This is a genomic window from Photobacterium sp. WH24 (genome assembly GCF_019204055.1).
GTDB lineage: Bacteria > Pseudomonadota > Gammaproteobacteria > Enterobacterales > Vibrionaceae > Photobacterium > Photobacterium arenosum.
This window is the reverse complement of sequence record NZ_JAGSOZ010000001.1, coordinates 57,672-115,342: the sequence shown is the minus strand read 5'-3', so window position 1 is coordinate 115,342 and position 57,671 is coordinate 57,672. Positions and strand designations below refer to the sequence as shown.

Genomic DNA, 57,671 nt, shown 5'->3' with positions numbered 1-57,671 from the left:
GACCTGACCAGCCATCTGGTCTTCACCGCTTTTCGACAGTTCCATCATATCTTGCGTTCTTGCCAGCAGTTCACGGCTGCGTACCACGACTTCTTCACCTGTGGTGGTAAAGACCAGGGCTTTGTTGTCCCGCTCAATCAGCTGGCAGCCAACCAGATCCTCAAGATTCTGAATCCCAGAGCTTAATGTGGATTGACTGACAAAACACTGCTTGGCCGCTTCACCAAAATGGCGGGTTTCATAAAGTGTCACCAGATAATGGAGTTGTTTCAGAGAAGGAAATTTGCTCATCGTATTTTTCGATTGTAATAATCTATTTATTCCACTTTTTTCAATGTAGCACTTTCGCTATAGTGTGTCCTGATTTATGAAGGAACTGCCCTTACGGGGTGGTACACATTCCAATATTAGGAGCACCAATATGGTACTAGTAGGTCGTCAAGCACCTGATTTCACAGCTGCTGCAGTTCTGGGTAACGGTGAAATCGTTGATAACTTCAACTTCAAGCAATTCACTGAAGGCAAAAAAGCGGTTGTTTTCTTCTACCCGCTGGACTTCACTTTTGTTTGCCCATCTGAGCTGATCGCTTTTGACAAGCGTTTTGCTGATTTCCAAGCGAAAGGCGTTGAAGTTATCGGTGTATCGATCGATTCTCAGTTCTCTCACAACGCATGGCGTAACACTGCTGTTGAAAACGGCGGTATCGGCCAGGTTAAATACCCTCTGATTGCTGACGTTAAGCACGAAATCTGTAAAGCTTACGACGTTGAGCACCCAGAAGCTGGCGTTGCTTTCCGTGGTTCTTTCCTGATCGACGAAGAAGGTGTTGTTCGTCACCAAGTGGTTAACGACCTGCCTCTGGGCCGTAACATCGACGAGATGCTGCGTATGGTTGACGCGCTGAACTTCCACCAGAAAAACGGTGAAGTTTGCCCGGCACAGTGGGAAGAAGGCAAAGCAGGCATGACTGGTTCTCCAGAAGGTGTTGCTGCTTACCTGTCTGAGCACACTGCAGACCTGTAATACAGCCTTGCGCTGAATGCATAGCCCGGCCATAGTGCCGGGCTTATTTTTATCTCATTTTCATCACTGAGATTGATCAGACACTTCGACAGCCTTCCCCTCTCCGTTTACACTCTGCCAAGGTTTACTGAACAAGGCACCCTCATGTCCGCATTTCCCCTGACTCATCTTGAAGTCTGTATTGACAGTATTGAATCCCTGCATGCCGCCCAACTAGGCGGGGCAAGCCGTATAGAATTATGCTCGTCACTGGCCTTGGGTGGCCTGACACCCAGCGTCGGTTTAATGCATCAGGCTGCCCGTATCGCTAAGGTGCCCGTCTATGCCATGATCCGCCCCCGCCAGGGCGACTTTCTATTCTCCGGCGAAGATATGGAAGTTATGCTGGCAGATATACATGCCGCCAAGCAAATAGGCCTTCAGGGCATTGTGATAGGCGTGCTGACGGCGCAAGGCAAAGTGGACACCGCACAGCTGACCGAGCTGATGAAAGCGGCTACAGGGCTGGGCGTGACTTTCCACCGGGCTATTGATCAATGCGACAACTACACAGAAGCACTTGATGCCATTATGCGCGCAGGTTGCGAACGTGTTCTGTCTTCCGGGCTGCAGTCCACGGCGCTGGAAGGGGCTGAGACACTGGCAGACATGGTACGCTATTGCGGTGATCGCCTGAGCATCATGGCCGGCGCTGGGATTACCGCCAGCAACGCCGCTAAGATTGTCGCGCAAACCGGAGTGAAAGAGTTGCACCTGTCGGGTAAAACGACACGGCCAAGCCTGATGGAGCATATCGCCGCTGGCGCCCACATGGGCAGTCAAGAGGTCGATGACTACACCATTCCGGTGACCAGCTGTGATAAGATCGCCGCAGTCATCACAGCACTCAAGTACTGAGCACATATTCAGGGAGCGAGTCGTCAAACTTTTCATCCCTATAGTCAACCGATCACATAACACATGACTCAAACAGGCTATTATTAGCGCAGAGTCCAGTAAACAGGAATGTGATTTACTTATGTCTGACAAGCCGTTACAAAGCAAGCTCAAGAAGAAAAACTATGAGAAAGAGCTTGAGCGTCTGCAAATTGAACTAGTGAAGTGCCAGGAGTGGGTCAAACAGGAAGGCCTGAGAGTGCTGGTGATTTTTGAAGGCCGGGATGCGGCCGGCAAAGGCGGCACCATTAAGCGGATCACCGAGAAGCTCAACCCCCGTGTCTGTCGGGTGGTCGCCTTACCAAAACCGACAGAGAAAGAGAAAACCCAGTGGTATTTTCAGCGCTATGTGGAACAGCTTCCCTCTGCCGGCGAAATCGTACTGTTTGACAGAAGCTGGTATAACCGTGCCGGGGTCGAGAAGGTGATGGGCTTTTGCAGCGAAGAAGAATACGAAGAGTTTCTGCTGGCCTGCCCGGAATTCGAACGCATGCTGCAGCGATCCGGCATCATACTGATCAAATACTGGTTCTCGGTATCAGACGAAGAGCAGGAAAAGCGTTTTCTGGAACGCATCAATACCCCGATCAAGCGATGGAAATTCAGTCCGATGGATTTGGAATCACGCTCACGCTGGGCGGAATATTCGGCGGCAAAAGACAAGATGTTTGCCCACACAGATACTAAACAGAGCCCGTGGTGGGTGGTTGAAAGTGACGATAAGAAACAGGCCAGAATCAACTGTATTTCGCATTTCCTGAGCCAGATCCCCTATCAGGACATCCAGTATCCGGAAGTGATCCTGCCCGAAATCAACAAGAGTGGTTACACGCGACCGCCCATGGACGAGCAAACTTTTGTGCCGGATCGCTTTGATAAAAGCGACGATTAAGAGCAAACCGGGGAGCCGTATGACTCCCCCGATAACCTTCAGCGGTTATTATCCATGAAAATTTCCATTTCCTGTGGACTGGTATGGCGAATATCTTTGCCTTTAACGAAGTAAATGATGTATTCGCAGATATTCTGGCAGCGATCCCCCACCCGCTCAATGGAACGCGCCGACCACATCACTTGCAGCACATTCGGGATAGATCGCGGATCTTCCATCATATAGGTCATTAATTGCCGGATGATCGCCTCGTATTCTCTGTCAATCCGGTCATCTTCCTGATACACCCGAATCGCCGCTTTCACATCCATTCTGGCAAAGGCATCCAGTACTTCATGCAGCATACGGGCAGCATGCTGACCAAGGGCTTCCAGCGACACCAGCAGGTTGTATTGCTTATTGGTGAAGTTTTCCAGCGCCACTTTAGCAATGCTTTCTGCCACATCACCAATGCGTTCGAGATCAGTAATGGTTTTGATAATGGCAATCACCAGACGCAAGTCACTGGCGGTCGGCTGACGTTTGGCAATAATCCGGGTGCAGGCTTCATCAATCGCCACTTCCATCGCATTGACTTTATGATCATCTTTAATGACCCGGCGAGCCAGATCGACATCCTGCCTGTGCATTGCCTTGAGCGCATCTGTCAGCTGTTGCTCAACCAGTCCGCCCATAGCCAGGACATGGGTGCGTATACTCTCAAGCTCGGCATTGAACTGGCCGGAGATATGACGGCTAAGGCTCATATTGTCTAACATTGTCTCTACTCCTTATCCGTATCTGCCGGTGATGTAATCTTCCGTGCGTTTTTCTTTAGGGGTGGTGAAGATGTCATTGGTTGATGCGTACTCCACCAGCTCGCCCATGTGCATAAAAGCCGTGTTGTCTGAAACGCGGGCGGCCTGCTGCATATTATGGGTAACAATAATAACCGTGTACTTTTTCTTCAGATCATTGATCAGCTCTTCAATGGTCAGCGTGGAGATCGGATCCAGGGCGGAGGTCGGTTCATCGAGCAAGATGACTTCCGGCTCAATCGCAATGGCGCGGGCAATCACCAAACGCTGCTGCTGGCCGCCGGATAAACCAAATGCATTCTCATGCAAACGATCTTTCACTTCATCCCACAGCGCGGCGCCGCGCAGTGAATTTTCTACCGCGTCATCCAGCACCCGGGTATTTTTCACCCCTTGCAGACGTAAACCGTAAACCACGTTTTCATAAATGGATTTAGGAAACGGATTGGGCCGCTGAAAGACCATGCCGACGCGACGGCGCAGGGCCGCCACATCCACATTCTGATCATAGATGTTTCTGCCATGCAGCATGATCTGCCCTTCAACCCGACAGCCTTCCACCAGCTCGTTCATCCGGTTAATACAGCGCAGCAGGGTGGATTTCCCACAACCGGACGGACCGATAAAGGCCGTGACCTGGCCTTTGGCAATCTTCATGTTGATAGTAAACAGCGCCTGCTTCTGACCATAATACAGATCCAGCCCGTCTATTGTCAGGGCGGTTTTTTCTTCTGGCAGTGCGGTCAGATCGACTGGCTTAAGCCAGTCCATACTGGCGTTGAATGAAAACATCTACGTCCTTCTCGTTATTGTTCCAGATCGCGGAATTTCTCCCGCAAATGATTACGAATACCAATGGCGGTCAGATTCAGACCAATAATGACAGTGACCAGCAGCAAAGAGGTCGCATAAACCAGAGGGCGCGCCGCTTCTACGTTCGGACTCTGAAAGCCGACATCATAGATATGGTAGCCAAGATGCATGAACTTTCGGTCTAAATGCAAATACGGAAACTGTGCATCTATCGGTAACGATGGCGCCATTTTCACAACACCGACTAACATCAGTGGTGCCACTTCTCCCGCCGCTCTGGCCACCGCGAGGATTAACCCCGTCATGATAGCCGGGCTGGCCATGGGGATCACAATCCGCCATAAGGTTTCGGCTTGTGTCGCGCCCAATGCCAGCGAGCCGTGACGAATAGAGGGCGGTATACGGGCCAAGCCCTCTTCGGTTGAGACAATCACCACAGGCAAGGTCAGAATAGCCAGTGTCAGCGCAGACCAGAGAATACCCGGCGTACCAAAAGTCGGCGCGGGTAACTGATCCGAAAAAAACAGCTCGTCAATGGTGCCGCCCACCATATAAACAAAAAAGCCCAGACCAAATACGCCATACACGATAGACGGCACACCCGCCAAATTGATCACAGCCACGCGAATTAAACGGGTAAAGCGGTTCTGTTTGGCATATTCATGAAGGTAGATCGCGGCCAGTACTCCCAAAGGCGTCACAATCACGCTCATCAGCAGTACCATCAGCACAGTGCCGAAAATGGCCGGAAACACGCCCCCTTCGGTGTTCGCTTCACGAGGCGCATCAGTGACAAAGTGACCGAGCTGACGTCCCCAGTGTGCCACTTTTTCAGAGAATGACATATCGTTGGGGTACCAGACGTCCAGTATATCCGCCAGCGGTATCTGTACCTCACGCCCTTCAGCGTCCTTCATCAGCAGCGACTGACCATCCAGTACCTGACGGACTTGTCCTAGCTCGTGCTCAACCTCACGCAGACGAGCCAGCAACTCCCCCCGTCGCGACTCGGACGCTTTATCACTGCTAGCTGCCAGCGACGCCAGTTGACGATTCAGCGGAATATACTGATTTTGCTGTAGTTCCAGTATAGCTTCTTTGGCGGCCTCAGCCTGGCTCAGCCAGTCAGGTAATAAAGCGGCACTGTGACTGCTGCCATTAACCATCACTGCCTGCGGATAACCGTAAAACTTGCCGTTACGCAGCCTGTCAATCACTGCAACCCCATGCGCCACTTCCTTTGACCGGATTTGTGTATCGAGCAGGGTCACAAAGTCTAAATCGGCTAATTCACGGTTGCCGGTTTTGATCAGATAGCGGGCAATGGTCGTATTATCATTGCCCGCCAGCTCATACCCGGCTTCCAGTAACTGCTGGCGGGGCACCTGTTTGGTTTCATAAATTTCACCCACGATCACTTGCTGATGATCAGCCAGACTGACGTCAAACCGATACACCTGTGCCGGCCAGAAGTAACTCAATCCTTTCCAGCCTATCATGAGTAACAAACCCAGCACCGCCAGCAAACTCAGGCTGACAGTACCAGCCGTCAGCCAGATCCAGGGGGAGCCGGAACGCATCCATTTCAACATCTAATCAGTCACACAGCCTCTGCCCCGGTGATCATAGCGACTTGTATTTTTCACGCAGTCGCTGACGCACAATTTCAGCCAGGGTATTGAAGAAAAAGGTAAAAACAAACAGAACAAATGCCGCCAGAAACAGGACACGGTAATGCGCACTGCCGACTTCCGATTCCGGCATTTCTATAGCAATGGTTGCCGACAGCGTACGCAAACCTTCCAGTATGTTCCAGTCCATAATGGGCGTATTGCCTGTAGCCATCAGCACTATCATGGTTTCTCCCACCGCCCGTCCCAGCCCCATCATCACAGCGGAGAAGATCCCCGGGCTGGCGGTTAGCAGGACAACCCGGGTCAGGGTCTGCCAGGGGGTTGCCCCCAGTGCCAGCGAGCCGCTGCTCAGATGCGACGGTACCGAATAAATGGCATCTTCGGCAATGGTGAAAATGGTCGGGATCACCGCAAAGGCCATGGCGATCCCCACCACCAGCGCATTTCTCTGATCATAACCAATCCCCCAGTTATTGGTCAGATAACTGCGTATATCCCCGCCAAAGTAAGCTTGTTCAACCACAGGGCTTAGCGAGAAACAAAGGTAGCCGGCCAGCACCAGCGTTGGCATCAGCAACAAAATATGCAGCCCGGTTGGCATTTTTCGCTGCCAGCCGCCTGGGAGCATAGCCCAACCCAGACCGACAGCCACCATCACCAGAGGCAGCACCAGCACGCTGAGCACTATGCCTATCAAATTATTTTCAACGATAGGCGCCAGCCAGATACCAGCCAGAAACCCCAGAATGACAGTCGGCAGGGCTTCCATGATCTCTATCGTCGGTTTCACCACTTTACGCATCGAAGAAGACATAAAATAGGCGGTATAGATAGCACCAGCCAGTGCCAGAGGAATCGCAAAACACAAAGCGTAAAAAGCCGCCTTCAGGGTGCCGAAAACAACAGGTATCAGGCTCAGCTTAGGCTCACTCTCGTCAGTACCAGAAGTGGACTGCCAGACATAATCCGGTTCCGGGTAACCTTCATACCAGACTTTCTGCCACAGGCTGCTGAAACTCACTTCCGGGTAAGGGTTGGAGACCTTAAATAACTGCCACTGCTGCTCTGAGATCGCCAGCAACCTGTCGGCACGGGGCGAGACAGCCATCAGATCGGGGGGTTGACTGAACAGCCGGGATTCCAGTACAGGAGCAGGTGAATCCGCCATGTAATATCCCGTCAGCCTGCCGCCATCCTGAACAGCGAGAAAGCCTTTGCGGTAATACTCAGGCACCACCAGATGCAGAGCACCTGAATCGGCTGAAAAGGTGCGAGCAGGTATCAGCTGGCGTTGCCCCGTACTCACCACTTCAAACCATTGCGTGACTTTGCCGTCATTACCGGTAATTAACAGCGAATTAGCACCAGAAAGTGCCGTCATGGCGACCGGATCCCCCGCCCCCTGACTGACATCTGTTTGTTGGCGAATCCGCCCTACGGTATGCCGCAGATCAATCACAGTAACTTGTCGGCCATTAAGCACATACACAGTGCGGCCATCCGGCGTCACCACCATATCCGTTACCGGATGCCCGATTGCCGGCATAGCAAGCTGGGTTTCCTGCCACGCCTGTTCACCGGTATCCAGACCACTGCCACGATGGAAAACCTTGGCAACGAGCCGCTGATCCTGTGTGACACCAACCAAAGCCGCGACCTGGCGACGCACTGACACCGCCAGCTGAACCAGAGGCTGCCCCTGAGTATCAAGCTGAATATAAGAGGATGTCAGGGGCTTGCTCATCATCAGCTTACCCTGTCTGATCAGCGGCTTCACCACAGTGACGCCACCTGACTGATCACCATAGGCAAACACGTGCTCGTTAGGCAAAGCCGCAGCGAAGCTGGTCGGGTTAGCCATCACAGCCTGCTGCTGTGTAACCGCTTGCTGTCCCTCACGGGCACTGAGTGCGACCAGGCTGATCTGCCCCTCAGAGGAGAAGTGAAAAGCATGGGTGTTCTGTTCATTGACACGCACTGCAGCGGTTTGTGTCAGCGGAATAGAAAACGACTGAACAGGCGTGATCCTGGCCGGTGCAAACACAGGCACGATCACATAAAGCAGATAGAAAAAGATCAGGACAAGAGTCAGAAGGACAGATATTCCACCGGCAATCACTCCATAACGCGCAAACCTGTCTTTTCGTTGACGGTTACGGTTATTGTCAGTCAAAAATGCACCGGCATCTGCCATTCTCACCCCATGTAAGTTACAAACTGACAAAGTATATGTCTGTTAGATGACAGTAATATTACAGCGACTTGCGGTTTATTGCTGCCCTTTTTATTGTGAGAGACTGATGGAATGACTGACATCAATTTGCAACAAAATTTCCGTATTCTTAATGATTTATGACGGTAGCCGAATTCCGGTGACTCAGTAGGTATCCTGTCTGGACATAATCTGATCGTGGTCAGATAATGAATTTAACCGCTACCAGAAGGAGACGCGACATGAAACACCTTGTCATTACAGTCATTGGTCAGGATCGCCCGGGATTAGTGGGGGCATTATCAGATACTGTTTATCAGCATAAAGGCAACTGGCTGGGCAGCAGTATGAGCAAATTGGCAGGTCAGTTTGCCGGTATTCTTCAGGTCGATATCCCGGAAGAGTCCGTCAAGCCCTTACGGCAGGCTATGTCCAAGCTTGATGGTCTGAACATTCATATCGCCGAGGATACCAAGATCACGGCGCCTCCCGCTCAACTGCAGCAGCTCACAGTCACAGGCAACGACCGCTCAGGCATCGTCAAAGAAGTCACCACTCGCCTTGGCGAGCTGGGGATCAATATTCACAAGCTAAAAACCGACACACACAGTGCACCCAACTGGGGCTACCCCATCTTCACTGCCTGGTTTGAACTTGAAATCCCGGCAGAAGTGGCTGTCTCGACCGTACAGCAGCAGCTGGAAAGTCTGGCCGATGATCTGACAATAGATTTCGAAGAACCCGAAAGTAGTGAAGCGCACTAAAGGGCTGTTGTCCTTTCAAAACTGAAAGACAGGCCGCTCTCTCTGCTGTTGATTCTGATGTTAGGAAAACCATGAGTACTGAACCGCTGTATATTGACAAAGAACTTAGCTGGCTGTCTTTTAATGAACGTGTCCTCCAGGAAGCGGCGGACAAATCAGTGCCGCTGATTGAACGAGTCCGTTTCCTGGGTATTTTTTCCAGCAATACCGATGAGTTTTATAAAGTCCGCTTTGCCGATGTCAAACGACGTATTCTGATCACCCAGGAGCAGAGCGGCAACACCAATGCCAAGCACCTGCTGAGCAAGATCCAGAGCCGGGTTCTGAAAATGAATCAGGACTTCGATACCCTGTATAACGAAATCCTGCTTGAAATGGCCCGCCGCCATATTTTCCTCATCAACGAACAACAGGTCGATGATAACCAGGTTGAGTGGTTGAAACGGTATTTCCGCCACACCATTTTGCCTCACGTGACACCGATTTTACTGACTGACGATATCGATCTGCTGCAGTTTCTCAAGGATGAATATACCTATCTGGCGATCGACATGAAGCAGGGGGACAACAGCCAGTATGCCTTGCTGGAAATTCCGACAGACCAGCTACCGCGATTTATTAAAGTTCCTGAGTCCAAAGGTAAAAACAGAAAAACACTGATTCTGTTAGATAATATTATCCGGCTGTGCCTGGATGATATTTTCAAGGCTTTTTTTGATTACGACAGTCTGGCGGCCTATTCGATGAAGATGACCCGGGATGCCGAGTACGATCTCAGCCAGGAGGTTGACCACGGTATCTTGGAACTGATGTCAGAAGGGCTGAATCAACGCCTGACGGCTATGCCGGTACGTTTTGTCTATCAGCGCGATATGCCGGGGGAGCTGATCGAAAAACTGTGCGGCTTGCTGAAAGTGTCCAGCTACGACAGCATTATTCCCGGCGGCCGCTATCACAATTTCAAAGATTTCATCAGTTTTCCGAACATTGGCCGAAGCTACCTGGAAAACAAACCCTTACCGGCTCTGGACAGTTACCATTTTGTCAGCGCCAGAAATGCGTTTGAAGCCATCAAGGCGCAAGATATCCTGCTGTACTACCCGTACCACAAATTCAACCACATGACGGAATTTGTCCGTCAGGCCGCGTTCGATCCTAAAGTCCGCAGCATCCATATCAATATTTACCGGGTCGCCAAAAACTCGCGCATCATAGATTCTATGATAGATGCCGCCAATAACGGCAAACAGGTCACTGTAGTGGTTGAACTGCAGGCGCGTTTTGACGAAGAAGCCAATATCGAATGGGCCAGACGCCTGACCGAATCGGGTGTGCGTGTCGTGTTCAGCGTACCCGGACTGAAAATTCACTCTAAACTGTGCCTGATCACACGCCAGGAAGACGATGCCATCGTCCGCTACGCACACATAGGCACAGGCAACTTCCATGAGAAAACAGCACGGATTTATACCGATTTCTCGCTGTTCACCGCCGATCCTGAGCTGACCAACGAAGTGCGTCAGGTATTTAGCTTTATTCAGAACCCGTACCGGCCGGTAAAGTTCAATCAGCTGATAGTCTCGCCGCGCAACTCGCGCAGCCGTCTGTATGAACTCATCGACAGAGAAATTGCCAACGCCAAGCAAAAACTGCCGGCAGCCATTACACTCAAGGTAAACAATCTGGTTGATAAGGGACTGATTAACCGCCTCTATCAGGCCAGCAGCGCCGGTGTTCGCATTGATATGATCATTCGTGGCATGTGTTCTCTGGTGCCGGGTATTACCGGTATCAGCGACAACATACGGATCATCAGTATCGTTGACAGGTTCCTGGAACACCCCAGAGTCATGGTGTTCGAAAATAATGGCGAGCCCGAAGTGTTCATCTCGTCCGCAGACTGGATGACACGCAATATCGACAACCGTATTGAAGTTGGCTGCCCGATAAGGCAACCTGAGCTGAAGCAGAAAATCATCGACATACTTAACATCCAGTTCTCAGACACAGTCAAAGCAAGAATTCTGGATAAGTCGATGAGCAACAATTACGTACCGCGCGGTAACAAGCGGAAAATCAGATCGCAAATTGCCATCTACGACTACCTGAAACAGTCTGAAAAAAAGATGCAAAAACAAGCCAGCCAGATAGCTGAAACGATGGCCTCCGAAGAGAATAATGAAAACGCAGCATGATAGAAATTGAGCGTCCCCGCGAAATAGCAGCAATAGATATGGGCTCAAACAGCTTCCATATGGTGGTCGCCCGGGTAGTGGGCCATAGCCTGCAGATTGTCAGCCGGCATAAACAGCGTGTGCATCTGGCTGAAGGACTCAACGACAATATGGATCTGGATCAGGCTGCCATTCAGCGCGGCCTGAGTTGTCTGACAATGTTTGCCGAACGCTTGCAGGGTTTTGCGCCGGAAAACGTCCGCATCGCGGCGACCTATACCCTCAGGCAAGCAAGGAATGCCCATGTTTTCCTAAAACGGGCTGAACGCGTACTTCCCTATCCCATTGAAATCATTCCCGGCACAGAGGAAGCGCGTCTGATTTATCTGGGGGTCGCCCATACACAGCACGAACCGGGCCGCAAACTGGTGGTCGATATTGGCGGCGGCAGTACCGAACTGATTATCGGCGAAGGCTTTGATCCCCAGCTTCAGTACAGCAAACACATGGGCTGTGTGAGTTATAACCAGCACTTTTTCCCCAACGGCAAAATTTCCGCCAAAGCCATCACCAAAGCCCAGATGGCAGCGCTACAGAAAATGGAAAGCATCGCCAGCAAGTATCGCAAAATGGGCTGGGATACGGCCATTGGTTCCTCGGGTACCATCAAAGCCATTCGGGAAGTGGTCATCGCCCAGGGACATGCCGACGGGGTGATCACCAGAGAGCGGCTGGACGAGGTGGTCAAACAGGTTTCCGCCTGCAAACAGAGTTCTGAGTTAAACCTGCCCGGACTGACCGAAGATCGAAAACCGGTTTTTGCGGCAGGTGTCGCCATCTTAAGCGCGGTATTCAGCGCACTGAAAATCGACACTATGATTTTTTCCGATGGCGCGCTGCGTGAAGGGCTGCTGTATGAAATGGAAGACAGGTTCCGTCAAAGTGATATCAGAAGCCGGACGGCCACTGCGATGGCAGCGCAGTATAACGTGGATATCGATCAGGCCAACCGGGTAAAAAACACAGCAGAGCACTTGTACAGCCAGATTGCTGATCCGTCCGCCAGTCATACGCCTGAGCTGGCATCGCTGCTCAGCTGGGGCGCATTACTGCATGAGGTCGGGCTGAGTATCAGCTATCCCGGCTTTCACCGCCATTCCGCGTATCTGTTGCGCCACAGTACTATGCCAGGCTTCAATCTTGAGCAACAGACAGTACTGGCGACCTTAGTGCGCTTTCAGCGCAAACCACTCAAGCTCGATGAAATGCCAGAGCTGACCATTTACAACCGCAAACACATCTATCCGATGATCCGCGCCTTGCGACTGGCCGTCGCCCTGCATGGACAGCGCTCTGATGAGCCGCTGCCAGCACTTACCCTGAGCGCTGATAAAGAAAAATGGCAGCTCACCCTGCCTGATGGCTGGCAGGGTAATAACCGTTTACTGGCGGCCGATCTGGCGAAAGAGCGGGATTACTGGCAAAAAACCGGTTGGGAGCTGTCAATTTCGCCGGAAGAAGAATGTGAATAGACAGGTCAAGCGAAAACCATCGCAGTCTTAGTAACCTACCCAATCCCCGCTTTGGCGGGAATTATCGTTTGAGCCTTTAACAGATACTGAGACTTACTCAGCATCTGCCAGCCCCAGCGCCGCCAGCTCTCTGGCGATCACAGCCGCGGGTAAAGGCACGTAGCCGTCCTTATCCACCAGTTGCTGACCGTCACTGGATAAAATGAACCGCAGGAATTCCGCATCCAGTTTAGGTAAGGGTTTGCCAGGCGCTTTATTAACGTAAATCAGCAGATAACGCGCTAGCGGGTAGCTGCCGTTGGCCGCATTGGCTTTGGTGGCCGCAATAAAAGGACCATCCCCCTGAGCGATAGGCAATGCCCGGATCCCTGAGGTCCGATAGCCAATGCCCGAATACCCTATGGCATTGAGCGAGGTCGATACCGACTGCACCACAGAAGCCGAACCCGGTTGCTCGTTGACATCATTGCGGAAATCGCCGTTGCACAAGGCTTTTTGCTTGAAATAGCCATAAGTGCCTGAGACGGAGTTACGGCCAAAGCGCTGGATATCACGCTGCGCCCAGCGGCCGGTTAACCCCAGCTGCCCCCAATGTGTGATTGGCGAATTGGCACCGCAACGCAAAGTACGGGAGAACACCGCATCCAATTCCCGGTATCGCAGCCCCTGCAAGGGATTATCTTCATGCACAAAGACAGCAAGTGCATCAATCGCAACCCGAACCGCCGTAGGCTTATACCCGTAATTCTGTTCAAAAGCGGTCATTTCCCGGCTCTTCATCGGGCGGCTCATCGGGCCAAGCTGGGCTGTGGCCTCGATCAGTGCGGTCGGCGCGGTGGATGAGCCCGCCGCCTGCACCTGAACGTTCACATTAGGATAGCGCTGCATAAACGCTTCCGACCAGTAAGTCACCAGGTTGGCAAAGGTATCGGAGCCGACAGACGTCAGCACACCGGCTACGCCTTCGACGTTCTGATAAGGAGCAGGCGCCGGCGCATCTTGTGCAAGAGCATGGCCACCACTCAACAGGCTCATCACGCCCAGCCAGCCCCACTTCAATGTCGCCACCCAGCCTTTGTGTCTCATTTACCGCTCTTCTCCTCTGCCGGCCCCCAGGGTCGGCTATATATCATCCCAATCTGAATCAGGCTGCCTTCGCAATCAGGCGCTGCGGCAGCGTAAACGAGAAAGTACTTCCCTCGTCAACCACACTTTCAATTTCGAGAAACGCATCATGGTGACTCAGGGCATGTTTCACGATTGCCAGCCCCAGGCCGCTGCCGCCCGTTTCACGCGAGCGTGCTTTATCAACCCGGTAGAAACGTTCGGTCAGCCGGTGGATATGCTGCGGCTCAATGCCACTGCCGGTATCTGTGACCTCCAGTCGCGGACCTTTAGGCGACAGAAACCAGCGTACCGTCACTTTGCATTCAGGCGGCGTGTGTTTAACTGCGTTATAGACCAGATTCGAAATGGCGCTACGCAGTTGATCGGCATCACCAAAAACCTGAAGTGACTCATCGACATTAAATTCAAAGAGTTGATTTTTATCGCCACTGAGCGAGATGGCCTCTTTTTCGAGCACATCCAGCATGGCGGGTACATCGACTCTGTCTTCCAGCTCCAGATGAGGAGCCGCTTCGATCTTAGACAGGGTCAGTAATTGCTCCACCAGCGAATTCATCCGCGTCAGCTGCTCTGTCATCACGCCGTGGGCTTTTTCCCACATCGGGCCAACCAGCATATCCGGGTCCCGTGACATTTCCAGATAGCCCTGCAGTACTGTCATAGGGGTGCGCAGTTCGTGCGAAACATTGGCAAAAAAGTTGCGACGCATCCCTTCCAGTTGCTTGAGCTGCGAGATATCACGCACCACCATCAGGTATTCACCTTCGGTATAACGCATGATACGTAACTCCAGCGTCCGGTCGTAATTGAGCGGCGAGGTGATTTCCAGCGGATCTTCAAAATCCTGTTTGGCCAGATAGCGGACAAAATCCGGGCTGCGCAGCAGGTTACTGACCGGCTGGCCGGCATCGTCCGGCCAGCGAAGGCCCAACAGATTCTGCGCCAGTTTGTTACACCAGACGATATTGCCCTCGCTGCGAAAAACCACCACCGCATCCGGCAGAGATTCAGCGCCATTGCGAAAGCGGCGGATTAAGGTCGCCAGTTCGCGGCGGCGGCGGCGGTTTCTTTGCTGCAGGCGGTAAATACCGTTAAACAGCGGCTCCCAGCTGCCCGAACCGGATGGCGGAGTCAGGCTGCGATCCGTCCACAGCCAGCGGGACATTTTAAGTTGATGGTGACAGTGCCAGCCCAGCAGAATCCAGCTGGCCGCCAGCAAAAACCAGGGCATGTAACCAAAAATCAGCCCGAGGATAACCCAGGGGAAATAAAAAAAAGCCAGTTCCCGGACCAGCTTTTTCCATGACAAGCGTTCTACCATTCACCTCTCCCGCCAGTAACTGCGGCTTAACCCGGCCGTACAACCAGCTACTGACTCATCGTCCTTTTGTGTGGTCATTACACCCTTGTTGAAAAACGGTATCCGGCACCACGCACCGTCTGTACCATTTTATCGTGTCCGCCACACTCCAGTGCCTTGCGCAAGCGACGGATATGCACATCAACCGTTCTGTCTTCAACATAGACATTGGTGCCCCAGACATTGTTCAGCAGTTGTTCGCGGCTGTATACCCGCTCCTGATGCGTCATAAAGAAATGCAGCATCTTGAACTCTGTCGGCCCCATATCCAGCGGGTCATCATTGGAAGTCACACGGTGTGAGACAGGGTCCAGTTTCAGTCCCTGCACGTCTATCACATCATCCAGTGACGTCGGTGACACACGGCGCATCACGGCTTTCAGACGAGCCATCAGCTCTTTGGGAGAGAAAGGCTTGGTGATGTAGTCATCCGCGCCCACTTCCAGCCCACGTACTTTATCTTCTTCCTCACCACGCGCTGTCAGCATCACAACGGGAATGCTGCGGGTGACCTCATCGCGCTTGAGGTGTTTAATCAGATTGATCCCTGACCCGCCCGGCAACATCCAGTCGAGCAGAATCAGCTCAGGAAAAGGTTCACAGATCTTCTCCAGCGCAGAATCATAGTCTTCTGCTTCAATTGTCTGATAACCTTTTTGTTCCAGCACAAAGCACAGCATTTCGCGGATCGGTGCTTCATCCTCAACCACTAGAATCCGTCTAACCATAATCTCGATACCTAAGTCATAGCTCTCTGTCTGGCGCCATTATCCGAATAAAGTATGACACTTTTGTGACCAAGAGGCGAAAAGCTTCACCCGATTGCTATCAAACTGTCATGATATCCGCGATTTATCCCGCTTAGCCCAGGATCCGTACCCGACTGCGGCCACCGCCCATGGCTTCGACCGCCACCTGGACACCAATGCGTTCCACCAGGGTGCCGACATGGGAGATCACCCCAATCTGGCGGCCATCGGCCTGTAAGGCGTCCAGACAGGCCAGTGCCATTTCCAGGCTGTCAGGATCCAGGGTGCCGAACCCTTCATCGATAAACAGCGAACCCAGCTGGCGGGTATCAGCCGCCAGTGAAGCCAGCGCCAGCGCCAGTGCCAGCGATACCAGAAAGCTCTCCCCGCCGGATAATGACTCAACACTGCGCACTTCATCGCCCATATCATGGTCGACAACCTGCAACGCCAGCGGGCTGCCCGGCACAGGCTGAAGGGCATAGCGCGGCGCCAGATCCTGCAAATGCTCATTGGCCAGAAGTACCAGTTGCTGTAATGTCAGTCCCTGCGCCAGCGTTCTGAATTTATTCCCATTGGCAGAACCTATCAGCTCACTCATTTCCAGCCAGAGTTCAGTACTCGCTTGCTGCTGTTGCAACTGCTGAGTCAGAGTACCGGCCAGTTGTTCGGCCTGCTCCGCCTGCACCACACGCTGTCGCTGGGTAAAATGCTGCTCTTCCAGTGCCTGCTTGTCCGCTTGCCACTGAGCCTGATGCTCACTCTGGCGTTCAGCCTCCGGCGCCATACCCTGCGCGGTCAGCCAGGCTTTGGCGGCATCCACACTGGGCTGATGATCTTTCAGCGACTGCTCCCGCTCGGACAACCGGGTCTGGGCGGCGGCCTGTGCCTGCTCAATCACTCGCAGCGCCGCTTTTTCCTCAGCCAGCCACGCCTCATCCTTGCTTAGCAAGGTCATCAGTTCCTGCTCCGACATCCCCAGCTTCTGATGCCAGCTCTGCCAGCGCTGCAGCACTGAACTGTGCGCTGTTTGGGCCTCTTGTAATTGTTGCTGCGTGCTGTTTAAGGCCGACTGAGTGGCGGCATGGCGCTCACCGGCCTGCCGCTGCTGCTGCTCGCTGGTGCTGAGTGACTGACGGGCCGCTTCCACTACGGCTTTATGCTGCGATTCTATAGGAGTGAGTGCCTGCTCACCCACCAGTGCTTTTCTTTCCTGCCATAGCTGCTCAAGCTGGCTCTTGAGTGCCGCTTGTTTGTTCTTCGCTTCTGCCAGTTGTGTCTGCAGATTCTGAATGCGGGTCAGGCGCTGCGCCAGCTCCGGGGCCAACGCATGCAGCTGTTTGTCTGTGGTGATCAGATCCTGCTGGCACTTAAGGTAATCCTCCGCCTGCCGGGTTAACTGCAGGGTATATTGCTCTTCTCCCTGCTGACGCAAGCCCTCCAGCCAGACCTCGCTGCCGAACTGTTTGTTCAGGGTCTCGGCTCGCTGACCGAGCAGGGTCTGCTGTTCAGCGCACTGCTCTTCCAGCGAGGTCAGTCTGGCTTGCCGGCCTGCTTCTGCCTGAGCTAACTGGTGGATGTCATGCGCGAGTTTGTTTTCAGCCTGTACCACTTGCTGATACTGCTGCTCCAGTTCTCTGGCCTGCCGCAAGTGTAACTGACCGCTTTCATACTGCTGCTGAAGCTGACGCAGTTGCGGGGATAATTGCCCGGCTTCATGTTGCCAGGCAGTCAGCTGTTCACGCAGTGAGGCCAGGGGCATCTGTTCAGTAAACTCAATGTGCAATGCCTTGGCGCAATCGGCTGCCTGAACCGCCATCTTCGCAGCTACCGCAGCGATACTGGCCAGCTCGTCATTGATCACCGCCAGGCGTTGAGTGTATTGCGGTACCAGCTGCGCCAGATGATGGCGTTCACCTTCCAGCGCTTGTAACTGCTTCGCCAGTGCCTGCCGGCGTTGATTATGCTGTTCCAGCACGCTATCGACTGCCGGATGACTGGCGGCATAAGGATGATCAAGCCCGCCGCACAAAGGACATGGCTCATCCTGTTTCAGCAGGCTGCGGTAATCGCTCAGCTGCAGCACGGCCTGACTTTGCTGAAACTGATATTCAGATTCTTCCGCCCGTGCACTGAGCAGACTCAGCTCGGGCACTAATGCCTGCAATTTCTGCTCTGTCTGCAGGCGGGCTGACTCCAGCTCCTGTCGCTCCTGCATCAACCGGCCTTGCTGATCCAGCAAGCCACACCATTCCTGTGTGGCGGCCATCGCCTGACGCAGATCATCAAGACGTTGCTGATGGCGGCGGTAAGCCTGCTGACTCTGCTCCTGCGCCGCGCTCACCTCGTCGACATTCAGCTCAGCCCGCTGTTTTTCCAGCTGTTGCCGCTGTGTCAGCAGGTGCTCACTCTCTTGTTTCAGCTTGCTGTCATTGAGCCGGTATGCCTGCTGCTCCTGCAACACTTGCTGCATGTCTTTTCTGAGCCGGGACAAGGAACGGTGGGCGGTCAGATATTGTTTCAGGTTATCCAGCACAGGCTGGAACTGTTCGGCTACCGCAGCCAGAGTACGATTGTCTTCCAGTTGCTTGGACAACTGCTGGCCCTGCGCCTGCAACTGCTGCTGTGCACTCTGCTGGTGCCGGTATTCCCTGTCTTCCTGCTCCAGTTGCTGTTGCAGCGCCTGAGCATCCTGCACCAGCAGTTGATGTTGCTGCTCCAGCCCCTGTCGCTGTTGATCCAGCATCTGTGCCTGTTTCAGCCTGGGCTCCAGCAGCAGCCAGTCTTGCTGTGCCTGTTCGAGTGAGTGCCGGGCTTGAACTACGGCTTGATCGGCATCCAGTCGCTGCTGCTGATCCTGCGCTAACGCTTGCTGAGCGTCGTTCAGTGAGGCCTGCAAACGGCCGATTTGCTGCACAGACTGGGTCAGCAAAGTAAAGTCTGCCCGCGCCGGCTGGGCTGTCTCAAGCTTAGCCAGATATTCAGTGCGGGGAGTGGCCTGCGTACTGTGTGCGATCGCCTCAGTCAGCGCCTGCTGACTCTGCGCCACCCGCTCCTGCAGCGTTTTCTCTGTGCTCAGCGTCTGATGATGCTGGCTCAGCGCCGCCAGCCGCGAATCAAGCTCGGCCAGTTGGGTTTTCAGGGCAGTGATCTGCGCGTTCAATACCAGTTTTTCATCGTCACTGAGTAAGGCAATATCACCCAGCTTTTCCTGCAGCTGTTGCAGTTTCAGTTTCTCTTCTCTGGCTCTTTCGTAAGCGGCCACCGACAGCCGGCCGTAAATTTCACCGCCTGTCATGCGCTCGAGCAAAGACGCGCGCTCATCAGAAGCCGCTTTCAGAAATGCCGCGAACTCGCCCTGCGGCAACATCACGGCCCGGCGGAACTGCTCAAAGGTCAGGCCGATCAGACGCTCGATTTCCAGCTGCACTTCTTGTTTTTTACCCGCAAACCGCTGCCCGGACTCCAGGTTTTCCAGCCATTGCTCAGAAGGCTGCACGCGCCCTTCCGCATTGCCTCTGGCCCGGCGGACCTGCCAGTGTGCCCGCCAGCGGGAGCCATCATTGGCCTGAAAGTCGACCTCGGAAAACGCTTCCGCCTTGCCCCGCGACAGAATACTGCGGACATCGTTGGCTCTGATGCGGTTCTCATCGTCGCCGCGTCCGATTTCCGCATCATTTTTTTTGTTCGACTGTAAACGCGGGATGCGGTCGTATAACGCCAGACAAATCGCATCCAGTAAGCTTGATTTGCCTGCCCCGGTTTTGCCGGTAATGGCAAACAAACCGGCCTCGCCCAGACGCCCGTTGGCAAAATCAATCTCAAACTGTGTTTGTAAGCTGGCGAGATTTTCGCCCCTCAAAGCCAGAATTTTCATCGTCTCTGTCTGCCGTTATTTATCTTCTTCATCGTCAATGCGCGTGAGTAATGTCTCGAATGCCTCACACATCGCACTGGGTGGCTGTCCGTCATATTTCTGTTGCCAGCTCAGGGCAAAAACCTGCTGCGGACTCACTTCAGACAAGCGCTGATGTTCAAGCGAAGGCGCGTCTTGCTGCTGACGATAATGGGTGGTTATCTTCGCCAGCCGGACTGCTTTCCCCTCCAGCGCCTGCAGCACTTTCTCCCGCAGCATCGCCTGAGGTTTATCAAGCAGCACCGGCACTTCCAGATAAGGCTGGGTTTCCCTCGGACCATCCCCGCTTGCTAACGCTTTCAGGGCGTTCAGAGCCTGATCCAGCGGCTGAGGTTCAGCCGGAACTCTGAGCATATCAACCACTCTGGGTACCGGGATCGGGGTAATACCCGACAGACTTTCCCCGTCAAGCTCCAGCAATACCACCTGGTGCTTGTAGTGGCGTTCAGACATCGACAAAGGCAGCGGCGAGCCGCAATACCGTATGTGCTCTTTTTTCGCGACCCGCTGGGCAAGATGGAGATGGCCCAGCGCGGCATAGCAGAGATCATCAGGGAAGACAGAGGCTGGCAATGCATGCTGGTTACCGCCCAGCACCCGGCGCTCAGACATTTCAGATAACTGGCCGGAAGCCATATAGACATGCCCCATGCCAATCAGTGCCTGACCTGGCTGCTGAACCTTCCGGGCGGCGTCGGTCACCTGCTGATAGAGCGTTTCGACGCCTTTGATCAGGCGATCGTCATCTTCGCTGAGATCGTCAGTACGCAGATCACTGCTGCGCAGAAACGGCACCGCCAGCACCCAGGCTGTCGTAGCGCCGCTGCGGTTGGTCAGCGGCACCAGCAATCTGTCCATCTCCAGCCGGCCCTGATCATCGCGGCTGATACCACCGACCAGATGCAGGTCAAAGGCTTTTAACAGTTCATGAGGCGCATCCAGCTTGCTGGGCGAATCATGATTGCCGCCCGTCATCACCACGTTCAGCTCTGGCAGGGTTTTCGCTAACCGGGCCAGAAAACGGTACAGCATACGCCAGGCACTGGCCGGCGGATTGGCGCTGTCGAAAATGTCGCCGGCCACCAGCAGGGCATCGACCTGTTCGCGTTCCAGCGTATCGGCCAGCCAGTCGAGAAACTGCTGGTGCTCATAATCGCGCTGATAGCCATGTAATTGATGCCCGAGGTGCCAGTCTGAGGTGTGAAGTATTTTCATGCCGTTAGTGTAAATACTGAGAGATCCAGAGAAAAGATAAGGGCCGATTGTACCTCAGCCAAGTGCTATCACGGTCAGATCAACAGAAAAAATTGCGACTGCCAGACACGATTTTCTGCCGCCAGGCCACGGGGATACCGACGGCAGCCTCTGTCCGTGCTGCTTGCAAACCTCACTGAACCTAGCAAAGTGAGGCAACTTGGGTATAAGATTGTCGGCCCAATGCACACACCTAGGATCAGTCACAACTATGCTGTGGTTTAAAAACCTGCTTACCTATCGCTTCAGTCGCGAGATTGACTTCAAACCGGAAGAGCTTGAGAAGCAACTGGAAGAATTCCGCTTTACCCCTTGTGGTAGCCAGGATATTCAAAAATTCGGCTGGGTTTCAGCACTGGGCAAACACGGTGATATGTATACTCACCTTGCCGGGGACAACATTCTGATCTGTGCCCGCAAAGAAGAAAAAATGCTACCCGCCTCTGTGATCAAAGAATCACTGAATGCCAAAGTGGAGATGCAGGAGAAAGAACAGGACCGTAAACTAAAGAAAAATGAAAAAGACACCCTGAAAGATGAGATCGTGATGGATCTGCTGCCTCGCGCTTTCAGCCGTCAGAGCCACACCTATGCGCTGATCATGCCTGCGCAGGGATTGTTGCTGGTTGATGCCGGCAGCTTCAAAAAAGCCGAAGATCTGCTTGGCTTGCTACGTAAATCCATCGGCAGCCTGCCGGTTGTGCCTGTGACTGTGGCCAAACCAGCCGCGCAGACACTGACGGAATGGGTGCGCTCCGGCGAGTCCCCTAACGGTTTTACCATAGGTGAAGAAGCCGAGCTGAAAGCCATTCTGGAAGACGGCGGCGTGATCCGCTGTAAGCAGCAGGACCTGAGCTGTGATGAAATTCTGGCCCATATCGAAGCCGATAAAATGGTAACCAAACTGGCTATCAACTGGCAGGAGCGCATCGATTTTGTGCTGGGCGACGATCTGTCACTCAAGCGCCTGAAATTTTCCGATGAGCTGAGAGAGCAAAATGACGACATCGACCGTGAAGACATGGCGCAGCGTCTGGATGCTGATCTGTCATTAATGTGCGGTGAGCTGTCCGCCATACTGCCTAACCTGTTTGAAGAACTGGGTGGCATGGAAGAACGCGTCTGACAACGCATTGCCTTTTCAAGGGGGCGGCCAGGCGGGGGGTTACCGAGCACAAATGCCAAATCTGTGCACATTTCACGAACCCCGCCCTAACCCTCCCCTTGCCAAGGGGAGGGAATCATTGTGATTCCAGCAATCTCGATTCAGTCCCTCCCCCTTTTCAAGGCAAGAAATCCTCACAAGCACTCGCTTAAGCGTGATTCACCGGCTTGACAGTAAAGCGACCGACATCCACCGCCACCACTTCCACTTCCCGGCCTTTTTCTACCTGCTCACCGGTGTAATCGCTGCTGAGTACCAGTTTCCAGCTGATGCCGGAATACTTTACTGTCCCCGGCTGTTCATGGCTGAGTGCGGCATCAAGCCGGAACGTCAGGCCGATAAAATCACTGCTGATATTTTGTTTCGGTTTTTCCGCTTTCTGCGAGCGTTTCAGCGGTTTCCACAACAGCAGCGTCAATACGCCCGCGCCGATACCGCTGACCGCCACCAGGGCTGTCATGGTTTCAGGTACCACACCCACCAGTGCCAGCGTACCGGTCAGGATGGCTGACACACCAAGGGCCAGCAAAACAATAGTCGACAGCCCCAGCATCCAGACCTCGACGGCCAGCAGGATAAGGCCGATCACTATGGTCAGCTGAGCCGGGCTCAGTCCAAAAAAATCCGTCATCATTACTGTTCCTCGTGCGGGTCGGTTCTTTTAGCCGAATTGCCCTGCTGACGGTTGAGCTGGTGAATAATGGTCATGGCTTCTGCCACTATGTTTGACGCAGAAGAAGAAGCATCAGGCAGCAGAACAACAGAGGATTCTTTCGCAATCGCTTCTTTGGCCTGAATGGCCTTGCCCGCCAGATCCAGCTGGATTGCCTTCTGGCCTTCTTCGGTAGATGCCACCCGGCCGATAATCGCCAGCGCATCGGCTTCGGCTTTCGAGACCGCCAGAATAGCCTGTGCTTCACCTTCGGCTTTGAGAACCTGCTCGGATCTTTCCGCTTCTGCTGCCAGTACCCGGGCCTGCTTCATACCCTCGGCAATATTGATCTCGCTCTGGCGCTTACCTTCAGATTCAAGAATAACCGCCCGCTTTTCCCGCTCGGCTTTCATCTGGCGCTCCATGGCGTCCAGTACTGAACGTGGCGGCTCAATATCTTTGATTTCATATCGCAGTACCTGAACACCCCATGGCAAGGCGGCATCGTTGATGGCAGACACAATCGCCGTATTGAGATTCTCACGCTCTTCGAACGTCTTATCCAGGTCCATTTTCCCCACTTCACTGCGCATGGTGGTCTGCGCCAGCTGGGTGACAGAGAAAATATAGTTGTCGACGCCATAGCTGGCTTTGTAAGGGTCGATCAGCTTGATATAGAGCACCCCGTCAACAATCAGGGAAATGTTATCTTTGGTAATGGCCGACTGGCTCGGGACATCGTACGCCTGCTCTTTCAGGGTCTGGGTGTAGGCAACCCGGTCAATCATAGGCACGATAAAATTCAGACCCGCTTCCATGGTTTTGTGGTATTTACCGAATCGTTCAACGACCACAGCAGTATTTTGCGGAACAAACTTAATAGAAGAACGCAGTATGACAATAACCAGTATTGCCATCACCACCCAAATACTAAACACAGACGAAATGATCGACACTATATCCATTTTTTTATATCCAACTCAATGCAATAAGAAAACACCGTTAATAAGTAAACTTAAACGGCTAAGACCCCTAATACTCTTACCGCTAACATAAAAAGTATGAGACATGGCTCACATCCATTTTAAGCAGCTGTCATCTTTTGTGCTACTTAATACCCTTATCAAGATTCAGGATATTTGCCAGATCCCCGCCTTCACAGTAAAATTCGCCCTCTGTTTTCCGCCTCCCATGAATTCGCCCTGTCGGTGAGCAGGAGTGCGGCCTGATCTGACATCAGACTTTGACCCAAAAGGGAAACCCGAGTTATGTTTAAACCTGAATTGTTATCGCCTGCCGGCAGCCTGAAGAACATGCGCTATGCCTTCGCCTACGGTGCCGATGCCGTGTATGCAGGCCAGCCCCGTTACAGCCTGCGTGTACGCAACAATGAGTTCAACCACGACAACCTGAAGATAGGTATCGACGAAGCCCATGCCCAGGGTAAAAAGTTCTACGTGGTGTGCAACATTCAGCCGCATAACTCCAAGCTTAAAACCTTTATCCGCGATCTGGCCCCGATTGTCGACATGGGCCCTGACGCCTTAATCATGTCTGATCCCGGCCTGATCATGATGGTCAGAGAAAGCTTCCCTGACATGCCTATCCACCTGTCGGTGCAAGCCAATGCAGTTAACTGGGCGACGGTAAAATTCTGGTCAACGCAAGGGATTGAACGGGTGATTCTTTCCCGCGAGCTGTCGCTGGAAGAAATCGAAGAAATCCGTGAAAAATGCCCGCAAACCGAACTGGAGATCTTTGTTCACGGCGCGCTTTGCATGGCCTACTCAGGTCGCTGCCTGCTGTCTGGCTATATGAATAAGCGGGATCCCAATCAGGGCACCTGTACCAACGCCTGCCGCTGGGAATACAAGGCGGAAGCCGCCAAAGAAGACGATGCCGGCCAGATTGTAGAAGTGCAACAAGCCGCTTCCGCGGTACAGATGCAGGACGTCGCGCCCACGCTGGGTGAAGGCAAGCCGACTGATCAGGTCATTTTGCTGAGCGAAAGCCACAAGCCGGATGAAAAAATGGCCGCGTTTGAAGATGAGCACGGCACCTATATCATGAACTCCAAAGATCTTCGCGCGGTTCAGCATGTTGAGCGCCTGAGCAAAATGGGCGTACATTCGCTGAAAATTGAAGGCCGTACCAAGTCTTTCTACTACTGCGCCCGCACGGCACAGGTGTACCGTAAAGCGATTGATGATGCCGCGGCCGGCAAGCCGTTTGACGAAAGCCTGATGTCGACACTGGAAAGTCTGGCTCACCGTGGCTACACCGAAGGCTTCCTGCGTCGTCACACCCATGATGCTTACCAGAATTACGACTATGGTTACTCTATTTCGGATAACCAGCAGTTCGTGGGTGAATTTACCGGCAAGCGCCGCGGTGCACTGGCGGAAGTCGAAGTCAGAAATAAATTTCTGGTGGGTGACAGCCTGGAGCTGATGACACCGAACGGTAATGTCACCTTTAGGCTGGAACACATGGAAAACCGTAAATCCGAAACCATTGAAGATGCCAAAGGCAGCGGACATTTCGTGTTTATTCCGGTTCCGGAAGATCTGGCGCTACCGTTCGCGTTACTGATGCGCAATCTCAACGCTGGCGCTACCACCCGTAACCCTAACGCACTCTGACAGGCTTCTGTTCGCCACCGTATTGCTGTTCCTCTGCAATACGGTGGCAGACTAACTACTCACCGTCACATTGGGAATATCTGAGCATTTGATAGGAATAGTGTACCGCACACCCTGCTGCACCATTTCCTGCTGGCATACAGGCTCTGTCGTTACTTCCGTCCATCCCCAGCCCAGTAAGATAGAAACAACGATCAACGCTATGGGGTCTAATCGCACCTTCATTTACCACTCCCCCGCACAATCCAGGAGCCACTGTTCACAATGGCCATTGATATAATGCACTCAATTTCAACAATAATGTCGGATGCCGCTTTGTCAGCCATGGCATAAAAAACCAACATTGCCAGAACACTATTGATTTGCGGCTGAGGAAGAAACAACGTTAAATCACTAAATTAGCCCGTTCTTGGCGATAACAAACCCGTTTCCCCCAATTTATTGGGCGTTCCTGACTTCTGTGCTACACTTTTTGCCGCTTTAACTCCTTTCATTTTTTGGGGAAACATCACAAAGCACAGTTAACTGGCAAAGGATCGCACACCCGCTTTACCCTGTGACAAGAACCTCCTCGGACGTAAAAAATTATGGCTTTATTGATTACAAACAAATGCATCAACTGCGACATGTGCGATCCCGAATGTCCGAACGATGCCATCAGCATGGGGGCAGAGATCTATGAGATTGATCCTGACCGCTGCACTGAATGCCAAGGCCATTACGACAAACCGACCTGCCAGTCAGTCTGCCCGATCAATAACTGCATTATCCTCGATCCCGCACATGTCGAGACCGAGGAGCAATTGCTTGAGAAGTTTGTGGTGTTGCAGGGAATGGCGTAACTGCGCTACTGAGACTGCTCCCTGAGTGCGCGCTGCTCTTTGGCGTATTTGTCTCTGTCCGCATCCTGAGCAGGGGCATTCAGCATCGCCATGCAACCCGCAGGCGGAAGCGGTTTCAGCACAGGCCGTTTCTTAACCGGCTTGGCGCTGGCCGTTTTCTTTTCCGCAGCAGGTTTGGGTTGCCAGGAAAGCAGCTCTGCACCGCAGCCATCGCCCGGAGGCGGCGGTAACTGTTCCCTGCATTGCTGACTTCCCTGCGGGCAATGCAGACGGACATGAAAATGGTAGTAATGTCCCCACCAGGGTCTTACCTTGCGCAGCCAGCTGCGATCTGTCCATTGCGCGTCACACAGCTGTTCTTTTATAACAGGGTGGACGAATATGCGCGCCACGTTAGCATCTGACGCTGCCAGCTGGATCAGGTTCGCCTGGCTGGCCGACCAATTGTCTTTAATAATGCGGTATGCCTTGAGATCAACCATAGGTAAAGGTTGCAGCTCAGGCAGTGCCTGCTGAGAGGCCGGTTGATCTAAAGTCGTCAGCCAGATATCGGCATCCAGTCCGGTCTGATGACTGGCATGCCCTGAGCGAAATCGACCGCCGCGCGGCATGGCGATATCACTGACCAGTAAATTACCCAGCTGCAATTTTTTCGCCTTCGCCGACAATTGCTCCAAAAAAGTAATCATGCTCTCATGACCGTAAAAGCGCCCGCGCTCCGATCTGACCCTCTGATAGCCTTCTCCCTGTTCGGGCAGGACTTTCGCACCGGCCAGACAGCCATTGCTGTAACTGCCGATCGACTGCGGACTGCCTGCAGTCGGGGCACGAAACTGCTCCCAGGGCGTCGCAGCCGCCTCTGTGCTCAGGCCCAGTCCGCCACCAAAGCACAGCAGGCAGGCAAGCAAAGCCGCTCGCCTGTCAGCCGCCAGACAAGCATGCCTTACACCACCAAAACACTGCCAGAGGGCAAGTTGACTATTTACGCTCAGCACCGGACGCCACCTTGTAATAAATTTGCGATCATAGTCACATAAGCATACACCATGAGACTGACTTTATTTGCTGTTCAATATTGAGACTGGCGTGCTGTGGCCGCTTCAGTGTCAGATGTAACAAACTACCATGTACAGCTTTTCAGTTAGCTGCCAGCTCTGTCTTGTACAGCATTTCATACAAAAGGATCATGGCAAGCCAAATTAATATAACCAATTGATATTTAATGAATGTTCAGCTTGTGCAGCTTTTAGAGTATTATAACCCCAAAGCTCATTCCTGCGTATTCTACCCTGCTATAACCTTAACCGCGTACCGGCAAATTCTGCCCGTCCGCACTGACAGACAGAACTCAGTCACAGCAGAAAATTACCGCTGAGACTTAATACAGGGCAAGCAGCATTCTGGTCTCCAGAGTCACCTGATGTTCCCGGTGCCAGCGATCTTGCCAGCTTGCCTGTACTGTCACCGTTGAGATGCCACCAGGCTGAGTGTCATGACCAACCACAGCCTCCAAAAGGATAGTGACACTATGCAAAGCATGCTGCTCTGTGTGCGTATGCTGTCCCGGCTGCGGATCAGCGCGCAGACTTGCTAAGTGCAGGCTCTCCAGGTGCAGGTGTTCTAAGTGCGATTCCGCCAGATTCACCGCAGTAAGCATGACCAGAGCATTATCTGCCTGTAGGTTGAGATAAGCGTGCAGCTTCATCAGCCCGGCCAGACCGACACTGACCAGCAGCAGCGACACCAGTACTTCCACCAAACTGAACCCCCGCTGTTTGTCCGCTACCGGCTTTATGGCATCAGACATCACGCCAGGACCCGTGCAGCCAGCGAATCTGATAAACCAGCCGCTCTTGCGCTTGCGGCAAAGATCCCAGAGCCACGCACTCTGGCTCTTCGCTGGCCGATAACGGCTCAGCACCTGAGTTGCACACCCTCACCACAGCAATCTGCTGAAGCCTCACCCTAGCCCTGCCATCCACTCTGGCTTCGGCGCTCACCTGATAGCTTCCGTTTGCCAAAGGTGCGATCCGCACCGCTATATGTCCGTCGCCTTGTGTTGACGGGCAAACCGCAGACCCGCTGTCAGAAAACGCCTGTGGATCGGTACTGACCGGCTGGCGCTGAAAATGCTCAGCTATCAGGCCAAGTCCGCAAGCCAGAGCGCCTTCTGCCAGCCAGAATGCCTGACGTGAAAATACAGTATTCTGAGCGCGTTTGACCTGATAAAAGCTGGTGCTGTAGCTGGTCATTACAAAGACCATGGCCACGGACAGCATCAGGCTGCTGATCAGTAAAGTGCTCATGCCTTGCTGAGTCCTGACAGCGGCTCGCTGAAATTTCATCACGGATTCCTGACCCTCAGTGCCATCGTTTCATTAAGCTGCGCGGAGCTATCCAGCGATGAGACAGAAAGACGGACAGACAGTAGCTGACCCGGAATACCTGCTGCCGGAGAAGTGTCATACTGAACCTGCCAGCCTGTCACTGTCATCCAGCGCGAATCCAGCAGCGCCTGCCCGCCCTGACATGCCTGATCCGGGGTAGAAAAAGTGTCGTGCGACGAACGCACTCTTAATTCACCGTCTTGCCGGTAGTAGGCCTTCACCACAGTACGACCTTCCAGCTCGTAACTCATCACCAGACAGTGTCCGGCCGTAACATGTACCGTGTGAACCGCCCCCGGCGGTAAAAGCGGTGTCCCGGACTCTGCAGTCTGAAAACCGGCCCGACGCACATCCCCCGAGAGCATGCGCCACGCATCCTGCACATCCTGAGCCAGGATCAGCTGCAGCGAACGGCTCAGTGCCGCCTGTTTTCCGGCCATCAGCAAGTGCACCAGTAAAGACAGCACCATCAGGCTCAATGCTGTCGCAACCGTCAGCTCTATCAGACTGAACCCGCTCTGCCTGCTGAGGTTTTCAGCACCGGGCATAACCGGCCTCCGCGCTCAGGCTGCAGACATAGATTCTGCCGGTGACATTGCTGAAAGTGATCCTGACCTGCGACTTGCCGTCCCGGCCGACAAAAAAGCTGCCTGCGGCGTGAGGGCGTCCTGTCAGGCTGTCCACTGTCAGAACATCACTGGCAAAGCTCCGCGACAGTGTCAGGTGCGGAAAATCAGTGGCGGACAGCGGTTTTAGCACAGGCTCGCCTTCTGCCAACCTGGCAAGGATTATCCAGTCGTCAGACCCGGGCTGCGACGTCGTCATAGTATGGTGCAGAACGGTATGGTGCAGAACGGTATGGTGCGGGACGGTCTCTAAACCAATCGATACATCTTCGCCGCGCATCACAGCTTCCGATTTGGCCAGGACCAGCAGCCATTCTAACTCACTGACCAAACGGTGCAGGCGCTGAGTGGCAAAGACGTCGGAAAATGAAGGCGTGGCCACGGTAGCTATCAACATGATGACAGATAACACCACTATGGCTTCAATCAGCGTCATCCCTCTGACGCTCGCAACACAATGTAACCGCATTTGCCTGAGTGGCATGTTTTCTGTCGCTGACTCCCAACTTCTCACCTGACCTGCTCCCGAACCTTTTTCACCGCGCAATAGGATGGCAAAACAACGGCAAGACGCAGCTGCAAAGCACCGACTTAGTGACATGAATCGAAAGGAAAAAAAGATGAGGAAATCAAGAAACCAGCAAGGAGTGACGCTGATCGAACTGCTGATTGTCGTTACCCTGGCTGGCATACTGGCGATGTCAGCCCTGCCGGCCTATCAGGCACACCAGCAAAAAGCCTATCTGCGTCAGGCCCAGGCCGATCTCATTATGTTGCAGCTCGCCATTGAACAGCAGCGCTCTCAGGGTCAGGCATATCCGCCGCAGTTGTCCGCCGCACTCTGTCCTGCCTGCCGTTATGACAACCCCTTCTATTCCTACCGGATTGCACTGGAGAGTGGCACATACCGGCTGTGGGCCGAAAGCAAAGATGGGGCGCAGGAATGCGGCTCTATTGCGCTGTTACACAATGGCACCACTGTCCCGTCTGAGTGCTGGTAAAGCGGCTGGCACAAGCTGGCAGCGGCAGAAACGACAAAGGCCAGCATAATGCTGGCCTTTAAGGTATATGACTCAGAGGTTAACCGGTCAGATCATCAAAGAACTTTTTCACGCCGTCGAAGAAACCTTCCGAACGTGGCTTGTGCTTTTTGGCATCAGAGCCCGCCAGCGTGTTCTCAAACTCCTGCAACAGTTCTTTCTGGCGAGTGCTCAGGTTCACCGGTGTTTCAACCACCAGCTTACAGATCAGATCGCCAACTGCACCGCCACGGACAGACTTCACGCCTTTACCGCGCATACGGAACATGCGTCCGGTCTGCGTTTCCGTCGGTACTTTCAGGCTGACACGACCGTCGAGTGTCGGTACTTCCACTTCGCCGCCCAGTGCCGCCATGGTAAAGCTGACCGGCACTTCGCAGTACAGGTTGTTGCCATCGCGCTCGAAAATCGCGTGCTGCTGCACATGCACCTGCACGTAGAGATCCCCGGCTGGTGCGCCGAATTCTCCGGCTTCACCTTCACCGGTCAGGCGAATACGATCGCCCGTATCCACACCGGCAGGTATCTTCACCGACAAGGTTTTGGTTTCCTGAACCCGGCCCTGACCATGACACTTACCGCAAGGATCAGAAATGATCTTGCCGCGGCCATGACAGTGAGGACAGGTTTGCTGTACCGCGAAGAAGCCCTGACGCATCTGCACCTGGCCAGCACCGTGACACGTTCCGCAGGTCGTTGGCGAGGAACCTTTCTTCGCCCCTGAACCTTCGCAGGTATCACAGTTTACCAGGGTTGGAACGCGAATTTCCTTGCTGCAGCCGCGTACCGCTTCCTCCAGCGTCAGCTCCATGTTGTAGCGTAAATCGGCGCCGCGCTGAGCACGATGCTGACCACCACCACGACGGCCACCGCCACCAAAGATATCGCCGAACACATCACCAAAGATGTCGCTGAAATCTGCACCGCCGCCGAAGCCGCCGCCACCGCCCATACCGCCTTGTTCAAAGGCTGCATGGCCATACTGATCGTAGGCCGCTTTCTTCTGAGGATCGGTCAGAATTTCATAGGCGGTTTTCACTTCTTTGAACTTGTCCGCCGCTGTTTCATCGCCCGGATTACGGTCCGGGTGGTACTTCATCGCCAGACGTTTATAAGCCTTTTTGATGTCACGCTCATTGGCGTCACGGCCTACGCCTAACACTTCGTAAAAATCACGTTTTGACATAATTAAACTGTCACCTGCTTATACAGCTACGGGCGTAAGAGTAACCCCAAACGCCCGTGCCCAAATAAGATTATGAGATCACACTCTTATTTTTTATCGTCTTTTACTTCTTCGAACTCGGCGTCTACAACATCGTCGTCTTTCGACTGAGTCTGCTCACCGCTGTCCGCTTGCTGGGCCTGAGCTTGCTGCTGGGCAATTTCCATCAGCTTCTGAGAAGCCGCGATCAGCGCCTGTACTTTGGCATCAATCGCTTCTTTATCTTCGCCTTTACGTGCTTCTTCCAGTTCAGAAACCGCGGCTTCGATCTTCTCTTTCTCATCCGCAGGCAGTGCGTCGCCCGCTTCTTCGATTTGCTTACGGGTACCGTGTACCAGCTGGTCAGCCTGGTTACGGGCAGAGACTAACTCTTCGAACTTCTTGTCCGCTTCTTTGTTAGCTTCTGCTTCCTGTACCATTTTCTCGATTTCGTCGTCGCTCAGACCGCCAGATGCCTGGATAGTGATCTTCTGCTCTTTGCCAGTGCTCTTGTCTTTTGCAGACACGTGCAGGATACCGTCAGCATCCAGGTCAAAGATAACTTCAATCTGAGGCATACCGCGAGGTGCTGCCTGAATACCTTCCAGGTTGAACTGACCCAGAGACTTGTTAAAGTTCGCCTGCTTACGCTCACCCTGCAGAACATGGATAGTTACCGCGTTCTGGTTGTCTTCTGCTGTCGAGAACACTTGCTCCGCTTTGGTCGGAATCGTGGTGTTCTTCTCGATCAGCTTGGTCATCACACCGCCCATGGTTTCGATACCCAGAGACAGCGGGGTCACGTCCAGCAGCAGAACGTCTTTAACTTCACCGGCCAGTACACCCCCCTGAACCGCAGCACCTACGGCAACGGCTTCGTCCGGGTTGACGTCTTTACGTGCTTCTTTGCCGAAGAACTCAGCCACTTTGGCCTGAACCATAGGCATACGCGTCTGACCACCCACCAGGATAACGTCAGTGATTTCGCCTACAGACAGGTCGGCATCAGCCAGTGCCACTTTCATTGGCTCCAGAGAACGCTGTACCAGATCTTCAACCAGTGACTCCAGCTTGGCACGGGTCACTTTGATGTTCATGTGCTTAGGACCTGTCGCATCTGCAGTGATGTACGGCAGGTTCACGTCAGTCTGCTGGGCAGATGACAGCTCAATTTTCGCTTTTTCTGCCGCTTCTTTCAGACGCTGCATGGCCAGTGGATCTTTACGCAGATCGATGGCCTGATCTTTCTTGAATTCGTCAACCAGATAGTTGATCAGACGGTTATCAAAGTCTTCACCACCCAGGTGTGTGTCACCGTTGGTTGCCAGTACTTCAAACGTCTTCTCGCCTTCAACTTCATCAATCTCGATGATAGAGATATCGAAGGTACCACCACCCAGGTCGTATACCGCGATAGTGCGGTCACCGCCTTGCTTGTCCAGGCCATAAGCCAGAGCAGCAGCAGTCGGTTCGTTGATGATACGCTTCACTTCCAGACCCGCGATGCGGCCGGCATCTTTGGTAGCCTGACGCTGAGCATCGTTGAAGTAGGCAGGAACAGTAATCACTGCGCCTGTGACTTTCTCGCCCAGGTAGTCTTCAGCGGTTTTCTTCATTTTCTTCAGCACTTCTGCTGAAACCTGAGGCGCGGCCATTTTCTGACCTTTCGCTTCCACCCAAGCATCACCGTTGTCTGCTTTCACAATTTTGAAAGGCATGATTTCGATGTCGCGCTGTACTTCTTCGTCTTCGAAGCGGCGACCAATCAGACGCTTGATTGCATACAGGGTATTTTCTGGGTTTGTCACCGCCTGACGTTTCGCAGGCTGACCGACCAGTGTTTCGCCATCCTGTGTATAAGCGATGATAGAAGGCGTAGTGCGATCACCCTCTGCGTTCTCAATAACGCGTGGCTTATCACCATCCAGTACAGCTACACATGAGTTGGTTGTACCCAAGTCAATACCAATGATTTTACCCATCTGGCTTTCTCCGAAATTCGTTGGTTTACTGGCTTCGTTCTGCGTAATGCAGAATCGAGCATGGGGGCCAAGGCCCTCAATTAATTCAATTACGCTATCGTATGACTACTAAATAAGGCCATCAGAGACCTTTTCAAGGGGCAGGTCGAAAAAAAATGTAAAAAATAAAAACCCACCCGAGTGGGCTTTCATCACTCGGCCTGCCCGTCAGGCACATCAGGCCTGAGTGTCGACATTGCTGCCAGGTGCAGCCTTAGCGACCATCACCATAGCCGGACGAACCACACGGCCGTTCAGCTCATACCCTTTCTGCAGCACCATCATTACGGTGTTAGGCGCATGCTCTGCGCTTTCCTGCATCGACATCGCCTGGTGGAATTCCGGGTTGAACGCTTCACCCATAGGGTTGATGGCTTTCAGACCGAATTTCTCTACCGTGTCCGTCATGGTTTTCAGGGTCAGCTCAACGCCTTCCAGCATTGGCTTTAATGTCTCGTCGGTTTTATCAGCCAGTTCCAGCGCACGCTCCATGTTGTCGATCACAGGCAGCAGTTCACCGGCAAATTTTTCCAGCGCAAACTTACGGGCTTTGTCGATTTCCTGCTCGGTACGACGGCGCATATTCTCAATATCCGCGCGGGCACGCAGTACTGAATCCTGCTGCTCTTTCACTTTGGCTTCACTGACAGCCAGCGCGGCTTCCAGTTCTTCAATACGGGACAGTGCCAACTCGTCCAGCGTCAGGTCTTCCGCGCTGTCTGCAGCCGCTTCAGCGCCTGCTGCTTCCGTCTGCGCCTGCTGCAGTTCTTCTTCGTTCAACACTTCGTCTTTCTTGCTCATGCTTTCGCTACTCCGCTAAGCTCAAAAAGGGTGATATGCATGGCCGGTAGGTTACGCAAGGCGCAACTTGCCGGCCACTATTAAAACGTGATGGGCATATTATGGGGATGAAGTTCAACGATTCAACCCGATATCGACGACAAAGGGCGACATTTCCTTATTGCTAAGGCTATACTGGCCCCATTCTTACCCGTTGGATCAAGGACATGACGCGCCCTTTTGAAATCATCGCCCTGGTTGGCAAGCCGAGAAATCCTGATGCGCTTCACACCCACACCAGCCTTTATAACTGGCTGACCGCCAAAGGCTACCAGGTACTGGTTGATCATCGTCTAGCCCATGATCTGGATGTGCCCGCTGAAGCGCTGTGCGATTTGCTCACCATAGGTGACCGCGCCAGCCTGGCGATTGTCGTCGGGGGGGACGGTAACATGTTAGGCGCCGCACGGGTACTCTCGCGCTTTGATATCTCGGTGATCGGCGTTAACCGCGGTAATCTGGGCTTCCTGACTGATTTAGATCCGGACAACTTCGAGCAGGAGCTGGAAAAGGTGCTGGACGGCGAGTTCGTCACCGAGCAGCGTTTCCTGCTGGAAGCCGAGGTTCACCGTCATGGCCTGATAAAAAGCCGCAACACCGCACTCAATGAAGCCGTACTGCACCCGGACAAAATCGCCCATATGATTGAGTTCGAGGTCTATATCGATGAAAGCTTTGCGTTTTCGCAGCGCTCCGACGGCCTGATCATCGCTACTCCAACCGGTTCCACGGCCTATTCGCTGTCCGGCGGCGGCCCGATTCTCTCGCCGAGCCTTAATGCCATCACACTGGTGCCTATGTTTCCCCATACCTTGTCATGCCGCCCGCTGGTGGTGGACGGTAACCGCAGGATCAAGCTGATTGTGCCTGACGACGGACGGACACTGGAAGTGAGCTGCGACGGACAGGTGTCGCTGCCTGTAAGCCCGGGTGATGAAATTCACATCTATCAGAGTCCGGATCACCTGCAGCTGATCCACCCGAAAAGCTACAGCTACTACAACATACTGCGCGGCAAGTTAGGCTGGTCGAGCAAGCTGTTCTGAAATCAAACCTATGTCTTTGTTAAGCCAGCCCTGCGCTGGCTTTTTTCATGTCAGCAGAAACTTAACCTTAATCACAATTTTCACCATAAATCCGTTCACCGCCACTTTACTGTATGTAGATACAGTATATACTGTTCAAATAAACAGGTGTTGATTTAGACAGGTGAACACAGATGCTGGCACACATGACGATCTCTAATTTTGCAATTGTCAAAAATCTCGAGTTTGAAATGAAATCTGGGATGACAACCATCACAGGTGAAACCGGTGCAGGTAAATCTATAGCGATTGATGCCCTTGGCTTATGCCTGGGCGACCGTGCTGAAGCCAGCATGGTCCGCCCCGGTGAAGTCAAAGCAGAAATTCACGCAACCTTCTCGCTGCGCAACAATCAGGCTGCCCGCCGCTGGCTGGAAGACAACGAGCTGATTGAAGGCGACGAGTGTATCCTTCGCCGTGTGGTGACCAAAGAAGGCCGCTCCCGTGGCTTCATCAATGGCAGCCCGGTGCCCGCCTCTCAGCAAAAAGCGCTGGGCCAGCTGCTGATCAACATCCATGGTCAGCATGCACACCAGTTGCTGATGCGCCCGGAGCACCAGCAGGAAATGCTGGACAACTATGCCGGCCATCATGCCCTGATGGAAAAAGTCAGCAGTGATTATCAAGCCTGGCGCCATGCCAAAAACGAGCTGAACCGCCTGAGCCAGAGCCGCGCCGATAACGAGGCGCAAAAACAGCTGATCCAGTATCAGGTCAAAGAGCTCAATGATCTGGCGCTGGGTGAAGACGAATTTGCTGAGATCGAAGAAGAGCACAAGCGCCTGTCCAATTCCGGCGATCTCGCGCTTACCAGTCAGCATGCCCTCGCTTTGCTGTACGAAGGAGATGAGGTCAATGCACTGCAGCTACTGCAGCAAGCCAGTCAGCAAGTGCTTGATCTGGGCGAAATGGACAGCAAGCTCAGCACCCTGGCCCCGATGCTGGAAGAAGCCATTATTCAGGTCCAGGAAGCCAGCCAGGAGCTGCGCGGCTATATGGACGATCTGGATATGGACCCGCAGCGTCTGGTCTATCTGGAAGAACGCCTGGCGAAAATCATGTCGCTGGCCCGTAAACACTATGTGATGCCTGCGGAACTGTGGCAGAAACATCAGGAGTTGCTGCTGGAGCTTGACAACCTGGACGGCAGCGACGAAAAACTCGATGCCCTGGCCGATGCCGTGGAAGCCAAGCGCCTGAGCTTTCTCGACAGCGCGGAAAAGCTGAGCAAAAGCCGCCAGCGTTACGCCAAAGAGCTGAACAAGAAAATCTCGCACAGCATGCATGAGCTGAGCATGGAAAAAGCGATTTTCCAGATTGATATCCACAGCGATCCGGAACGTATGCTGACCCCGCTGGGTTTCGACACCATTACCTTCATGGTCTCCACCAACCCGGGCCAGCCGCTGCAGCCACTGGGCAAAGTCGCCTCGGGCGGTGAGCTATCACGTATCTCTCTGGCCATCCAGGTGATCACAGCCCAGAAAGTAGAAACACCCAGCCTGATTTTCGATGAAGTGGATGTCGGTATCAGTGGCCCGACGGCTGCAATTGTCGGCCGTATGCTGCGCACCCTGGGCACATCGACGCAGGTGATCTGCGTGACCCACTTGCCGCAGGTTGCCGGTTGCGGGCATCAGCAGATGTTCGTTGCTAAAAAGACCGCCAAGGGCCAGACCGAAACCCAGATGAAAGCGCTGGATGAAAGCTCACGGATCAGCGAACTGGCCCGCCTGCTGGGCGGGAGTGAGATCACAGAGCGCACACTGGCCAATGCCAAGGAATTGCTGGTAGCAGCATGATCCGGCGCAGAAAGTTGGCGGTTAATCGCACCACTGATGCAACTTTCTGACCATTCCAGCGTCTGAACTCCCGCTTAATCTTTGCATTATGCGGGCGTTACCCGTCGAGTGCTTTTACTTCTGCCACTAACTTGCTTATCATCACAAGCAGAACTGATTATTTTGCCGGGATGCTATGAACTGGAAAACTTTTGCCGCGTTAGCGTTGAGCGTCAGCCTGCTGGGCGGCTGCTCTTTGGTTGAACGCTTGGTCTACCGTATTGATATCAATCAGGGCAACTATCTTGATGAAAAAGATATCGATAACCTCAGATACGGCATGAATCAGGAACAGGTGCGTTATGTGCTTGGCTCGCCGATGCTGGTAGAGCCTGAATACCCGAACACCTGGTATTATGTGTTCTATCACAAACCGGGCCACGATGAGCCGGAACAAAAAGATCTGGTTTTAACCTTTGATCAAAACCGCTTGCTGACCCGCATGACAGGGGATTATCAGCCAGGTCCGAATTTCAACGACCCGTTAAATTAAGCGGTTAAACCTGCCGATTCAGCGCCAGAACACAAAAAAGCTCGCCAAGGCGAGCTTTTCTTATTCTTATCCGGCTGTAAATCCGACAGTAAATTGAACTGTGGCGGCGCATGAAGCGCTTTTAAGAGACCGCATCAGGGCTCAGCACTGCTGTCCTACTCGTCTGTCGCGTCTGGCGCATCGGATTCCGGCGCAGCGTCGCCTTTGGCTTTCTTGGCCGCCAGGGCTTCCTGCTTAGCCTGCTCGGCGCGCTTGCGGCGGATCTCTTTCGGATCGGCCAGCAAGGGGCGATAAATCTCTATCCGATCCCCTTCATACACTCTGGCATCCAGCTTCACCGTGCGGCTGAACACCCCGACCTTGTTCTTTTTCAGGTCGATCTCCGGATACATTTCCAGCACCCCGGAGCGTTCAATGATCTCCTGCACGGGCGTATCCGGGGTAATCGCCAGCTTGATCACCCGCTGGGTATTGGGCAGCGCGTACACGACTTCTACATGGATCAGATTATTCTGCTCAGAGCTCATAAACTTCCCTGGCCCTCTGGGTAAAGGCATTCACCATGTTGCTGGTCAGCTCATGAAACACCTTGCCAAACACCGCTTCCACCAGCGCATTGGTGAATTCAAAATCCAGTTTCAGCTCCACTTTACAGGCATCGACATCCAGCTCGGTAAAGTGCCAACCACCCACCAGTTTACGGAACGGCCCTTCCACCAGCTGCATGCTGATCTTATGAATGCCTTCTAACTGATTACGAGTCACAAAGGTTTTTTTGATCCCAGCCTTGGAAACGTCTACTGCCGCCATCATATGTTCAGTAGAGCTTTCCAGAATTTTGGTGCCAGAGCATCCCGGCAAAAACGCCGGATAAGACTCAACATCGTTCACCAGGTCAAACATTTGCTTGGCACTGAACGGGACCAGTGCAGAGCGACTGATTTGAGGCATAGTTTCTCCTTAACCCAATATCGCTGGTAATGATACCATTAGTCGGCGATCTGCCAAAGATTCAGTGATAGTGTGTCTCCATGGCCTATTGCCTCTGGGAAAAACGTTCCCCTAATAACTTGAATCCGTATAATAAGAAGCTATGGCAAAGAAAAAACCAAACAAGCCGGGCAGCAACACCATTGCGCTGAATAAGTCTGCCCGCCATGAATTTTCAATTCATGATGAATATGAAGCCGGCATTTCGCTCCAGGGTTGGGAAGTGAAGTCCCTGCGTGCGGGTAAAGCCAACATTTCCGAAAGCTACGTGTTTATCCGTAACGGCGAGGCGTTTCTTTCCGGCGCCACCTTCACGCCGCTCAATGCGGCCTCGACCCACGTGGTGGCTGAGCCGACCCGTGTGCGTAAGCTGCTGCTGAACCGCCGCGAACTGGACCGCTTAACCGGGGCGGTGAACCGCGACGGCGAAACCATTGTGGCACTTTCCATGTACTGGAAGGGTTCATGGGTTAAACTTAAGTTAGGTACCGCGAGAGGTAAAAAGCTTCACGATAAACGTTCAGACGCCAAAGACCGCGACTGGCAGCGCGATAAAGCGCGAATCATGAAGCACAGTTCGCGGTAGTCATTGACCTGGCAGAATTTTCTGCTAGTATTGAACACCTCACTGGGGCTGATTCAGGATTCGACAGGATCAAGAAGGCCCGTGGAGCATGCAGAGGTGCGGTTTGCCTCTTTAAAAAGCCGCAAAAAAATAGTCGCAAACGACGAAAACTACGCACTAGCAGCTTAATAACCTGCTCAGAGCCTGCCCTCCCTAGCCTTAGCTCGTAGGACGGGGAATCAGGGCAGTCAAACCCAAACGAGATCGCGTGGAAGCTTTGACCTGGGAGCGGAAGCGTTAAATTTAATTCAGGTGTGTCTCAGCATAGCGTGTTTGTTCGCAGTGCTTTGGCGAGATTAAAGACAAACTAAGCATGTAGCGCCATTGGTTAGACTGATTTTGGACGCGGGTTCAACTCCCGCCAGCTCCACCAAATCGTATACGAAGACATCTTCGGATGTCACAAAGCCCGCTAAGGTCCTGACCTAGCGGGCTTTTTGTATATACCTCCACAAATATTGCCCTCTTTTAGCACCAAACTCGCTCTGTGAAGATCCCAAAACTAATACTTTCAAATGCATTCTTCTCATCACTTGGCTAGCAGCATTAACGCGGCATTTATCATAAAATTAATGCATTCATACTCTTGAATGGAATAATTATTTCATGACACATCAGGTGCCTTTTGGTTTAAGAGTCGTCGATAACACTTTTGTAGATATTGCTGATGTGCCCAGAGGGAATAAGTGCGAATGTGTCTGCCCCTCCTGTACTACGCCGCTGATAGCCAAACAAGGCCAGGAAAATCAATGGCATTTCGCCCATGCAAGTCGAAAAGTCTCAGGAACGAGCAAAGACTGCGATTTCTCTTTCTTTGTTTCCGTGCGCATGATGGCCAGACAAATTTTTGAAACAGCCATCACAATTGATCTGCCTGATTACAAATATTCTTTAAGTAAATGGCGTAGTGGTTTGAATTTCAAAGAAGATTTCCTCATCACAAAAGCGACAACTATCCAGCTTGAGAATTGCTATAAAGAGGCATCATTTGGAAATTGCATCGTTGATATCATGGGGGAAGTCAAGAATTTCTCGCTCATCATCTATTTCACTCACCCGAATCGAGCACTTCCCTCTCACCTCAAAAACCCACGCTATCAACAAAGCGGGATTCTCGAAATTCAGCTAGATCATACACACGATTTATTTTCAGATAGAAAGGATTCAACTCTTCGGCACATTGACCTATTGAAGAATTTTCTTCAGCATGATCTCCACTCAAAAAAATGGATATACCATCCACGAAAAACCAAGCTTGAGCAACAGGCAAGTGAACGTTTGGATGCAAAAATTACTCAATTTCAATCAGAAAAACGGAGTCAACCATCATACAAGCCGCAACATAGTCACGCTAACAATGATGCTGATCCATATTTGATATCAGCAATAAACTCACCTGTTGCCCCAATCCCAAAGCGTACTGCAATGTTTCGGTGTATTCTCTGCGAATGTAAATGGGAGGTTGTTTTACCAGGAAAACCCACCTGCCCAAAATGCCATACCCACCTTTATGCAGCCGAAATAAATCAGCTAAACGAATGAAGAATAATATCCAAGTTTCTACTCCCTTTAGATAAAGCTTGGCTGCTCATTGAGTTCCTTACAAGCTTTCAGAGTGAGTCTCTGCCGTAACATCCCGGATGGCGAACCCGCAGCACTCATCCCAAAGACGTTAGGATCACCAAATACAATCAATGAATCTTTTGCGCGAGATACAGCCACGTTCAGCATATTTGATCCAGCGTCATAAAACTTACCGCTATCTTTATCGTTTTCCCCATAAACACTGGAAAACAATACAATGAAACGCTCGTCGCCTTGCAAACTATGTACTGTGCCTACGGTAATATTTTCTATCGAATGCTTTGTCAGCTCAGAGCGTATGAGTGCCGCTTGCTTGCTAAACGGCGTAATGATTCCAAGGGCTTTGGACAGTACTACAGCATCAGTCTTATCCTTCAATTTCTCATCTTGCTGCCTGGCATACTCGACAATTTTTTTCTTCTGAGAAAACACCCAATCAGCAATAACTTTTGCTTCACCAGGGTTCCCACGACTGCCACCATATGAGCGAGAAGCAGAAACGACGGGTTCCATGGTCATCGTTCCCCAGGGAACGTCGTGCTTTGCATTTCCTCTTAATGGTTCAAGCACCCCCTGATAAACAAGATCGTTACAGTAACCCACAATGTCATTAAAACAGCGACGGTGTTCCGTCAGATATAAACCGCGCTGGAGCTGCTCAATTTGATGATAGCGACACTGCCTTTGGGCCACTCGCATCACATTACCACTGCTTACCAGCAAACCACTGTCCAGCCAGCTTTCGTAATCAGCGTCATCGCCGAGCAACCCATATAAAGCTAAGTTGGATCGGTCTACACCTGCAGGAATACTCCAAACAGGCTCAATCTGGTCGGTATCACCAACAATCAGTGCTTTTTTCGCTAAAGCAAAACTTGCTGCTGATACATCCGGCAATGCCTGACCTGCCTCATCGACAATCAGTAAATCAATTTCTTCCAACTGAGGAAGATCCTGCCAGACATTATCCTTGTACTCTCCGGCCATAAAGGTGCTCGGGACCATATAGAAAGTGGATACAAAGCAAGGCGTTAACTTTGCGTAGCGACGAAGCTTACGTAATAGCTTGAAGGGTGATTTCTTATCTGCATCATTCGACTCGACAAATGCCTTCGTTTCTTTCAACCAACGAGCTTCAAAGTAATGCGTCGCTAATTTGAACAAACGAAAACGGTAATAGCGGTCATTCAGCTCCTGCACCTGTTCCGGTTTCGTTTTACTGAACAGTTTCAAATGCTTCGCGGGTGCCATCCAGCACTCTAGCCTGCCCTGTTGCGTTAAAAAGTGGTCTAACGCTTTTTCCGCAGCCAGCAACTCTTTTTGCAAGCCGCTCGTTTGAGTCGCAATTTGAGTCATCTGCTGATTGATATACGATTCAACCTGATCATCCGAGCTGACCTCAATATGTCTGTCCCACTGATTGAGCAACCTCGCCGTTTTACGTTCTTCTTGCTTTCGTATATGAGGGAGCCAGATGAAACAACGGACCCACCAAGAACGTGATTCCCAAAGGCCATATAATTCATCTAACCGTTGTTTCTCTTGTTGATAGGCCTTTGCTTGCTCTTCTAATGCGACCTTGTTTTCCGTAATCGTTTCTCGTAAACCATCTAAAGAGCCGTATTTATTATCGATGAGACTTAATGCAGACTGCCAGTTTTCCAGAAAGTCGAAGCCCTGAGAAATTTGTTTTTTCACAATCAACATTTCACGGTGGAGTGCCTTCAAGGCATCATCCACCGACTGACATTCACTTTGCTGCCATTGGCCGACTTGATTCAAAAAGTGTGACTGCGCTTCTGTGATAAAGGTTTGTGTTTGCCATGCCTCCATACAGCCTTCCCCTTTCGGGCCTGCATAACGGTAGGGATTTTTTGAGTTCGCTTTGGCGCTTGAACAGAAATACAAACCATAGCTGTCGACTTCAGGCAACCATCGCCCCTTTAATGATTCATCCAGACCATCTTCATCAATGCGGGCAAAGCTTTCTAGTATGTTGGTCACAGCCTGATTGTTATGTGAGGTCGCGACGATGAGCGGCGGTTCAGACTGATTTAACGCAGCCTGCGTCCATAGGTTGGCAACCACTGAACGTAGGAGAGTTGTTTTCCCTGTTCCCGGAGGCCCATTAACAGCCAGCACCTCACCATCAACTTGTTCAATAAAATGATGCAATGCATTGCGTTGTTTTACAGAAAGCGGAAACTCACCTGACATTTGCCCAAGGTGCTGTTGCGCTAGACTGACTGAATCTTGCTTGTTCTCAAAGGTTGAAAGCCTGGCATTCTTTCGCTCACTATAAGCCTGATAAAGTTTTGGGTAGTGTTTTCTATCGATCAGAAAATCCAGCACCTTCAGTAAATTAGCTTTTGCGCCAACAACTGGTGTATCAAGCTGAAATAAGCACTGAGCGCTTTGCGAAAAGTCATCTGAAACCAGAATCTCTGCGACTTGAGTCGATGCTTGCTCAGCTGAAGGTTCCCGAAAAGGTGTTCCTGTTGCGTGACACAACAGCCTTGCACAATAAGCCATTAACTGTGGCCAATCTTCAACCCCCTCAAACGGGTGTTGCGTGAAAAATTCATCGATTTTCGCCATTTCAGTAAACGGCTCCGTTGATTCCTCCGAAGGCCCAATCCAGATGCGAGGGATCCAAGGAGCTTTTTTTGTGGGTTGAAGTGTGCCGTCACGGTGCAAATTAGCAAACACGACCAAAGGCAGCAGCACCGTCCGTTTTCGCTGATCATGAGCACCCCCTTGGTATTTGAGATAATCAACACGAGGGAAAATCACAATTTCAGACTGCTGCAAGGGTTCCTTGTTTTTCCCCTGCCTTGCATCCAGAATTTGTGCCGCCAAATTCGGATTGATTCGTCCCTGCTGCCAAATCGATTGGTCGAATGCCAGATACGCACCTTTGGGATCTTGTTTCTTGTCCGGCCCCAACACCGGAAGAATATCCTTGTCTTCTGGGCACAGCCTGTCGGCATCGATAAGTGATTGGCGAAAGTAACGGCTGATTTGCGTGTGATATTGGCTCATCCCTGATCCTTCTCGTTTGAATCTCATTGTGTCAATCGATCCCTAAGGGCTGTTTTGGCAAGAATTTTTACGCGCCAGCTTCTTATAAATCCATCCAATAATCAACAGATCTCATAGCCGATCATGAGTGACACATCTCTGATTCCTGTTCCGGAACAATCAAACACACTAAAAAGCACCACACTCAATCTGTTATCCAAACCATGATGCATACTTTGCACTCCCTATCAGACACCGCCGGAATCCTTCTGTATAATCGCCGGCAGTTTAACTTTGGCTAGTTCCGAGATTCTTCATGACCAACAATAATTTCTCTCAAACCGCGGCTTTTATCTGGTCGGTGGCTGACCTGCTTCGCGGTGATTTCAAACAATCTCAATATGGACGGGTCATCCTGCCATTTACACTGCTGCGTCGTCTGGAGTGTGTACTGGAGAGCAGTAAAGACGCGGTGGTTACCGAATATCAGCGTATTCAACCGATGAAACTGCCGGAAGAAGCGCAGGAAAAATTCCTGCTGCGTGCAACGCAAACGCCGCAAAACGCGGATGGTCTGGCTTTCTTTAATACCTCGCCAATGGATCTTGGCAAGATGGGCCAGACCAACATCAAGTCGAATCTGGAAAAGTATATTCAGTCCTTCTCGAAAGACGCGCGCGAGATTTTTGAGCACTTTAAGTTTGATGAGTTTGTGGGTTTGCTAGAAGACGCCAACCTGCTGTACAAAATTGTGAAGAAATTTGCGACCACCGACCTCAGCCCAAAGACCATTTCGAACCATGACATGGGCCTGGTGTTTGAAGAACTGATCCGTCGCTTCGCAGAATCTTCCAATGAAACGGCAGGTGAGCACTTTACCCCGCGGGATATCGTGCGCCTGACCACCTCACTGGTGTTTATGGAAGACGATGAAGCCCTGACCAAAGATGGCATTATCCGCACCATTTACGACCCGACAGCAGGAACCGGTGGCTTCTTATCCTCCGGGATGGAATACGTTCATGAGTTAAACCCAAATGCCGTGATGCGTGCCTTTGGGCAAGAGCTGAACCCGGAATCTTACGCGATCTGCAAAGCCGATATGCTGATCAAAGGTCAGGATGTCAGCCGTATCAAGCTGGGCAACACCCTGTCGAACGACCAACTACCTGCTGACGCATTTGATTACATGCTGTCAAACCCACCGTTTGGGGTTGACTGGAAAAAGATCGAAGAAGAAATCAAAGCTGAGCATCTGCAGAAAGGCTTTGATGGTCGCTTCGGGCCGGGCTTACCCCGTGTTTCCGACGGATCGCTGCTGTTTTTGATGCACCTGATCAGCAAAATGCGTGATACCCGCAGCACCGACGGTGCTGTGACTGACGGCGGCCGTATCGGCATTATCCTGAACGGCTCTCCGCTCTTTACCGGCGGGGCCGGCAGTGGTGAAAGTGAAATTCGTCGTTATATTCTGGAAGCCGACCTACTTGAAGCCATTGTCGCGCTGCCGACCGACATGTTCTACAACACAGGCATTGCGACTTATGTTTGGGTGCTGACCAATAAGAAAGCTCCTGAACGCAAAGGCAAAGTACAACTGATCAATGGTGCCAACTTAAGCAGTAAAATGCGTAAATCGCTTGGCTCTAAGCGTCACTTCCTGACCGATGATGAAATCCGCGCTATCACGAAAAACTTTGGTGAGTTTGTTGAAACCGACACCCTGACCGAAAGTGGCAAGCCACTAACCGCTAAGATTTTTGATACGCACGAGTTTGGCTACCGCCGCTTAACCATTGAGCGCCCACTGCGCCTGTCTGCACAAATCACCGATGAAGCGGTGGAATCACTGCGCTTTGCACCTAAGCCATTTAACGCCGTGATGCAGGCAGTCTTTGATCAGTTTGGCACTGCGTGGAATGACGACACATACGGCACACTGATTGACGTAGAAGCCGAAGTACGTGCGTTAATCAAAGCTGATTTTCCTGAGCTGAAAGAAAAGCAAATCAAAGACGTGCTGGACAGTAAACTGTGGTTAAGCCAGAAAGCCCTGATGGATGCGGCGAAAGCCCTGCAAGTTGCCGTTGGTGAAAAACTTGGTGGAAAGGCGCAACAATCAGACGACTTTAACCAGTTTGAACTGACCCTCAAAGGTGCGTTCAAGGCTACTGGCATCAAGTTCGACGCTAAGCAGAAGAAACAGTTTACTGATGCGATCACCTGGAAGAACCAAGACGCCGAGCCTGTTATCAAAAAAGTGCTGAAAGAAGACGCACAGCCGCTTTACGGAGCTTTTGACTACAAAGGCAAAGTGGTTGAGTTCCAACAAGATGGCGACCTGCGTGATAACGAGAACGTACCACTTGACCCAAGCGTAAACACATCAACGCTTATCGAAAGCTACTTCAAGCGTGAAGTGCAGCCACATGTTGCGGATGCGTGGATAAATGCTGATAAGCGCGATGACAAAGATAATGAGATTGGTGTGGTGGGTTACGAAATCCCATTCAATCGCCATTTTTATGTTTACCAACCACCACGCGCACTGGAAGCGATTGATGCCGATCTGGATGCGGTGAGTGCCGACATTATGAAACTGCTGCAAGAGGTGCATTCGTAATGGGCAAATATCAGGCGTATACAGAATATACTGCTTCTAATGCTGCATGGCTTGATGAATATCCAAGTCATTGGAGATTGACGCAAGTTAAGTATGGGTATCAGGTTGTTTTAGGGAAAATGCTTCAAAAAAGCCCCAAGTCTTCCGCAGACTCACTAAAACCGTATTTAAAAGCTCAAAATATCCAACCGAAAGGTGTGGATATATCAAGAGTTGATAGCATGTGGTTTTCTCCAGAAGAACTTCACAAATTACGTCTACAGAAAGGAGATGTATTGGTTAGTGAGGGTGGAGATGTTGGGCGTTCCGCTATTTGGAATGATGAATTAGCTGAATGCTACATACAAAACGCAATCAATAGAATAAGACCATTGAGTCAGAATTGCTCTCGATATTTTAACTATTGGATTGGTAACTTAAAATCATCCGATTTCATTAACATTCTATGTAACAAGGCAACGATCGCTCACTATACAGCGGAAAAGTTAGAGGCGTCTCCATTGCTTCTGCCATCGAGTATCGAACAAACCCAAATCGCCAATTTCCTCGATCACGAAACCGCCAAGATTGACACCTTGATCGAAAAGCAGCAGCAACTGATTAAATTGCTGAAAGAGAAGCGCCAAGCGGTGATCAGCCATGCGGTGACCAAAGGGTTGAATCCGCAAGCGCCAATGAAAGATTCTGGGGTGGAATGGTTAGGGGAAGTGCCAAAGCATTGGGATGTTAAACCTCTTCGCTACTTAGGCATGTGTCAAAATGGAATAAATATCGGTGCTGAATTCTTCGGGTCTGGCTATCCATTTGTAAGTTATGGTGATGCATATAGAAATTACTCTTTGCCAACGAGTGTTGCTGGACTAGTGCGTTCGACAGAGAAAGACAGAGACGCTTATTCGCTTCTACGTGGAGATGTACTGTTTACTCGAACGTCGGAAACGATTGAGGAAATTGGATTATCATCTGCTTGCCTAGAGTCTATTCCTGAAGCGACTTTTGCAGGTTTTCTCATTCGTTTTAGACCCACAGAGTTAACTCTGCACCCAGAGTTTTCAAAATTTAGCTTTAGAAACCAATTAACAAGAGCATTCTTCGTAAAAGAAATGAACTTGGTCACTAGAGCCTCATTGAGCCAAGAGTTACTGAAAAAACTCCCAGTTCCACTTCCTCCTTTAGAGGAGCAAGTAAAAATTGCTGAGTTTCTTTGTTCTCAAGAGGCACGCTTTCAAAGCTTGTTTGACAATGCAGAAAACGCGGTTCAGCTCCTAAAAGAGCGCCGTACCGCACTAATCTCAGCCGCTGTCACTGGCAAGATTGATGTGCGCAACTGGCAGGCGCCAGACGTTCAACACGCGGCCAGTGTTCATGAGACCCCCTTGGAGGCGATGGCATGACTCAACCCACAGCTGCGTTCGAACAGGATGTGATTGCGCTGATCCAGGCAGCAAAACAACAGGCAGCGGTGGCGGTGAATGCAGAGCTGACGCTGCTGTATTGGTCTGTCGGGCAACGAATTCATGAAGAAGTATTGGGCGGCAGCCGGGCGGATTACGGCAAGCAGGTAATTGCCTGGCTCGCCCAGCGGCTGACCACACTGTTCGGCAAGGGCTGGAGCAAGGCGCAGCTAAGTTACTGCATTAAATTTGCAGAAGTTTTTTCTGATATCAAGATTGTTCACGCAGTGCGTGGACAATTGATTACTGAGGTAGAGTAATGGACTTGTCATTATGGGAACGGATTTCTGGTTTTATTGAGTTGGATTGTTATCCCAACTTACCTTGCCCATATTGTAAAAAAACAGAATTACAACTAGAGCAAGACAGCCTTCAAACGAAACCAATATCCCAAGAAACACTCTTATCAAGCAGTAAAAAATATAAATTAGAGCACAATAACAAGAGAAATACGCTCAAATCAAAACAAGAAACTTTAAGCCAATCTGATGGTTTTTGGTTGCCATTGATTGATGCCATTTCAGTGGCTTATCAAGATTTAACTCATCCACTAAACGGCGAAGCATACCTCATGACAGCCTTTTTAACATGTCATAGTTGCTTAAAACATGTATCTGCGTCTGGTGTGTTACTCAAACCCCAAAACCCTTTTGATAAAAATAAAGTTAAACCAGACCATATAAAAATTGAGCATTTTTCACCAACCATTCCTATCTTCCCACTATCATCCAACATACCTAAAACTATTTGTGATGAGTTAATCGATGCTTTTAAGCATTTTCATTTTGATCCGTCATCTTCAGCATCAAAGCTACGCCGAGCAATAGAGCAGTTTTGTAATGACATGCAGGTTGAAGGTTCAAATTTAAATCGCAAAGTGCAAAGTTTAGCAAAGGTCTATCCAGAAGAAGCTTCATATTTAGAGCCGTTAAAACTGGTCGGGAATGAAGGAACGCACGGATCAGGTGTTGAAGAACTTGACTTATTGTATTCATTTCAAATTTTCCAATTTGTTCTGGAACTCTATGATAGAAAACAAAGATTTGATGCGTTACAAGACACTTACAAGAAGCTGGCAGAAAAAATGGGTAGCAACAAGCTACAACTAGAACATAAAAAATCACTCCCATCAGCAGTTAAACAATAAATTGAATCACAATATGAAAGACGCAACACAGGAACGGATTTTTCAGGACGATATCATTACCCAGATGGTGGCCAATGGCTGGAAGCTGGGCACCGGGACAGATTACGATCGCGAATCAGCCCTCTATCAGCAGGATGTGCTGAGCTTTGTTCAAGACACACAACCGCAAGCCTGGGAAAAATTCTGTAAAGTTTTTCCTGTCGATTCAGAGCGTCATTTTTTAGAAGCTCTGGTCGCCCAGCTCAAAAAAGCCGATATCAACGCAACCGATCGTGCATCCCGCACCTATGGCACCTTGGGTGTCTTGCGTCACGGGCTGAAAATCCGCAATGCCCGGTTTGAATTGTGCCAGTTTAAGCCAGAACATACGCTGAACCCGGAAACCCTCGCTCGCTATCAGCAAAATATTTGCCGGATTGTGCCGGAGCTAGTGTACAGCCCTTATGCCAGTGCCGAGCATCTGGCAGAAACCGGCCAGAAAGCCAAGAACTGGCGGATTGATTTAGTCTTGTTCGTCAACGGGCTGCCAGTGTCGACACTGGAGCTGAAATCTGAATTCAAGCAATCAGTGAACAAGGCCATTCAGCAATACAAGGCCACTCGCCTGCCCAAAGATCCGGCGACCAAAAAGCCTGAGCCTTTGCTGACCTTCAAGCGCGGTGCTTTGGTGCATTTTGCAGTCAGCCAGTATGAAGTGTATATGGCCACCAAACTAGCAGGAGAAGACACCTTCTTCCTGCCATTTAACAAAGGGACATACGAGGGCGGCAAAGGCAATGACATTCCCGAAGATGAAAACCGCTACGCGACTGATTACCTGTGGAATCAAGTCCTGACGCCGGATAATCTGCTGAATATCCTGGGCCGTTTTGTTCATCTGCAAATTGAAGAAAAAGAAAACTGGGAAGGCCTCAAAACCAAGAAAGAAACGCTAATCTTCCCGCGTTACCACCAGTGGGATGTGGTCACCAAGCTGGTTCATGCAGCCATTGCCGAAGGCAGCGGACACAAATATCTGATCCAGCACAGTGCAGGTTCCGGGAAATCCAACTCCATTGCCTGGACAGCCCACCAACTGTCAACACTGCACGATGCTGCAGGCAACAAACAGTTCCACTCCGTGATTGTAGTGACCGACCGGACGGTGCTGGATGATCAGTTACAGGACACCATCTACCAGTTTGAGCATGCCGATGGCGTGGTCGGACGGATCAACAGAAAGGAAGGCGATGGTTCTAAATCTGAAAAGCTGGCGGCAGCATTAGAGTCTTCTCAGCCGATCATTATCGTCACCATTCAAACCTTCCCGCATGTGCTCAAAGCGATTGAGCATTCAGCATCGCTGAAAGAACGCCGCTATGCGGTCATTGCCGATGAGGCGCATTCCTCGCAAACCGGTTCTACAGCGCGCCAGCTCAAAGAAGTGTTGATGACCGATGAAGTGGATGACGACACGGAACTGTCTTCCGAAGATATTCTTGATGCCACGGTTGCCGCGCGCCAGGGCAGCCAGAACCTGAGTTACTACGCCTTTACGGCTACCCCTAAGCCTAAAACCTTAGAGTTATTTGGCCGCTTGCCGAACCCTGAGCTGCCCGCATCTAAACAGAACAAACCAGAGGCGTATCACATCTATTCAATGCGCCAGGCCATTGAAGAAGGTTTTATTCTGGATGTGCTGAAGAACTACACCAATTACAAGGTGATTTATCAGCTCAAGCAAAAGCTCGATGCTGCTGACATTGAAGTCGATGCAGGCAAAGCCAAGGTGAAACTGAACAATTGGGTGCGCCTGCATGATCACAACATCTCACAGAAAGTGAAGGTGATTGTGGAGCACTTCAAAAAGAACGTAATGGGCTTATTGGGCGGTCAGGCGAAAGCCATGGTGGTGACCAGCTCACGCAAAGAGGCAGTGCGCTATAAACTGGCTTTTGACAAATACGTGGCTGAAAACGGTTATTCCGGCATTCAGGCCATGGTGGCTTTCTCTGGTGAAGTTGAGTTTCATCCGAATGATCCCGACAGCATGGCACTGCTGGATCAGAAATTCACCGAGCACAACATGAATCCGGATCTGAAAGGTCGTGAGATGCGCAACGCTTTCAACAGTGATGATTATCAGGTCATGCTGGTAGCCAACAAATTCCAGACCGGCTTTGACCAGCCCAAACTCTGCGCCATGTACGTGGATAAGAAACTGGCGAATGTGGAATGTGTGCAAACCCTGTCACGCCTGAACCGAACCTTTCCGGGTAAAGCTGAGTGCGGCACCTTCGTGCTCGATTTCTTCAACGAGCCGCAAGATATTCTGGATGCCTTTCAGCCTTACTATCAAACCGCTGAGCTGGAAGATGTTTCTGACCCGAACAAGGTATTTGACCTCTTTGAAAAGCTGCGCTCAAGCGGGATTTTCCTGTGGTCAGAAGTCGAACAATTTGCTACGGCCTTCTTCACAAAAAATAAATCCAATGCGGCGATCAGTAACATATGTAAACCCGCGCAAGACCGCTGGCGTCAGCGCTACAGCTCTGCCGTGGACGCTTATATCCGCGCGAAGGCAATGTTTGAACGCACGAAAAAGACAGGCGATGCCGTGCTCATTGCCAATGCAGAAAACAGCCTGAAGGAATGCAAACAAGAAAAAGACCGTCTGGAAATCTTCAAAAAAGATCTGGGCAGCTTTACCCGTTTCTATGAGTTTATGTCTCAGATTGTCGATTACGACGATAAAGAGCTGGAGAAACTCAGTCTGTACGCGCGCCACTTACGTCCTATGCTGCGCGAAGACGTACACGATGACGATGATATTGACCTGGGCAATGTGGTGATGAGCCACTATCGGCTGTCGAAAATTCGCCAGCAGGATATCCAGCTGCGGGAAAACAGCCCGGAATACAAGCTCCAACCCAACGATGATGTCGGCACGGCTAAGCCCAAGAACAAGAAAGAGGCATTCCTCTCGCATGTGATAGAACGTCTGAATGAGGTTTTTATTACCGACAATCTGACCGACGGCGACATGATCAACTATGCCTACACCGTCCGCGATAAACTGACTGAAAACGAGACAGTCATGAAGCAGGTCGCCAACAATACCCGGGAACAAGCCATGCTGGGGGATTTTCCGAAAGCGATTGATGATGCCATCCTCAGCAGCAGTGCCGCCCATCAGGAACAGATGATGCAGTTGTTGTCTGATCCCTCTAAAACCCAGCAATTTGCCCGGGTCATTTTCGATATGCTCAGTGGATATAAAGAATAATTATGGCCATTTACGAATTAGCCAATGACACCCTAATCAAGGTAGAAACAACTTCATTCGAAGTAGAGAAACTCAGAGAGCGTCAGGATATCCAGCGTCTGCTTAGAGCCAATATTGAAGCTATAAGCCCAGACACCCTGGTGATTGCCGAAGAATACGGGCATTTTGTTGAGTCTAATCGCCGCATTGATTTACTCGGCGTGGATAAATCGGCCAATCTCGTTGTGATTGAGTTAAAGCGTGATGACGATGGCGGCCATATGGAGCTTCAGGCCATTCGCTACGCTGCCATGGTGGCGAACTTAACCTGGGAGCATGCAATTCATGCCTATAAAGAGTTTTTAAGCCGCACAGAACAAGATCTTGACGCAGAAAGTGTGCTGCTTGATTTCCTTGGCTGGGATACCCCGCAGGAAGACGATTTCGGCAAGGAGTCGCGCATCGTTCTTGCAGCCAGGAATTTTTCAAAAGAAATCACCACCTCGGTACTCTGGCTCAACGATATGGGGTTAGATATCCGTTGTGTTCGCTTAAACCCACTGCGTCTTGATGAACGGCTGCTGTTAAATGTCGAACAAATCATTCCGCTGCCCGAAGCCATGGACTATCAGATTGAGGTCCGGCACAAAAAGCGTGAAGAACGCGCAGCGCGAAATGACGGAAAGGATCGCTCACGACTGAACCTGTATGTGAACGGTACACTGTATCAGCAAGGCTTTCGCAAATCGGATATAGGCTTGTATACCGTCCAGGCGCTTCAAACATACCAGTTGATTGATGACGCAGTATTTGACTACTTAAGACATAATAAAACCTGCTCTTTTCAGCTGTTAAAGCAGTTACATGAAATCACTGGCACAGCTGACAAATATAGAAAATACCGCTCTGAACGTGAACCTGAGTTTTTCTATCAAGACGCTGGTTACTACGTTGCCAGAAACTGGGATATCAATAATACAAATCGATTCATTGTAGAGATCCAACAGCGATTTACCGAATTACGGTTTGAATGGGATTGACCCTGAATTCCTGTACCAGCCCGCAAGGTTTTAACCTGGCGGGCTTTATCACTATCAGCCCCCACTGAAACCCCCACCCTTCCCCATTTCCCCATACCCTTTCAGTTGCTTAGGTGAGCTTTTGCTTTTATCGCTGATGAGTTTATGTATAATCAAACGAGAATAAATATCATTACTGATTAAGGAAACATTATGTCCGTGCCCGACAGCAGGGAAAAACGTCAGCCGGTGTTACTTACGGTGAAATCTGTCCGGGATTTGGGCCCGCGTTATCGTCGTATCACTTTCACCTCAACGGCGCTGTCGCACTACCCGCCGTGCAGTAATGGTGCGCACATTAAGATCATGCTGAGCCATGACGGACAGTCCGAGCCTGTGCTGCCGACCATGACGGCAACCGGGCCGAAGTGGGCATCACCCGAAGACAAACCGCTGCTGCGCACCTTCTCGGTCCGTGAGCTGCGTCGGGAAACCGGTGAAATGGATATCGACTTTGCCCTGCACGGCGATCTGGGTCCGGCGTCGCGGTTTGCGCTCAATGCCCGCCCCGGCGATAAGCTGGGTATCTCCCCACCGGGTGGCCCGTATCCTATGCTCAAACCGGCCTCGCAGTATTATCTGGCCGGGGATCTGACGGCCCTGCCGGCAATCAGTGCGATGCTGGAAGAGATGCCGGCGGACAGCCGCGGCTATGTGGCGATCCAGGTCAGTGATGAAACCGATATTCTGGATCTCCGCTCTCCGGCAGGGGTTGAGGTACAGTGGTTTATCGGCCAGCCGGATCAGGTGCAGCCGCTGATCGACCAGTTCTGCCAGCAGCCGTTCAGTGCCGAAACGACTGCCGAAACCACTGCCAAACAGATTGCCGACAGTTATTTCTGGCTCGGCGGTGAAGAGCAGATTGTCGTTGGCTTGCGCCGCTTTATTCGCCGCGAACTGGATGTCGAGCGTACTCAGGTCTATGCCATCCCGTACTGGCGCTTTGGTACTGATGAAGACAGCTATCACACCAGTCGTCACCAGGCTGTTGATAACTAATAATAATCCAGATCGAACCGGCATTTGCCTGTATGGGCACTTGAAGCACAAGAGTGATGTCATCTCCCGATGACAACAAAGGAAACAACAATGGCTATTGACCCTTCAGTGATCCGCGCCCATTCATGGCAGGCACTACCCACACCGGCGGCACTGGCAACAGCGATCCCCTGCCCGGCCGCACTGACCGAGCATATCGCACACTCGCGCAGCACCATCAGAGAGATTTTACACGGACAGGACGACAGGCTGCTGGTCGTCATCGGCCCGTGTTCGATTCATGATCCGGACGCGGCCATAGAATATGCTGAGCAACTGGCCCGTTACGCCGAGCGCTATCAGGATCAACTAGTGGTGGTGATGCGCACCTATTTCGAAAAACCACGCACCACAGTCGGCTGGAAAGGCATGCTGTTTGACCCGGATCTGGATGGCAGCGATCAAATCGGCAAAGGCCTGCAGCAGGCCAGAGAGCTGCTGATCCGCATCAACGCACTGGGTCTGCCGGCCGCCACCGAATTTCTTGATACCACCAGTTTTACCTATCTGGCCGATCTGATGAGCTGGGGCGCCATAGGTGCCAGAACCACTGAGTCCCAGCCGCACCGTCAGCAAACTTCCGGCCTCCCGTGTCCGGTCGGGTTTAAGAACGGCACCGACGGTAATGTCAGTGTGGCGATGGATGCCATCATTGCCAGCCGCCATCCGCACCTGTACACCACCACAGGTCAGGACGGGCAGCTATATGCCGTTAACAGTACAGGTAATCCGGACTGCCACCTGATCCTGCGTGGCGGTAAAGCCCCGAACTACAGCGAAGAGGATATTCACCATGCCCTGCAGCAGCTGGAGGCTAAAGGGATCACCACAGGGGTGATGGTCGACTGCAGCCATGGCAACAGCCTGAAGCAGTTCCGGCGCCAGCTGCTGGTGGCCGAAGAGCTGTGCCGCCAGATTGGCAACGGCAACCATGCCATCACCGCCATCATGGCCGAAAGCTTTCTGGTTGAAGGGCGGCAGGAGATCTCAGATGACATGACCTATGGTCAGTCCATTACCGATGCCTGTCTCGGCTGGGACGATACCGAAGCCCTGTTGTCGATGCTGGCCAGCGCTGTCGAAGAGCGCCGTCAGGGACATCAGACCCGGTTAGCGGCCAATGAAGGGTAAATCTGAACGGTCACATCCGCTACAGGCGGTGGTTTAGGGGTGACAACAAAAAGCCAGCCGTTTCAGGCTGGCTTCTTTTTAGACTGCGTAACTCTTGGGACTACGCAACTATTTGGACTGCGTAACTTTTTTGACTGTACAACAGGCTGCTGCTAGCCCGCGATCTGCTGCCAGTCTGCCTGACGGCGCGGCACAATCACAGGCGCATCATCAAACGGCGCTTTGAGAATATCGACATGGGTATTGTACAGCTTGTCGATCATCGGCTTGGTAATCACCTCGGCGACCGGCCCTGCCGCCACCACGCCCTGCTCACCAATCGCCACCAGCTCATCGCAGTAACGCGCGGCCGCCGCCAGATCGTGAATCACCAGCACCACGGTTTTACCCATGGCCACCATCTGACTGATGCTTTCCATCACTTCAATCTGATGGCCGATATCCAGCGCGCTGGTCGGCTCATCGAGCAAAATCACATCAGTATCCTGCGCCAGAATCATCGCCAGCCAGGCGCGCTGACGCTGACCACCGGACAAGCTGGCCACAGGTTGCTGCAGCAAATCGTCCAGTTTCATCCACTGAATGGCTTTGGCGACCTGAGCGGCATCTTCGTCACTCCACTGGCTGAACCAGCCCTGATGGGGATGACGACCGTACTGCACCAGTTGTTCCACCGTGATCCCGGCCGGGCTGATCGGCTGCTGCGGCAGAAAAGCCAGCACTCTGGCCAGCGCTTTCATTGAGTAATCCGCCAGCGATGTGCCGTTGAGGGTGATCTCGCCCTGCTGCGGGGCCAGTTGCTTGGCCATCATCTTGAGCAGCGTCGATTTACCGCCACCGTTCGGGCCGACTATGCCAACCAGCTTACCTTTGCCGAGACGAAATGAGACATCCCTGAGGACGGTCTTGCTCTCGTAGGAAAACCCTACGCCTGTCATCGATAACGCTGTCATTAGTCTGCCTGTCCTTTATCTCGCAGTAGAAATATAAATAGCATGATACCACCCAGAATGCGGGTCATGATCCCGGTGGCCACTTCGTGGGGATCGGCCAGTACCCGTACCAGAGTATCGCTCAGCAGGAGTAACAGCGCCCCCAGCATGGCGGCGGTCCACAGTGGCACAATACGTCCCCGCAGCAGGAAAGTCGCGATAATGGGAGCGGCCATGGCGATAAACACTACTGGGCCGCCAATGGCCGTTCCCAGCGCGGCGATCAGGATCGCCAGCATCAGAATCGCCACCTGCACCCGGCTGACGTTGACGCCCAGGCTCTGGGCGGTCGGCAGCCCCAGCCTCAGTACATCCAGCTGGCGGGAGAAGTAAATCACCGCCGGACTGAGTAACAGCAGCAATCCGGCCACCGGCAGACTGACACTGTAGCCCTGACCGACAAAGTTGCCCATGGTCCAGAAATAGACGCTGCTGACATGCACGATAGATTCGGTCGACATCAGAAACTCGCCCACCGCGCGCATCAGCTCCGAGACCCCGATACCGATCACCACAAACAGATAGCCCTGCTCGCCGGGATTGCGGCACAGCATATACAGCATCACAGCCGCCACCACAGCACCCAGCGGCGCCGCCCACCAGGGCCAGGAACCCAGCGTGAGGTATAAGGTGAAAAAGGTGATCGCCAGCGTGGCCCCTTCATTCACCCCCACCATATCCGGGGTCGCCAGCCGGTTGCGCACCAGCGTCTGGATCATA

General features: G+C 51.9%; 49 protein-coding genes and 1 other RNA gene (2 of these 50 cut by a window edge). 24 read left to right on the top strand and 26 right to left on the bottom strand.

Going from position 1 to position 57,671, the window contains the following annotated elements; all coding sequences use genetic code 11:
- Positions 1-291: the beginning of a hydrogen peroxide-inducible genes activator gene (locus KCG43_RS00465; RefSeq protein WP_218382763.1), read on the bottom strand. Its footprint begins 606 nt before the window's first position; 291 of the gene's 897 nt are visible here — the first part of the coding sequence; it begins with the start codon at positions 289-291; the stop codon falls past the left edge of the window.
- Positions 292-421: 130 nt separating this feature from the next.
- Here KCG43_RS00465 and KCG43_RS00460 point away from each other — a divergent pair, with 130 nt between their 5' ends.
- From KCG43_RS00460 to ppk2, 3 genes are all read left to right on the top strand, one after another.
- A complete protein-coding gene (locus KCG43_RS00460) occupies positions 422-1,024 on the top strand; it encodes a peroxiredoxin C (RefSeq protein WP_027252976.1) in 603 nt (200 codons plus the stop codon).
- Between the two features lie 144 nt (positions 1,025-1,168).
- Positions 1,169-1,921 carry a copper homeostasis protein CutC gene (locus tag KCG43_RS00455; protein ID WP_218382762.1) on the top strand — a complete coding sequence of 251 codons (753 nt, stop codon included), beginning with the start codon at positions 1,169-1,171 and terminating at the stop codon, positions 1,919-1,921.
- Between the two features lie 121 nt (positions 1,922-2,042).
- Positions 2,043-2,852, top strand: coding sequence for a polyphosphate kinase 2 (ppk2, locus tag KCG43_RS00450; RefSeq protein ID WP_192016967.1), 810 nt, complete (start codon positions 2,043-2,045; stop codon positions 2,850-2,852).
- Between the two features lie 38 nt (positions 2,853-2,890).
- Here the strand turns inward: ppk2 and phoU are convergent, their stop codons facing one another.
- From phoU to KCG43_RS00430, 4 genes are read right to left on the bottom strand one after another with little or no spacing between them, the layout of a single operon-like run.
- On the bottom strand, positions 2,891-3,610 hold the full coding sequence (phoU, locus tag KCG43_RS00445) for a phosphate signaling complex protein PhoU (RefSeq protein WP_027252979.1): 720 nt from the start codon (positions 3,608-3,610) through the stop codon (positions 2,891-2,893).
- 12 nt (positions 3,611-3,622) lie between these two features.
- Positions 3,623-4,441: a phosphate ABC transporter ATP-binding protein PstB gene (gene pstB / locus KCG43_RS00440; protein ID WP_192016966.1), complete on the bottom strand. Its 819-nt coding sequence runs from the start codon at positions 4,439-4,441 to the stop codon at positions 3,623-3,625.
- Positions 4,442-4,455: 14 nt separating this feature from the next.
- Positions 4,456-6,054 carry a phosphate ABC transporter permease PstA gene (gene pstA / locus KCG43_RS00435; protein WP_218382760.1) on the bottom strand — a complete coding sequence of 533 codons (1,599 nt, stop codon included), beginning with the start codon at positions 6,052-6,054 and terminating at the stop codon, positions 4,456-4,458.
- Between the two features lie 31 nt (positions 6,055-6,085).
- Positions 6,086-8,290 (bottom strand): ABC transporter permease subunit, encoded by a 2,205-nt coding sequence (locus tag KCG43_RS00430; protein ID WP_218382758.1) that lies wholly within the window; start codon positions 8,288-8,290, stop codon positions 6,086-6,088.
- A gap of 260 nt (positions 8,291-8,550) precedes the next feature.
- On the opposite strand from KCG43_RS00430, the gene KCG43_RS00425 reads away from it, so the two are divergent.
- The 3 genes from KCG43_RS00425 to ppx all read left to right on the top strand — a co-directional run bounded on the left by KCG43_RS00425 (position 8,551) and on the right by ppx (position 12,778).
- Positions 8,551-9,072, top strand: a complete 522-nt coding sequence (locus KCG43_RS00425; protein ID WP_192016963.1) for a glycine cleavage system protein R — start codon at positions 8,551-8,553, stop codon at positions 9,070-9,072.
- A gap of 71 nt (positions 9,073-9,143) precedes the next feature.
- The gene (gene ppk1, locus KCG43_RS00420) at positions 9,144-11,267 is read left to right on the top strand and encodes a polyphosphate kinase 1 (protein WP_192016962.1); all 2,124 of its coding nucleotides are present in this window, start codon (positions 9,144-9,146) and stop codon (positions 11,265-11,267) included.
- A complete protein-coding gene (gene ppx, locus KCG43_RS00415; RefSeq protein ID WP_192016961.1) occupies positions 11,264-12,778 on the top strand; it encodes an exopolyphosphatase in 1,515 nt (504 codons plus the stop codon). Before ppk1 ends, ppx begins: the two co-directional genes overlap by 4 nt.
- A gap of 93 nt (positions 12,779-12,871) precedes the next feature.
- Here the strand turns inward: ppx and KCG43_RS00410 are convergent, their stop codons facing one another.
- The 5 genes from KCG43_RS00410 to KCG43_RS00390 form a co-directional block, all read right to left on the bottom strand.
- Complete coding sequence (locus KCG43_RS00410) at positions 12,872-13,813, bottom strand: PstS family phosphate ABC transporter substrate-binding protein (RefSeq protein WP_272872735.1); 942 nt, start codon at positions 13,811-13,813, stop codon at positions 12,872-12,874.
- Between the two features lie 109 nt (positions 13,814-13,922).
- Positions 13,923-15,227 (bottom strand): phosphate regulon sensor histidine kinase PhoR, encoded by a 1,305-nt coding sequence (gene phoR / locus KCG43_RS00405; protein ID WP_218382753.1) that lies wholly within the window; start codon positions 15,225-15,227, stop codon positions 13,923-13,925.
- Positions 15,228-15,304: 77 nt separating this feature from the next.
- Positions 15,305-15,994: a phosphate regulon transcriptional regulator PhoB gene (phoB, locus tag KCG43_RS00400; protein ID WP_046218890.1), complete on the bottom strand. Its 690-nt coding sequence runs from the start codon at positions 15,992-15,994 to the stop codon at positions 15,305-15,307.
- A 133-nt stretch (positions 15,995-16,127) separates the two neighbouring features.
- Positions 16,128-19,892 (bottom strand): AAA family ATPase, encoded by a 3,765-nt coding sequence (locus KCG43_RS00395; protein WP_218382751.1) that lies wholly within the window; start codon positions 19,890-19,892, stop codon positions 16,128-16,130.
- A 15-nt stretch (positions 19,893-19,907) separates the two neighbouring features.
- Positions 19,908-21,146 carry an exonuclease SbcCD subunit D C-terminal domain-containing protein gene (locus KCG43_RS00390; protein ID WP_218382749.1) on the bottom strand — a complete coding sequence of 413 codons (1,239 nt, stop codon included), beginning with the start codon at positions 21,144-21,146 and terminating at the stop codon, positions 19,908-19,910.
- Between the two features lie 253 nt (positions 21,147-21,399).
- Between KCG43_RS00390 and rdgC the strand changes: the two genes are divergently transcribed.
- The gene (gene rdgC / locus KCG43_RS00385) at positions 21,400-22,311 is read left to right on the top strand and encodes a recombination-associated protein RdgC (protein WP_218383276.1); all 912 of its coding nucleotides are present in this window, start codon (positions 21,400-21,402) and stop codon (positions 22,309-22,311) included.
- Between the two features lie 187 nt (positions 22,312-22,498).
- On the opposite strand, the gene KCG43_RS00380 is transcribed toward rdgC, so the two are convergent.
- A complete protein-coding gene (locus tag KCG43_RS00380) occupies positions 22,499-22,984 on the bottom strand; it encodes an NfeD family protein (RefSeq protein WP_218382747.1) in 486 nt (161 codons plus the stop codon).
- Positions 22,984-23,967, bottom strand: a complete 984-nt coding sequence (locus KCG43_RS00375) for an SPFH domain-containing protein (RefSeq protein ID WP_218382746.1) — start codon at positions 23,965-23,967, stop codon at positions 22,984-22,986. Before KCG43_RS00375 ends, KCG43_RS00380 begins: the two co-directional genes overlap by 1 nt.
- A gap of 303 nt (positions 23,968-24,270) precedes the next feature.
- On the opposite strand from KCG43_RS00375, the gene yegQ reads away from it, so the two are divergent.
- Positions 24,271-25,644: a tRNA 5-hydroxyuridine modification protein YegQ gene (gene yegQ, locus KCG43_RS00370; RefSeq protein ID WP_218382744.1), complete on the top strand. Its 1,374-nt coding sequence runs from the start codon at positions 24,271-24,273 to the stop codon at positions 25,642-25,644.
- Positions 25,645-25,695: 51 nt separating this feature from the next.
- On the opposite strand, the gene KCG43_RS00365 is transcribed toward yegQ, so the two are convergent.
- The gene (locus KCG43_RS00365) at positions 25,696-25,869 is read right to left on the bottom strand and encodes a hypothetical protein (RefSeq protein WP_155804892.1); all 174 of its coding nucleotides are present in this window, start codon (positions 25,867-25,869) and stop codon (positions 25,696-25,698) included.
- Positions 25,870-26,231: 362 nt separating this feature from the next.
- On the opposite strand from KCG43_RS00365, the gene KCG43_RS00360 reads away from it, so the two are divergent.
- Positions 26,232-26,486, top strand: a complete 255-nt coding sequence (locus tag KCG43_RS00360) for a YfhL family 4Fe-4S dicluster ferredoxin (RefSeq protein ID WP_218382742.1) — start codon at positions 26,232-26,234, stop codon at positions 26,484-26,486.
- A 5-nt stretch (positions 26,487-26,491) separates the two neighbouring features.
- Here KCG43_RS00360 and mepA read toward each other — a convergent pair whose 3' ends face one another.
- From mepA to KCG43_RS00335, 5 genes are all read right to left on the bottom strand, one after another.
- On the bottom strand, positions 26,492-27,394 hold the full coding sequence (gene mepA / locus KCG43_RS00355) for a penicillin-insensitive murein endopeptidase (RefSeq protein WP_370630659.1): 903 nt from the start codon (positions 27,392-27,394) through the stop codon (positions 26,492-26,494).
- 470 nt (positions 27,395-27,864) lie between these two features.
- Positions 27,865-28,293, bottom strand: coding sequence for a prepilin-type N-terminal cleavage/methylation domain-containing protein (locus tag KCG43_RS00350; protein ID WP_218382740.1), 429 nt, complete (start codon positions 28,291-28,293; stop codon positions 27,865-27,867).
- Positions 28,286-28,831, bottom strand: a complete 546-nt coding sequence (locus KCG43_RS00345) for a hypothetical protein (RefSeq protein WP_218382739.1) — start codon at positions 28,829-28,831, stop codon at positions 28,286-28,288. Before KCG43_RS00345 ends, KCG43_RS00350 begins: the two co-directional genes overlap by 8 nt.
- Entirely contained in the window at positions 28,831-29,421 is a 591-nt protein-coding gene (locus tag KCG43_RS00340) for a prepilin-type N-terminal cleavage/methylation domain-containing protein (RefSeq protein WP_218382738.1), read from the bottom strand. Before KCG43_RS00340 ends, KCG43_RS00345 begins: the two co-directional genes overlap by 1 nt.
- Complete coding sequence (locus KCG43_RS00335) at positions 29,408-30,013, bottom strand: Tfp pilus assembly protein FimT/FimU (RefSeq protein WP_218382737.1); 606 nt, start codon at positions 30,011-30,013, stop codon at positions 29,408-29,410. Before KCG43_RS00335 ends, KCG43_RS00340 begins: the two co-directional genes overlap by 14 nt.
- Before the next feature lie 106 nt (positions 30,014-30,119).
- Between KCG43_RS00335 and KCG43_RS00330 the strand changes: the two genes are divergently transcribed.
- Entirely contained in the window at positions 30,120-30,500 is a 381-nt protein-coding gene (locus KCG43_RS00330; protein ID WP_218382736.1) for a type IV pilin protein, read from the top strand.
- Positions 30,501-30,579: 79 nt separating this feature from the next.
- Here the strand turns inward: KCG43_RS00330 and dnaJ are convergent, their stop codons facing one another.
- The 3 genes from dnaJ to grpE all read right to left on the bottom strand — a co-directional run bounded on the left by dnaJ (position 30,580) and on the right by grpE (position 34,565).
- Positions 30,580-31,725, bottom strand: coding sequence for a molecular chaperone DnaJ (gene dnaJ / locus KCG43_RS00325; protein WP_192016947.1), 1,146 nt, complete (start codon positions 31,723-31,725; stop codon positions 30,580-30,582).
- Positions 31,726-31,811: 86 nt separating this feature from the next.
- Entirely contained in the window at positions 31,812-33,725 is a 1,914-nt protein-coding gene (dnaK, locus tag KCG43_RS00320; protein WP_192016946.1) for a molecular chaperone DnaK, read from the bottom strand.
- A gap of 216 nt (positions 33,726-33,941) precedes the next feature.
- The gene (gene grpE / locus KCG43_RS00315) at positions 33,942-34,565 is read right to left on the bottom strand and encodes a nucleotide exchange factor GrpE (RefSeq protein WP_218382735.1); all 624 of its coding nucleotides are present in this window, start codon (positions 34,563-34,565) and stop codon (positions 33,942-33,944) included.
- A 206-nt stretch (positions 34,566-34,771) separates the two neighbouring features.
- On the opposite strand from grpE, the gene nadK reads away from it, so the two are divergent.
- The 3 genes from nadK (at position 34,772) to bamE (ending at position 38,023) form a co-directional block, all read left to right on the top strand.
- Positions 34,772-35,650: an NAD(+) kinase gene (gene nadK, locus KCG43_RS00310; protein WP_218382734.1), complete on the top strand. Its 879-nt coding sequence runs from the start codon at positions 34,772-34,774 to the stop codon at positions 35,648-35,650.
- 173 nt (positions 35,651-35,823) lie between these two features.
- Positions 35,824-37,491, top strand: a complete 1,668-nt coding sequence (recN, locus tag KCG43_RS00305) for a DNA repair protein RecN (RefSeq protein ID WP_218382733.1) — start codon at positions 35,824-35,826, stop codon at positions 37,489-37,491.
- Between the two features lie 175 nt (positions 37,492-37,666).
- A complete protein-coding gene (gene bamE / locus KCG43_RS00300) occupies positions 37,667-38,023 on the top strand; it encodes an outer membrane protein assembly factor BamE (RefSeq protein ID WP_218382732.1) in 357 nt (118 codons plus the stop codon).
- A gap of 155 nt (positions 38,024-38,178) precedes the next feature.
- Here bamE and KCG43_RS00295 read toward each other — a convergent pair whose 3' ends face one another.
- Complete coding sequence (locus KCG43_RS00295) at positions 38,179-38,550, bottom strand: RnfH family protein (RefSeq protein ID WP_218382730.1); 372 nt, start codon at positions 38,548-38,550, stop codon at positions 38,179-38,181.
- The gene (locus KCG43_RS00290; protein ID WP_218382728.1) at positions 38,540-38,974 is read right to left on the bottom strand and encodes an SRPBCC family protein; all 435 of its coding nucleotides are present in this window, start codon (positions 38,972-38,974) and stop codon (positions 38,540-38,542) included. The genes KCG43_RS00295 and KCG43_RS00290 overlap by 11 nt, the downstream gene beginning before the upstream one ends.
- Before the next feature lie 142 nt (positions 38,975-39,116).
- Between KCG43_RS00290 and smpB the strand changes: the two genes are divergently transcribed.
- From smpB to KCG43_RS00275, 3 genes are all read left to right on the top strand, one after another.
- Entirely contained in the window at positions 39,117-39,599 is a 483-nt protein-coding gene (gene smpB, locus KCG43_RS00285) for an SsrA-binding protein SmpB (RefSeq protein ID WP_192016942.1), read from the top strand.
- 44 nt (positions 39,600-39,643) lie between these two features.
- Positions 39,644-40,011, top strand: a transfer-messenger RNA (tmRNA) gene (ssrA, locus tag KCG43_RS00280).
- Between the two features lie 233 nt (positions 40,012-40,244).
- A complete protein-coding gene (locus tag KCG43_RS00275; RefSeq protein ID WP_218382726.1) occupies positions 40,245-41,180 on the top strand; it encodes a competence protein CoiA family protein in 936 nt (311 codons plus the stop codon).
- A 27-nt stretch (positions 41,181-41,207) separates the two neighbouring features.
- Here KCG43_RS00275 and KCG43_RS00270 read toward each other — a convergent pair whose 3' ends face one another.
- On the bottom strand, positions 41,208-44,264 hold the full coding sequence (locus KCG43_RS00270; protein ID WP_218382724.1) for an AAA domain-containing protein: 3,057 nt from the start codon (positions 44,262-44,264) through the stop codon (positions 41,208-41,210).
- A 295-nt stretch (positions 44,265-44,559) separates the two neighbouring features.
- Here KCG43_RS00270 and KCG43_RS00265 point away from each other — a divergent pair, with 295 nt between their 5' ends.
- The 8 genes from KCG43_RS00265 to KCG43_RS00230 all read left to right on the top strand — a co-directional run bounded on the left by KCG43_RS00265 (position 44,560) and on the right by KCG43_RS00230 (position 55,959).
- Positions 44,560-46,866, top strand: coding sequence for a class I SAM-dependent DNA methyltransferase (locus KCG43_RS00265; RefSeq protein ID WP_218382722.1), 2,307 nt, complete (start codon positions 44,560-44,562; stop codon positions 46,864-46,866).
- On the top strand, positions 46,866-48,260 hold the full coding sequence (locus KCG43_RS00260) for a restriction endonuclease subunit S (protein ID WP_218382720.1): 1,395 nt from the start codon (positions 46,866-46,868) through the stop codon (positions 48,258-48,260). Before KCG43_RS00265 ends, KCG43_RS00260 begins: the two co-directional genes overlap by 1 nt.
- Positions 48,257-48,580 carry a DUF1016 N-terminal domain-containing protein gene (locus KCG43_RS00255; RefSeq protein ID WP_218382718.1) on the top strand — a complete coding sequence of 108 codons (324 nt, stop codon included), beginning with the start codon at positions 48,257-48,259 and terminating at the stop codon, positions 48,578-48,580. Before KCG43_RS00260 ends, KCG43_RS00255 begins: the two co-directional genes overlap by 4 nt.
- Positions 48,580-49,467, top strand: coding sequence for a DUF4145 domain-containing protein (locus KCG43_RS00250; RefSeq protein ID WP_218382716.1), 888 nt, complete (start codon positions 48,580-48,582; stop codon positions 49,465-49,467). Before KCG43_RS00255 ends, KCG43_RS00250 begins: the two co-directional genes overlap by 1 nt.
- Before the next feature lie 13 nt (positions 49,468-49,480).
- On the top strand, positions 49,481-52,732 hold the full coding sequence (locus tag KCG43_RS00245; protein ID WP_218382714.1) for a type I restriction endonuclease subunit R: 3,252 nt from the start codon (positions 49,481-49,483) through the stop codon (positions 52,730-52,732).
- Positions 52,733-52,734: 2 nt separating this feature from the next.
- Entirely contained in the window at positions 52,735-53,751 is a 1,017-nt protein-coding gene (locus KCG43_RS00240; RefSeq protein WP_218382712.1) for a hypothetical protein, read from the top strand.
- A 192-nt stretch (positions 53,752-53,943) separates the two neighbouring features.
- The gene (locus KCG43_RS00235) at positions 53,944-54,789 is read left to right on the top strand and encodes a siderophore-interacting protein (protein WP_218382711.1); all 846 of its coding nucleotides are present in this window, start codon (positions 53,944-53,946) and stop codon (positions 54,787-54,789) included.
- 90 nt (positions 54,790-54,879) lie between these two features.
- Positions 54,880-55,959, top strand: a complete 1,080-nt coding sequence (locus KCG43_RS00230) for a 3-deoxy-7-phosphoheptulonate synthase (protein WP_218382710.1) — start codon at positions 54,880-54,882, stop codon at positions 55,957-55,959.
- A 152-nt stretch (positions 55,960-56,111) separates the two neighbouring features.
- On the opposite strand, the gene KCG43_RS00225 is transcribed toward KCG43_RS00230, so the two are convergent.
- Positions 56,112-56,912 (bottom strand): ABC transporter ATP-binding protein, encoded by an 801-nt coding sequence (locus KCG43_RS00225; RefSeq protein WP_218382709.1) that lies wholly within the window; start codon positions 56,910-56,912, stop codon positions 56,112-56,114.
- Positions 56,912-57,671 carry the 3' portion of an iron chelate uptake ABC transporter family permease subunit gene (locus tag KCG43_RS00220; RefSeq protein WP_304622550.1) on the bottom strand. It continues 356 nt past the right edge of the window, so 760 of the gene's 1,116 nt are visible here — the last part of the coding sequence; its start codon lies beyond the right edge, outside the window; the stop codon is at positions 56,912-56,914. Before KCG43_RS00220 ends, KCG43_RS00225 begins: the two co-directional genes overlap by 1 nt.

Bases quoted from the DNA above. Each gene is read 5' to 3' on its own strand.
- KCG43_RS00460 (WP_027252976.1), top strand. From the start codon at position 422: ATGGTACTAGTAGGTCGTCAAGCACCTGATTTCACAGCTGCTGCAGTT.
- KCG43_RS00455 (WP_218382762.1), top strand. From the start codon at position 1,169: ATGTCCGCATTTCCCCTGACTCATCTTGAAGTCTGTATTGACAGTATT.
- ppk2 (WP_192016967.1), top strand. From the start codon at position 2,043: ATGTCTGACAAGCCGTTACAAAGCAAGCTCAAGAAGAAAAACTATGAG.
- phoU (WP_027252979.1), bottom strand. From the start codon at position 3,610: ATGTTAGACAATATGAGCCTTAGCCGTCATATCTCCGGCCAGTTCAAT.
- pstB (WP_192016966.1), bottom strand. From the start codon at position 4,441: ATGTTTTCATTCAACGCCAGTATGGACTGGCTTAAGCCAGTCGATCTG.
- pstA (WP_218382760.1), bottom strand. From the start codon at position 6,054: ATGTTGAAATGGATGCGTTCCGGCTCCCCCTGGATCTGGCTGACGGCT.
- KCG43_RS00430 (WP_218382758.1), bottom strand. From the start codon at position 8,290: ATGGCAGATGCCGGTGCATTTTTGACTGACAATAACCGTAACCGTCAA.
- KCG43_RS00425 (WP_192016963.1), top strand. From the start codon at position 8,551: ATGAAACACCTTGTCATTACAGTCATTGGTCAGGATCGCCCGGGATTA.
- ppk1 (WP_192016962.1), top strand. From the start codon at position 9,144: ATGAGTACTGAACCGCTGTATATTGACAAAGAACTTAGCTGGCTGTCT.
- ppx (WP_192016961.1), top strand. From the start codon at position 11,264: ATGATAGAAATTGAGCGTCCCCGCGAAATAGCAGCAATAGATATGGGC.
- KCG43_RS00410 (WP_272872735.1), bottom strand. From the start codon at position 13,813: ATGAGCCTGTTGAGTGGTGGCCATGCTCTTGCACAAGATGCGCCGGCG.
- phoR (WP_218382753.1), bottom strand. From the start codon at position 15,227: ATGGTAGAACGCTTGTCATGGAAAAAGCTGGTCCGGGAACTGGCTTTT.
- phoB (WP_046218890.1), bottom strand. From the start codon at position 15,994: ATGGTTAGACGGATTCTAGTGGTTGAGGATGAAGCACCGATCCGCGAA.
- KCG43_RS00395 (WP_218382751.1), bottom strand. From the start codon at position 19,892: ATGAAAATTCTGGCTTTGAGGGGCGAAAATCTCGCCAGCTTACAAACA.
- KCG43_RS00390 (WP_218382749.1), bottom strand. From the start codon at position 21,146: ATGAAAATACTTCACACCTCAGACTGGCACCTCGGGCATCAATTACAT.
- KCG43_RS00380 (WP_218382747.1), bottom strand. From the start codon at position 22,984: ATGATGACGGATTTTTTTGGACTGAGCCCGGCTCAGCTGACCATAGTG.
- KCG43_RS00375 (WP_218382746.1), bottom strand. From the start codon at position 23,967: ATGGATATAGTGTCGATCATTTCGTCTGTGTTTAGTATTTGGGTGGTG.
- yegQ (WP_218382744.1), top strand. From the start codon at position 24,271: ATGTTTAAACCTGAATTGTTATCGCCTGCCGGCAGCCTGAAGAACATG.
- KCG43_RS00365 (WP_155804892.1), bottom strand. From the start codon at position 25,869: ATGAAGGTGCGATTAGACCCCATAGCGTTGATCGTTGTTTCTATCTTA.
- KCG43_RS00360 (WP_218382742.1), top strand. From the start codon at position 26,232: ATGGCTTTATTGATTACAAACAAATGCATCAACTGCGACATGTGCGAT.
- KCG43_RS00350 (WP_218382740.1), bottom strand. From the start codon at position 28,293: ATGTCTGATGCCATAAAGCCGGTAGCGGACAAACAGCGGGGGTTCAGT.
- KCG43_RS00345 (WP_218382739.1), bottom strand. From the start codon at position 28,831: ATGAAATTTCAGCGAGCCGCTGTCAGGACTCAGCAAGGCATGAGCACT.
- KCG43_RS00340 (WP_218382738.1), bottom strand. From the start codon at position 29,421: ATGCCCGGTGCTGAAAACCTCAGCAGGCAGAGCGGGTTCAGTCTGATA.
- KCG43_RS00330 (WP_218382736.1), top strand. From the start codon at position 30,120: ATGAGGAAATCAAGAAACCAGCAAGGAGTGACGCTGATCGAACTGCTG.
- dnaJ (WP_192016947.1), bottom strand. From the start codon at position 31,725: ATGTCAAAACGTGATTTTTACGAAGTGTTAGGCGTAGGCCGTGACGCC.
- dnaK (WP_192016946.1), bottom strand. From the start codon at position 33,725: ATGGGTAAAATCATTGGTATTGACTTGGGTACAACCAACTCATGTGTA.
- grpE (WP_218382735.1), bottom strand. From the start codon at position 34,565: ATGAGCAAGAAAGACGAAGTGTTGAACGAAGAAGAACTGCAGCAGGCG.
- nadK (WP_218382734.1), top strand. From the start codon at position 34,772: ATGACGCGCCCTTTTGAAATCATCGCCCTGGTTGGCAAGCCGAGAAAT.
- recN (WP_218382733.1), top strand. From the start codon at position 35,824: ATGCTGGCACACATGACGATCTCTAATTTTGCAATTGTCAAAAATCTC.
- bamE (WP_218382732.1), top strand. From the start codon at position 37,667: ATGAACTGGAAAACTTTTGCCGCGTTAGCGTTGAGCGTCAGCCTGCTG.
- KCG43_RS00295 (WP_218382730.1), bottom strand. From the start codon at position 38,550: ATGAGCTCTGAGCAGAATAATCTGATCCATGTAGAAGTCGTGTACGCG.
- KCG43_RS00290 (WP_218382728.1), bottom strand. From the start codon at position 38,974: ATGCCTCAAATCAGTCGCTCTGCACTGGTCCCGTTCAGTGCCAAGCAA.
- smpB (WP_192016942.1), top strand. From the start codon at position 39,117: ATGGCAAAGAAAAAACCAAACAAGCCGGGCAGCAACACCATTGCGCTG.
- KCG43_RS00275 (WP_218382726.1), top strand. From the start codon at position 40,245: ATGACACATCAGGTGCCTTTTGGTTTAAGAGTCGTCGATAACACTTTT.
- KCG43_RS00270 (WP_218382724.1), bottom strand. From the start codon at position 44,264: ATGAGCCAATATCACACGCAAATCAGCCGTTACTTTCGCCAATCACTT.
- KCG43_RS00265 (WP_218382722.1), top strand. From the start codon at position 44,560: ATGACCAACAATAATTTCTCTCAAACCGCGGCTTTTATCTGGTCGGTG.
- KCG43_RS00260 (WP_218382720.1), top strand. From the start codon at position 46,866: ATGGGCAAATATCAGGCGTATACAGAATATACTGCTTCTAATGCTGCA.
- KCG43_RS00255 (WP_218382718.1), top strand. From the start codon at position 48,257: ATGACTCAACCCACAGCTGCGTTCGAACAGGATGTGATTGCGCTGATC.
- KCG43_RS00250 (WP_218382716.1), top strand. From the start codon at position 48,580: ATGGACTTGTCATTATGGGAACGGATTTCTGGTTTTATTGAGTTGGAT.
- KCG43_RS00245 (WP_218382714.1), top strand. From the start codon at position 49,481: ATGAAAGACGCAACACAGGAACGGATTTTTCAGGACGATATCATTACC.
- KCG43_RS00240 (WP_218382712.1), top strand. From the start codon at position 52,735: ATGGCCATTTACGAATTAGCCAATGACACCCTAATCAAGGTAGAAACA.
- KCG43_RS00235 (WP_218382711.1), top strand. From the start codon at position 53,944: ATGTCCGTGCCCGACAGCAGGGAAAAACGTCAGCCGGTGTTACTTACG.
- KCG43_RS00230 (WP_218382710.1), top strand. From the start codon at position 54,880: ATGGCTATTGACCCTTCAGTGATCCGCGCCCATTCATGGCAGGCACTA.
- KCG43_RS00225 (WP_218382709.1), bottom strand. From the start codon at position 56,912: ATGACAGCGTTATCGATGACAGGCGTAGGGTTTTCCTACGAGAGCAAG.